Annotated in this window: 53 protein-coding genes and 2 pseudogenes (1 of these 55 only partly in view); 31 read left to right on the top strand and 24 right to left on the bottom strand. The window is 61.9% G+C overall.

What is annotated here, in order from left to right; genetic code table 11:
* Nucleotides 1-233 precede the first annotated feature (233 nt).
* Nucleotides 234-1057: pseudogene (locus KO516_RS24110) on the top strand (IS3 family transposase); the annotation flags it as partial.
* Nucleotides 1058-1081: 24 nt separating this feature from the next.
* Here the strand turns inward: KO516_RS24110 and KO516_RS07785 are convergent.
* Together KO516_RS07785 and KO516_RS07780 are read right to left on the bottom strand one after the other, a co-directional pair.
* Nucleotides 1082-1971 (bottom strand): annotated as a pseudogene (locus tag KO516_RS07785) (IS3 family transposase); the annotation flags it as partial.
* Nucleotides 1972-2156: 185 nt separating this feature from the next.
* Nucleotides 2157-2399 (bottom strand): hypothetical protein, encoded by a 243-nt coding sequence (locus KO516_RS07780; protein ID WP_216003215.1) that lies wholly within the window; start codon nucleotides 2397-2399, stop codon nucleotides 2157-2159.
* Nucleotides 2400-3226: 827 nt separating this feature from the next.
* Here KO516_RS07780 and KO516_RS07775 point away from each other — a divergent pair.
* From KO516_RS07775 to KO516_RS07755, 5 genes are all read left to right on the top strand, one after another.
* The gene (locus tag KO516_RS07775) at nucleotides 3227-4177 is read left to right on the top strand and encodes an ABC transporter substrate-binding protein (RefSeq protein WP_216003231.1); all 951 of its coding nucleotides are present in this window, start codon (nucleotides 3227-3229) and stop codon (nucleotides 4175-4177) included.
* A gap of 51 nt (nucleotides 4178-4228) precedes the next feature.
* Nucleotides 4229-5029: an ABC transporter ATP-binding protein gene (locus tag KO516_RS07770; protein WP_216003214.1), complete on the top strand. Its 801-nt coding sequence runs from the start codon at nucleotides 4229-4231 to the stop codon at nucleotides 5027-5029.
* On the top strand, nucleotides 5030-5785 hold the full coding sequence (locus tag KO516_RS07765; RefSeq protein WP_216003213.1) for an ABC transporter permease: 756 nt from the start codon (nucleotides 5030-5032) through the stop codon (nucleotides 5783-5785).
* Nucleotides 5786-5918: 133 nt separating this feature from the next.
* Nucleotides 5919-7130: an Hsp70 family protein gene (locus KO516_RS07760; protein ID WP_216003212.1), complete on the top strand. Its 1212-nt coding sequence runs from the start codon at nucleotides 5919-5921 to the stop codon at nucleotides 7128-7130.
* Nucleotides 7131-7153: 23 nt separating this feature from the next.
* Nucleotides 7154-8068 carry a formate/nitrite transporter family protein gene (locus tag KO516_RS07755; protein WP_216003211.1) on the top strand — a complete coding sequence of 305 codons (915 nt, stop codon included), beginning with the start codon at nucleotides 7154-7156 and terminating at the stop codon, nucleotides 8066-8068.
* Between the two features lie 81 nt (nucleotides 8069-8149).
* Here KO516_RS07755 and KO516_RS07750 read toward each other — a convergent pair whose 3' ends face one another.
* Nucleotides 8150-9187, bottom strand: a complete 1038-nt coding sequence (locus KO516_RS07750; RefSeq protein WP_216003210.1) for an NAD(P)-dependent alcohol dehydrogenase — start codon at nucleotides 9185-9187, stop codon at nucleotides 8150-8152.
* A gap of 253 nt (nucleotides 9188-9440) precedes the next feature.
* On the opposite strand from KO516_RS07750, the gene KO516_RS07745 reads away from it, so the two are divergent.
* The 4 genes from KO516_RS07745 (at nucleotide 9441) to KO516_RS07730 (ending at nucleotide 13983) form a co-directional block, all read left to right on the top strand.
* On the top strand, nucleotides 9441-9941 hold the full coding sequence (locus KO516_RS07745) for a 2Fe-2S iron-sulfur cluster-binding protein (RefSeq protein ID WP_216003209.1): 501 nt from the start codon (nucleotides 9441-9443) through the stop codon (nucleotides 9939-9941).
* The gene (locus KO516_RS07740) at nucleotides 9938-10948 is read left to right on the top strand and encodes a xanthine dehydrogenase family protein subunit M (RefSeq protein WP_216003208.1); all 1011 of its coding nucleotides are present in this window, start codon (nucleotides 9938-9940) and stop codon (nucleotides 10946-10948) included. The genes KO516_RS07745 and KO516_RS07740 overlap by 4 nt, the downstream gene beginning before the upstream one ends.
* On the top strand, nucleotides 10948-13140 hold the full coding sequence (locus tag KO516_RS07735; RefSeq protein ID WP_216003207.1) for a xanthine dehydrogenase family protein molybdopterin-binding subunit: 2193 nt from the start codon (nucleotides 10948-10950) through the stop codon (nucleotides 13138-13140). Before KO516_RS07740 ends, KO516_RS07735 begins: the two co-directional genes overlap by 1 nt.
* A 96-nt stretch (nucleotides 13141-13236) precedes the next feature.
* Nucleotides 13237-13983, top strand: a complete 747-nt coding sequence (locus KO516_RS07730; RefSeq protein ID WP_216003206.1) for a phosphatase PAP2 family protein — start codon at nucleotides 13237-13239, stop codon at nucleotides 13981-13983.
* 51 nt (nucleotides 13984-14034) lie between these two features.
* Here KO516_RS07730 and KO516_RS07725 read toward each other — a convergent pair whose 3' ends face one another.
* A complete protein-coding gene (locus KO516_RS07725; RefSeq protein WP_216003205.1) occupies nucleotides 14035-15399 on the bottom strand; it encodes a FliI/YscN family ATPase in 1365 nt (454 codons plus the stop codon).
* Nucleotides 15400-15485: 86 nt separating this feature from the next.
* Between KO516_RS07725 and KO516_RS07720 the strand changes: the two genes are divergently transcribed.
* The 13 genes from KO516_RS07720 to KO516_RS07660 all read left to right on the top strand — a co-directional run bounded on the left by KO516_RS07720 (nucleotide 15486) and on the right by KO516_RS07660 (nucleotide 24156).
* Complete coding sequence (locus KO516_RS07720; RefSeq protein ID WP_216003204.1) at nucleotides 15486-15863, top strand: FlgB family protein; 378 nt, start codon at nucleotides 15486-15488, stop codon at nucleotides 15861-15863.
* 15 nt (nucleotides 15864-15878) lie between these two features.
* Nucleotides 15879-16268, top strand: coding sequence for a flagellar basal body rod protein FlgC (gene flgC / locus KO516_RS07715; protein WP_216003203.1), 390 nt, complete (start codon nucleotides 15879-15881; stop codon nucleotides 16266-16268).
* A 33-nt stretch (nucleotides 16269-16301) separates the two neighbouring features.
* Nucleotides 16302-16592 (top strand): flagellar hook-basal body complex protein FliE, encoded by a 291-nt coding sequence (gene fliE, locus KO516_RS07710; RefSeq protein WP_216003202.1) that lies wholly within the window; start codon nucleotides 16302-16304, stop codon nucleotides 16590-16592.
* Nucleotides 16593-16595: 3 nt separating this feature from the next.
* Nucleotides 16596-16865, top strand: coding sequence for a flagellar biosynthetic protein FliQ (locus KO516_RS07705; RefSeq protein WP_216003201.1), 270 nt, complete (start codon nucleotides 16596-16598; stop codon nucleotides 16863-16865).
* A gap of 1 nt (nucleotide 16866) precedes the next feature.
* Entirely contained in the window at nucleotides 16867-17583 is a 717-nt protein-coding gene (locus KO516_RS07700; protein ID WP_216003200.1) for a flagellar hook-basal body complex protein, read from the top strand.
* 12 nt (nucleotides 17584-17595) lie between these two features.
* On the top strand, nucleotides 17596-18381 hold the full coding sequence (flgG, locus tag KO516_RS07695) for a flagellar basal-body rod protein FlgG (RefSeq protein WP_216003199.1): 786 nt from the start codon (nucleotides 17596-17598) through the stop codon (nucleotides 18379-18381).
* Complete coding sequence (flgA, locus tag KO516_RS07690; protein WP_216003198.1) at nucleotides 18381-18797, top strand: flagellar basal body P-ring formation chaperone FlgA; 417 nt, start codon at nucleotides 18381-18383, stop codon at nucleotides 18795-18797. Before flgG ends, flgA begins: the two co-directional genes overlap by 1 nt.
* Nucleotides 18798-18799: 2 nt before the next feature.
* Nucleotides 18800-19528, top strand: a complete 729-nt coding sequence (gene flgH / locus KO516_RS07685) for a flagellar basal body L-ring protein FlgH (protein WP_216003197.1) — start codon at nucleotides 18800-18802, stop codon at nucleotides 19526-19528.
* A gap of 10 nt (nucleotides 19529-19538) precedes the next feature.
* Nucleotides 19539-20048, top strand: a complete 510-nt coding sequence (locus KO516_RS07680) for a flagellar basal body-associated FliL family protein (RefSeq protein WP_216003196.1) — start codon at nucleotides 19539-19541, stop codon at nucleotides 20046-20048.
* 385 nt (nucleotides 20049-20433) lie between these two features.
* Nucleotides 20434-21330: an ABC transporter substrate-binding protein gene (locus KO516_RS07675; RefSeq protein WP_216003195.1), complete on the top strand. Its 897-nt coding sequence runs from the start codon at nucleotides 20434-20436 to the stop codon at nucleotides 21328-21330.
* Between the two features lie 14 nt (nucleotides 21331-21344).
* The gene (locus tag KO516_RS07670; RefSeq protein ID WP_252737464.1) at nucleotides 21345-22496 is read left to right on the top strand and encodes an ABC transporter permease; all 1152 of its coding nucleotides are present in this window, start codon (nucleotides 21345-21347) and stop codon (nucleotides 22494-22496) included.
* Nucleotides 22493-23422 carry an ABC transporter ATP-binding protein gene (locus KO516_RS07665; protein WP_216003193.1) on the top strand — a complete coding sequence of 310 codons (930 nt, stop codon included), beginning with the start codon at nucleotides 22493-22495 and terminating at the stop codon, nucleotides 23420-23422. The genes KO516_RS07670 and KO516_RS07665 overlap by 4 nt, the downstream gene beginning before the upstream one ends.
* Nucleotides 23419-24156: an ABC transporter permease gene (locus KO516_RS07660; RefSeq protein ID WP_216003192.1), complete on the top strand. Its 738-nt coding sequence runs from the start codon at nucleotides 23419-23421 to the stop codon at nucleotides 24154-24156. The genes KO516_RS07665 and KO516_RS07660 overlap by 4 nt, the downstream gene beginning before the upstream one ends.
* Before the next feature lie 72 nt (nucleotides 24157-24228).
* Here KO516_RS07660 and KO516_RS07655 read toward each other — a convergent pair whose 3' ends face one another.
* From KO516_RS07655 to KO516_RS07605, 11 genes are all read right to left on the bottom strand, one after another.
* Nucleotides 24229-24624 carry a hypothetical protein gene (locus KO516_RS07655; protein ID WP_371742042.1) on the bottom strand — a complete coding sequence of 132 codons (396 nt, stop codon included), beginning with the start codon at nucleotides 24622-24624 and terminating at the stop codon, nucleotides 24229-24231.
* Between the two features lie 26 nt (nucleotides 24625-24650).
* Complete coding sequence (locus KO516_RS07650; protein WP_216003190.1) at nucleotides 24651-25745, bottom strand: flagellar biosynthesis protein FlhB; 1095 nt, start codon at nucleotides 25743-25745, stop codon at nucleotides 24651-24653.
* 6 nt (nucleotides 25746-25751) lie between these two features.
* Nucleotides 25752-26519, bottom strand: a complete 768-nt coding sequence (locus KO516_RS07645; RefSeq protein WP_216003189.1) for a flagellar biosynthetic protein FliR — start codon at nucleotides 26517-26519, stop codon at nucleotides 25752-25754.
* The gene (gene flhA, locus KO516_RS07640) at nucleotides 26516-28597 is read right to left on the bottom strand and encodes a flagellar biosynthesis protein FlhA (protein ID WP_216003188.1); all 2082 of its coding nucleotides are present in this window, start codon (nucleotides 28595-28597) and stop codon (nucleotides 26516-26518) included. The genes KO516_RS07645 and flhA overlap by 4 nt, the downstream gene beginning before the upstream one ends.
* A gap of 252 nt (nucleotides 28598-28849) precedes the next feature.
* Nucleotides 28850-31123 (bottom strand): hypothetical protein, encoded by a 2274-nt coding sequence (locus tag KO516_RS07635; protein WP_252737463.1) that lies wholly within the window; start codon nucleotides 31121-31123, stop codon nucleotides 28850-28852.
* A complete protein-coding gene (gene motA, locus KO516_RS07630; protein WP_216003187.1) occupies nucleotides 31120-31989 on the bottom strand; it encodes a flagellar motor stator protein MotA in 870 nt (289 codons plus the stop codon). Before motA ends, KO516_RS07635 begins: the two co-directional genes overlap by 4 nt.
* 90 nt (nucleotides 31990-32079) lie before the next feature.
* The gene (locus KO516_RS07625) at nucleotides 32080-33183 is read right to left on the bottom strand and encodes a flagellar basal body P-ring protein FlgI (protein ID WP_216003186.1); all 1104 of its coding nucleotides are present in this window, start codon (nucleotides 33181-33183) and stop codon (nucleotides 32080-32082) included.
* Nucleotides 33183-34184, bottom strand: a complete 1002-nt coding sequence (locus KO516_RS07620) for a flagellin (protein ID WP_216003185.1) — start codon at nucleotides 34182-34184, stop codon at nucleotides 33183-33185. Before KO516_RS07620 ends, KO516_RS07625 begins: the two co-directional genes overlap by 1 nt.
* Before the next feature lie 10 nt (nucleotides 34185-34194).
* Nucleotides 34195-35652: a flagellar hook-associated protein FlgK gene (flgK, locus tag KO516_RS07615; RefSeq protein ID WP_216003184.1), complete on the bottom strand. Its 1458-nt coding sequence runs from the start codon at nucleotides 35650-35652 to the stop codon at nucleotides 34195-34197.
* Nucleotides 35653-35689: 37 nt separating this feature from the next.
* Nucleotides 35690-36988, bottom strand: a complete 1299-nt coding sequence (locus tag KO516_RS07610) for a flagellar hook protein FlgE (protein WP_216003183.1) — start codon at nucleotides 36986-36988, stop codon at nucleotides 35690-35692.
* A gap of 136 nt (nucleotides 36989-37124) precedes the next feature.
* Nucleotides 37125-37970, bottom strand: coding sequence for a flagellar motor protein MotB (locus tag KO516_RS07605; RefSeq protein ID WP_216003182.1), 846 nt, complete (start codon nucleotides 37968-37970; stop codon nucleotides 37125-37127).
* Nucleotides 37971-38187: 217 nt separating this feature from the next.
* Here KO516_RS07605 and KO516_RS07600 point away from each other — a divergent pair, with 217 nt between their 5' ends.
* Nucleotides 38188-40341, top strand: a complete 2154-nt coding sequence (locus KO516_RS07600; protein WP_216003181.1) for a YjbH domain-containing protein — start codon at nucleotides 38188-38190, stop codon at nucleotides 40339-40341.
* Entirely contained in the window at nucleotides 40338-40994 is a 657-nt protein-coding gene (locus KO516_RS07595; RefSeq protein WP_216003180.1) for a YjbF family lipoprotein, read from the top strand. The genes KO516_RS07600 and KO516_RS07595 overlap by 4 nt, the downstream gene beginning before the upstream one ends.
* Nucleotides 40995-41002: 8 nt before the next feature.
* Here the strand turns inward: KO516_RS07595 and KO516_RS07590 are convergent, their stop codons facing one another.
* Entirely contained in the window at nucleotides 41003-41614 is a 612-nt protein-coding gene (locus KO516_RS07590) for a sugar transferase (protein WP_216003179.1), read from the bottom strand.
* 271 nt (nucleotides 41615-41885) lie between these two features.
* Between KO516_RS07590 and KO516_RS07585 the strand changes: the two genes are divergently transcribed.
* A complete protein-coding gene (locus tag KO516_RS07585) occupies nucleotides 41886-42911 on the top strand; it encodes a polysaccharide biosynthesis/export family protein (RefSeq protein WP_371742041.1) in 1026 nt (341 codons plus the stop codon).
* Between the two features lie 70 nt (nucleotides 42912-42981).
* Here KO516_RS07585 and KO516_RS07580 read toward each other — a convergent pair whose 3' ends face one another.
* Nucleotides 42982-43404, bottom strand: coding sequence for a cytochrome c family protein (locus KO516_RS07580; RefSeq protein ID WP_216003177.1), 423 nt, complete (start codon nucleotides 43402-43404; stop codon nucleotides 42982-42984).
* Between the two features lie 140 nt (nucleotides 43405-43544).
* On the opposite strand from KO516_RS07580, the gene idi reads away from it, so the two are divergent.
* Nucleotides 43545-44069 (top strand): isopentenyl-diphosphate Delta-isomerase, encoded by a 525-nt coding sequence (idi, locus tag KO516_RS07575; RefSeq protein WP_216003176.1) that lies wholly within the window; start codon nucleotides 43545-43547, stop codon nucleotides 44067-44069.
* Here the strand turns inward: idi and KO516_RS07570 are convergent.
* Genes KO516_RS07570 through KO516_RS07560 form a run of 3 tightly spaced genes read right to left on the bottom strand, consistent with a single transcriptional unit; the run spans nucleotide 44053 to nucleotide 46349 of the window.
* Nucleotides 44053-44637 (bottom strand): Smr/MutS family protein, encoded by a 585-nt coding sequence (locus KO516_RS07570; protein WP_216003175.1) that lies wholly within the window; start codon nucleotides 44635-44637, stop codon nucleotides 44053-44055. The genes idi and KO516_RS07570 overlap by 17 nt on opposite strands.
* Nucleotides 44634-45686 (bottom strand): murein transglycosylase A, encoded by a 1053-nt coding sequence (locus KO516_RS07565; RefSeq protein WP_216003174.1) that lies wholly within the window; start codon nucleotides 45684-45686, stop codon nucleotides 44634-44636. Before KO516_RS07565 ends, KO516_RS07570 begins: the two co-directional genes overlap by 4 nt.
* A 3-nt stretch (nucleotides 45687-45689) precedes the next feature.
* Entirely contained in the window at nucleotides 45690-46349 is a 660-nt protein-coding gene (locus tag KO516_RS07560; protein ID WP_216003173.1) for a Tim44/TimA family putative adaptor protein, read from the bottom strand.
* Between the two features lie 105 nt (nucleotides 46350-46454).
* Between KO516_RS07560 and KO516_RS07555 the strand changes: the two genes are divergently transcribed.
* Together KO516_RS07555 and secB are read left to right on the top strand one after the other, a co-directional pair.
* Complete coding sequence (locus KO516_RS07555) at nucleotides 46455-46934, top strand: FxsA family protein (RefSeq protein ID WP_216003172.1); 480 nt, start codon at nucleotides 46455-46457, stop codon at nucleotides 46932-46934.
* Nucleotides 46935-46991: 57 nt separating this feature from the next.
* On the top strand, nucleotides 46992-47510 hold the full coding sequence (secB, locus tag KO516_RS07550) for a protein-export chaperone SecB (protein ID WP_216003171.1): 519 nt from the start codon (nucleotides 46992-46994) through the stop codon (nucleotides 47508-47510).
* A 1-nt stretch (nucleotide 47511) separates the two neighbouring features.
* Here the strand turns inward: secB and dnaQ are convergent, their stop codons facing one another.
* Genes dnaQ through KO516_RS07530 form a run of 4 tightly spaced genes read right to left on the bottom strand, consistent with a single transcriptional unit; the run spans nucleotide 47512 to nucleotide 50204 of the window.
* Nucleotides 47512-48198, bottom strand: a complete 687-nt coding sequence (gene dnaQ / locus KO516_RS07545) for a DNA polymerase III subunit epsilon (protein WP_216003170.1) — start codon at nucleotides 48196-48198, stop codon at nucleotides 47512-47514.
* Entirely contained in the window at nucleotides 48191-48778 is a 588-nt protein-coding gene (gene coaE, locus KO516_RS07540) for a dephospho-CoA kinase (RefSeq protein WP_216003169.1), read from the bottom strand. The genes dnaQ and coaE overlap by 8 nt, the downstream gene beginning before the upstream one ends.
* Nucleotides 48778-49608 (bottom strand): shikimate dehydrogenase, encoded by an 831-nt coding sequence (locus tag KO516_RS07535; RefSeq protein WP_216003168.1) that lies wholly within the window; start codon nucleotides 49606-49608, stop codon nucleotides 48778-48780. Before KO516_RS07535 ends, coaE begins: the two co-directional genes overlap by 1 nt.
* Nucleotides 49605-50204, bottom strand: a complete 600-nt coding sequence (locus tag KO516_RS07530) for a nucleoside triphosphate pyrophosphatase (RefSeq protein WP_216003229.1) — start codon at nucleotides 50202-50204, stop codon at nucleotides 49605-49607. The genes KO516_RS07535 and KO516_RS07530 overlap by 4 nt, the downstream gene beginning before the upstream one ends.
* Nucleotides 50205-50733: 529 nt before the next feature.
* Here KO516_RS07530 and rho point away from each other — a divergent pair.
* Together rho and mnmE are read left to right on the top strand one after the other, a co-directional pair.
* Nucleotides 50734-52005, top strand: coding sequence for a transcription termination factor Rho (gene rho, locus KO516_RS07525; protein WP_216003167.1), 1272 nt, complete (start codon nucleotides 50734-50736; stop codon nucleotides 52003-52005).
* A 21-nt stretch (nucleotides 52006-52026) separates the two neighbouring features.
* Nucleotides 52027-52396, top strand: the 5' end (the start) of a protein-coding gene (mnmE, locus tag KO516_RS07520; RefSeq protein ID WP_216003166.1) for a tRNA uridine-5-carboxymethylaminomethyl(34) synthesis GTPase MnmE. The gene runs 914 nt beyond the window's last position; 370 of the gene's 1284 nt are visible here — the first part of the coding sequence; it begins with the start codon at nucleotides 52027-52029; its stop codon lies beyond the right edge, outside the window.

The raw sequence follows: 52396 nt of genomic DNA, 5'->3' as shown, positions 1-52396 counted from the left end.
ATTTCGCGGGGGGCAGGTCAACGGACTTACGAGCGCTCTGTGGAGCCGATCGGACATCCGGAGAGCGCTCTGGTCTGCGGTTCGAGACATTGCGAGGCAAGCGGGTTGATCTGGCTCGAAGTTAATGAAGCAGCGGACTACGCAGACGGTCGCCGGATCTTCGACGCCTTCAGCGTATCAGCAATGAAAATGCGAGCACGATAAAAGCGATTGGCTTTTTGCGTAACGGACGGCTGCGGGAGCGGCTGAAAGAACTGGCCAAGGTGCGCCGCAGGTTCGGCTACCGGCGGCTGCATGTGTTTTTGCGGCGCGAACGTCATGAGGTGAACCACAAACACCTATTCCGCATCTACCGCGAAGATCAGCTGCAGGTGCGGCGCCGGGGCGGGCGCAAGAGGGCGATCGGCAAACGGGCCCCGATGGTGCTGCCGCTGATGCCGAACCAGCGCTTTTCGTTGGACTTCGTGTCCGATCAGCTGACCCCCTCTCGGCAGATTGCTCCGCAATCGCCTGCCGGGCAATGGATGGACGTCGGATCTGGCTCATGACCGTGGTCGATGACTGCACGCGCGAATGCCTGGCCCTGATCGCGGATACTTCGCTCTCAGGCGCAAGGGTAGCGCGTGAACTGGCGACGCTGTTCGATGCCCGCGGCAAGCCCCAAACGATTGTCAGCGATAACGGAACTGAGTTCACCTCAAACGCGATCCTGAAGTTCGTGGATGATCACAAGTTTGACTGGCACTACATCGCGCCCGGCAAGCCGACCCAGAATGCCTTCATCGAAAGCTTCAACGGCCGCCTGCGCGATGAGCTGCTGAACGAGACCCTGTTCCCAACATTGCACCATGCCCGCGTGACGCTGGCCGCCTGGCGAAAGAACTATAAAACCGAACGACCCCACTCGCGCCTCAGCTGGCAGACCCCAGCCGAGTTTGCCCAGACCTTCGCCCCGCAACGGGGCCTGACGCTGCGCAATCCGCAAAGCTCCGCGCCAGTCCCCGTTGCCCAACCCGCCCAAATCGGCAAAACTCAAACCCGCGGTAATCCCCCCTGATCTAAGGATACTTGGACGTAGAATTTACGCGACGATCTTCAGTTTCTGGACGGGTGTCATCCCGCAGTTGCACATGTTGGGCGTTCGTTGTTGTAGGACCAGAGCCACTCAGTGGCAATCTACTGCACCTCGTCGATGGTTTCGAAGATGTGGAGGTCCAGCCATTCGTGCCGGACCGTCCGGTTGTAGCGCTCGACTTAGGCGTTCTGCTGCGGCTTGCCGGGCTGGATATGGGCCAGAGCGATACCCTTGTGTTCGACCCATTCCATCAACGTCCCGCTGATGTATTCTGGGCCGTTGTCGACCCTGATTGTCTTTGGTGCGCCACGCCATTCGATGATCTGGTTCTACGCCCGGACCACGCGCTCGGCAGGCAGCGAGAAGTCGACCTCGATTCCCAGGCCCTCGCGGTTGAAATCGTCCAGCACGTTCAGCAGCCAGAACTGACGACCGTCCACTGCCCGGCAGGGCATTGCACAGCAATGGCCCGAGCCTGTCAGCCATGAAATCCATCGACCAGACCTCATTCGCAGTCTCCGGAACCGCCGGCGCTTCGGGCTTGTCCCGCTTCAAACGCTTCCGGGGCTTGATCCTGAGGTTGAATTCCAATTCGCGGTAGATCCGGTAGACCCGCTTGTGGTTCCAGCGTTCGCCATTGTCTCTCGGACCAATGGCGCGACAACGGCTCATCCCTGGACATTGCGCAGGTAGAGAAAGCACAGGCCAAAGCCCCAGGTCATCTTCGCCTTCGTCAGCCCAAGCAGCAGGTCGGCGATCTGCTCGTTCTCATCGTCCAGCTTCGGGCTGTACCGATAGCAGGTCTCGCTGACCTCGAAGGCCCGACACGCCAGTGCGATGGTGACGCTCCTTGTTGCCACCGCTTTCTCGGCCAGCGCGCGGCGGTTCCCCTCCCGTGACATTCCTGCGCAATGCACTGCCGGGCAGTGCATGATCTCGGCCTCGGTAAATCGTGTCTTCTTCATCGGAATCTCCTCGTTCATCCTGCCGAGAAAATTCTACTTCCGCGTCCCCCTAAGATCGGGCGCATCAGCCGCCGGACACGCTTCTCGTTCACCAAGTGAGGGTCATTGCGCAAGTGTCAGTTCATTTGCCGAACGCCGAAGAATGGTGTCTCCAAAAACTGCTCGTCGATCTGCCGCATCAGCTCGAGGTTCTGTTCGGTCTCGCCCTTCGGCGCGTAATAGAAAGACGAGCGCGCGATCGACAGCAGCCTGCACTGCTGGCCGATCAACAAGTCCAGGTTATCCGGTTCGATCGTGCCGCGCCTCATTTCCCGCCCAAAGGCTTCAACTCTCGTTCCAAAAAGAGTTGCCCACCGCATTGGCGGGTTCTCTCGGACCGGTGGCGTTCGCCTGCCAATTTACCCGATCTTGGCGTGAAGTTCCTTCAACTGCTCCTCGTCAATCTTGGGCTTCTTGCGGCCCCCGCGCTAAAATACGCCGGGCGCACCTTTGAGCAGTGCTCGCTTCCATTGATGGATCATCGTCGCCTCTCGGTGTTTGCATGCAAATACCTGCCGGTCCTAGATGCACCCCGAACCGGCTTGCCAGTTCGGCGGCGGTGCGCGCGCCTACGCCGCGCCGCTGGCGCGACCGTCCCTCCAACCCTCGCCCTTCAAGGCTCCAAGCGCCACCTTGGCCTTGAATTCAGGCGCGTGCTGCTTCTTTTTCGGCATCACTGATCTCCTTCTCGACGAAGATCAGCAGACTGCAAATCGTAGCTTATCTCGGTGTCCGAATTTCCGGGGATAGCTCAGTCTCAGCTGGCCGACAGGCTGGCGCGCAAGGGGGTGCAGTTGGTGTTTCATTCCGGCCACGTAAATAACGCTGAGATCATGGCGCTATCCGGAGGCGGAATGCTCTCACAAGCCGGTCAGCGTTGGTCATCTGCGCGAGGTTCTGGGGCGTCAGGCCAAGCGGCTTTGCCACCATGCAAACTATTGCACACAAATCGTGCAGCAGTGGACAATATGCAAGTTTTCCGCCCGTTTAAACACAGTTTCCCTGCGCGACGCGCTCGGCTCTGATATGCCGCCTCTCGGATGAACCGCAATGCCCGCGGCGGCGTGCGGCACATGAGAGGAGAGACCCCGTGATCCGACAGCTTTTCACCACCACCGCGACGGTGCTTGCGCTGGCGCTGCCGGCGATGGCCGAGACAGACATGCCCTTCGCGCTCGACTGGAAATTCGAAGGCCCGTCGGCCCCGTATTTCCTCGCCATCGACGATGGTCTGTTCGCGGCGCAGGACCTTTCGGTCGAGATTTCCGAAGGCAAGGGCTCGCTTGACGCGATCCCCAAGGTCGCCACCGGCGCTTTCCCGGTCGGTTTTGCCGACATCAACAGCCTGATGCGGTTTCTCGATCAGAACCCCGATGCGCCGGTCAAGGCGGTCATGATGATCTACGACAAGCCGCCCTTTGCCATCGTCGGACGCAAGTCGCTGGGCGTGTCTCAGCCGTCTGACATGATGGGCAAAGTGCTGGGCGCGCCGCCCCCCGATGGGGCCTGGGCCCAGTTCCCGATCTTTGCCGCCGCGAATGATCTGACCATGGACGAGATCACCGTTGAGCCTGTCGGCTTCCCGACCCGCGAGCCGATGCTGGCCGAAGGCAAGGTCGCCTCGGTCGCCGGCTTTTCCTTCAGCTCGACCCTGAACCTCAAGCGGTTGGGCGTGCCCGAGGATGACATCAGCGTCATCCTGATGGCGGATCATGGTGTCAATCTCTATGGCAACGCGATCATCGTCAACACCGACTTCGCCGCCGAGAACCCCGAGGCCGTGACCGGCTTTCTCAGCGCCATTGCGGCGGGTTGGAAAGATGCCATCGCCGACCCGGAAAAGGCCATCGAGGCCCTGATGTCGCGCAACCCCGCCGCGGACGCGGAATTGGAACAAGAGCGGCTTCAAATGGCGATCGACGACAACGTCCTGACCGATTTCGTCAAGGAAAACGGCCTTGGTCCGATCGACAGCGACCGCATGGACAGCGCCATCGAGCAGACCAAACTGGTCTACGAATTCCAGTCCACGCCGAGCGCCGATCTGTACTTTGACGGCAGCTACCTGCCGGATGCCGCCGCGCTGAAGCTTCAGTAAGCCCTTTACGCCCGGGCCGCCGAGGCCCGGGCGCTTGCCGAAAGACCTCCAATGACAGACCTGATCGAGATCCGCGACGTACGGCATGCCTACCAGACGCCCAAGGGGCCTCTGCCGGTGCTGGACGGGCTGAACGTCAACGTGCCCGAAGGCGAATTTGCTGCCGTTGTCGGCCCGTCGGGTTGCGGAAAATCCACCCTGACGCGGCTGGTTGCGGGGCTGATGACGCCCGACAGCGGCGAGGTCTGGCTGCATGGAGAGCGGGTGAAATCCCCTCGCAAGACCGTGGGCATGGCATTTCAGAACCCGGTCATGCTGGAATGGCGCACCATCCTCGACAATGTGATCCTGCCGCTGGAAATCGTCGCCCCCCGGATGCCGCGCGCCGAGCGCATCGCCCGCGCCGAAGAACTGCTGGAGCTGGTCGGCCTCAAGGGCTTTGAGAACAAGCGCCCGTCGGAACTGTCGGGCGGCATGCGCCAGCGCGCCAGCCTGTGCCGCGCCATCGTCCACAAGCCCGACGTGCTGATCATGGACGAGCCGTTCGGCGCGCTCGACGCCTTTACCCGCGAAGACTTGTGGCAGACCATGCACGCGCTGCGCGACAAGGAGCCGTTCACCGCCGTGCTGATCACCCATGATCTGCGCGAAAGCGTCTACCTTGGTGATCAGGTCTTCGTGCTGTCGGGCCGCCCCGCCCGCACCCAATACGTGATGGATGTGCAATGGCCCGGAGGCCCCGGCCTGCGCGAACTAGACGGGCTTTATACCCCCGAATGCGCAGAGATGCTGCATATTCTGCGCGATCAGATTCGCATCGCCCAAGGGCGCGGCCCGGTGGAGGCTCACTGAATGTTTCGCAAGATCGCCATCCCCGTACTTGCCATTATCGCCTTCCTGATCCTGTGGGAGGCGCTGGTGCGCGTCAACAACTGGCCCGATTACGTCATGGCCTCGCCGTCCGATCTGCCGCAAGCCTATGCGAAGTTCTGGAACCTGTTCCTGATCGGCAGCTGGCAGACGCTGTGGCGCACGGTCGCCGGGTTGCTGCTGGCAACGTTTTTTGGCACCGCGCTTGGCATGGTCATGGGCTTTTCGCGCACCGCCCGCGATGCACTTTACCCGCTGCTGGTCGGTTTCAACGCCATCCCCAAGGCGACGCTGGTGCCGGTGCTGGCGCTGCTGTTCATCGGCGAGCATGATTTCAACACGGTGTTGATGGCCTTCCTGATCAGCTTCTTTCCCATCGCGGTCTCGGTCGGCATCGGCCTGTCGACGCTGGAACCCGAATACCGCGACATCCTGCGCAGCCTTGGCGCGTCGAAGATCACCATCTTTCGCAAGATCGCCCTGCCCAAGACCCTGCCGGAATTCTTTGGCGCGCTGAAAGTGTCGGTCACGCTGGCCTTCATCGGCACCAATCTGGTCGAGATCATCTCGCCGCACGGGCGCGGGCTTGGCGCATTGTTCCTGTCGGGGCAGACCAATTCCAACTACCCGCTGATGTTCGCGGTGCTGATCGCGCTCGCGGTGCTGGGGATCGTGCTCTATTACGCGGTGGTCGCGCTGGAAAAGATCTTTGCTGGCTGGGCCGACACCGGGGCCTGACCCGCGCTCGGTGTCCATGCCATCTACATGCTTTTTCCAAACGCATCGTTGTCTGAACGCTGGTTTCAGCGGCGGGGTTGCGTGGAAACTGGCACGGGCGTAGACGAAACGTTTCCGTTGAAAGGCCCCCCACATGGACCGTCTCGCGATCGACTTTGGCACCTCGAACAGCGCCGCCGCGCTGGCTTGGGAGGGCGGCGTTCACCGCATCGCCATCGAGCGCGGCGCCGACACCCTGCCCACCGCCGTGTTCTTTCCCGAAGGCGGGAGGATGCGCATCGGAGCGGCCGCCTTTGATGCGCTGGTCGCGGGCGACGAGGGTCGCTACATGCGGGCGCTCAAATCGGTTCTCGGCCTGCCGCTGTTTCACGAAACCCGGCTTGTCGGCGGCAAGCGCCGCACCTTGGCCGAGATCGTCACCGCCTTTCTTGTCGAACTGCGCGAGCGATCCGAAGCGGCAACCGGGATGCGTTTTGCCCGCGTGCTCTCCGGTCGCCCGGTGCATTTCCACGACGAGCCGGACCGCGATGCCCAAGCCGAGGCGGATCTGCGCGCCTGCTACCTTGCCGCCGGTTTCACCGAGATCAGTTTTCTCGCAGAACCCGAAGCGGCAGCGCTTGCGGCAGGCAGCAAACAGGGTGTGCAGCTGATCGTCGACATCGGCGGCGGCACCTCGGATTTCTCGGTTTGCGACGGGGCGCAGGTCCTTGCCTCGCACGGCATCCGTCTGGGCGGCACCGATTTCGACCGCGACGTGTCGCTGGCCCATGCCATGCCGCTGCTCGGCCTTGGCTCGGAGTTGAAGCGCGAGATGGGAGAGGGGCTGCTGCCGGTGCCCCGCGCGCCCTTTGTCGATCTCGCGACATGGGCGAAGATCCCGTTTCTGTACACCGCCGACTCCCGGCGCATGGCCGCAAACATGCTGCGCCACGCGGTGGAGCCCGAAAAGCTGGGCCGCCTGCGCGAGGTGCTCGAAGACGAGCTGGGCCACGCGCTGGCCTTTGCGGTCGAGCGTGGCAAGATCGCCGCAAACACCCCCGGCGCCGACGCGACGATCGCCCTTGGCGAAATCGAAAAGGGGCTGACGGCTGCGATCTCGGAAACCAGCCTCAACGCCGCGCTGATGTCGCATCGCAGCGCCCTGACCGCCGCCGCCGCCGAAACGCTGCGGCTGGCCGGGCTGGCCCCGGCGCAGGTGTCGCAGGTGGTGCTGGTCGGCGGGTCGAGCCTGATGGGCATGGTCCGGGATGCCGCGCGCGATCTGTGCCCGGACGCGGCGCAACGCAGCGGCGATGCTTTTACGGCGGTCATTGACGGGCTGGCGATCGCCGCGCGGGGAACCTGAGGCCGTTTCGCGGGTTCGCCTGCATGAACACCCCCCTATCTTCCCCCGATCCAGCTGACGAGCTCAGCGAAAACCGCACCGTCCACGAGCCTGTCGAGGAAAGATCGGTCTCGCAGGCATCGCGCCTTTCGGCGCGCCTGATCTATGAGGTGATCCGCCGCGACGGTGACGAGGAACTCGCCCGACCGACCGTCTCACTGATCTGGTCTGGGCTGGCGGCAGGCATCGTCATCAGCTTTTCAGTGCTGGCGCAATCGGTGCTGCACCGTTTTCTGCCCAACGGTGCAGATTGGACCATGCTGGTGGAATCGCTTGGCTATTCCATGGGGTTCCTCGCCGTCATCTTTGGGCGGATGCAGCTTTTCACCGAAAATACCATCACCACCGTGCTTCCGGTGATCTCGCGCCGCAAGCTCGATTGCCTGCTCAGCATGCTGCGGCTCTGGGCCGTGGTGCTGGCGGCGAACCTTGCGGGGGCGTTGCTGGTGTCGTGGTTTCTCGGATTGCCCGGAGTTGTCTCCGAACCGATGCACGAGGCGCTGCTCGAAGTCTCGCGCCACGCGGTCGAAGGCACGCCATGGCACAACTTCATGCGCGCCATGCCGGCGGGGGTACTGATCGCATCGCTGGTTTGGATCTTGCCAAGCGGACAGGGCAACAGCTTTTTCCTCGTGATGATGGTGACATGGTTGATGGCGGCGGCGGGCTTTGCCCATGTCGTCGCGGGCTCGGTCGAAATGGGCCTGCTTGCCTGGCACGGTGACGAAACGCTGGGCGCCTTGCTCCTGTCGTATTTTCTTCCGACGCTGGCCGGAAACGTGGTCGGCGGCACGGCGATCTTTACCCTGCTGACTTGGGGCCAGGTGAAGAACGAGGTTGCGCTTGGCGAAGATGTCGAACGCCAGAAAAGCGCCGAAGCCACCGCCCGCAAACGTTAGAGCGGGCAGCAAAACAGAACGTCGCCCGCCGAGCCCCCTCTCCGGCGGCTTAAGTATCTTTCTGCGCCGGTACCCCCGGTTTCAGTCCGGCATACGGATTTGCAGCTTCACGTCAGAGGGGCGCGCCTCGACCGCGCGATCAAACCCGGCGATGGCCTCGGCAAACGGCAAAGTCGCCGAGATCAGCGGTTTGAGGTCAACCTTGCCCGAGCTCATCAGCGCGATGGCCCGGTCATAGACGTTGGCGTAGCGGAACACTGTCTCGATGCGCAGCTCCTTGGCCTGCAGGCCGACGATATCAACCGGCACCGGATCGACCGGCATTCCGACCAGAACGATGGCCCCACCGGGGCGCGCCAGCTGGTGCATCGACAGGATCGCTGGCGCCGTACCCGAGCATTCGAACACCACATCCGCGCCCCAGCCGCCGGTGGCCTCGGCAATCGCTTCGGCCAAAGGCGTGTCGCGGATGTTCACCGTCTCGATACCGTCATAAGCGCCGATGATGTCCAGCTTGGGCTGGGCCAGATCGCTGACGATGACCTTGGCGCAGCCCCCCGAAAGGGCAGCAAGCGCAACCATCATGCCAATCGGCCCCGCCCCGGTGACGACAGCGATGTCGCCGGGCTGGATGCGGGCGCGCAGGGCGGCCTGCATGCCGATGGCAAAGGGTTCCACCATCGCGCCTTCGGCAAAGCTGACGCTGCCCGGTAGTTTGTAGGTAAAGGCGGCGGGGTGGATGACCTCGGGCGTCAGGCAACCATGCACCGGAGGCGTGGCCCAGAAGGTCACGGCGGGATCGACATTGTAGAGACCCAGCTTGCTGGCGCGGCTGTTCAGATCGGGGATGCCCGGCTCCATGCACACCCGATCGCCGGGTTTCAGCGTGGTTACCTCACTGCCGACCTCAACCACCGTGCCGGCGGCCTCGTGGCCAAGAACCATCGGCTCCGTCACGACGAAGTGGCCGATCTTGCCGTGGGTATAGTAATGCACATCCGATCCACAGATCCCGACCGTATGCGTCTTGATGCGCAGATCGCGCGGGCCAAGCGTGGCCGGAATGTCGAAATCCCGCAGGCTGAGCTTGCCTTTCTCTTCGAGCACAAGGGCTTTCATCTTCTCTCCTCCGGTTGATCTGCGTCGTGGTGCATCCTTGGATGCGCCCGGTTCAGGCGGTTGTAAATGGTCTTGGCCGATCTGCCTGCGCTATCTGCAGCGTGGCGGAGGATCCATTCCACCGGGCCGCACGGGGTGAACCGGCCCCGGCCCGCACAGTTTTTTTCGGAACCCGAAGCGTCTGGCTTGGTTTGCTATTCAAGGGTCTGCTCGGAACCGATCCAGCCACATGCCAGATACGAGAAAGATTGCCATGACGACATTCACCGTCAACGGGCGAAGCCATGCGCTTGCGCTCGACCCGCGCACGACGCTGCTTGATGCGCTGCGCGACCATCTGAACCTGACCGGCACCAAGAAAGGTTGCGATCACGGGCAATGCGGGGCCTGCACCGTGCTGGTGAACGGCGTGCGGGTCAATTCCTGCCTGTGCCTTGCCGCGATGCATGACGGCGACGAAATCACCACCATCGAAGGCCTTGGCTCACCCGACCGGCTGAGCGCGCTGCAGGCCGCCTTTGTCGAGAAAGACGGCTATCAGTGTGGCTATTGCACGCCGGGGCAGATCATGTCGGCCACCGCGTTGTTCGAAGAGTTGAAGGCCGGGCATCCGTCTTATGTCTCCGAAGGGCTGGACGGGGCCACGATGAGCGACGCAGAGATCGCCGAGCGGATGAGCGGCAATCTCTGCCGCTGCTCGGCCTATCCGCTGATCCGCGAAGCCATCGCCATGGCGGCGGAGGCAGAGGAATGAGACCGTTTGACTACGAGCGTGCCACGTCGTTGCACGATGCCTCCGAAAGGATGAGTGACGCCGCCGCGATCATTGCGGGCGGCACCAACCTGCTGGATTTGATGAAAATTCAGGTGATGACCCCTTCGCGACTGGTTGATATCTCGCGCCTCGATGGGCTGGACCGGATCGACGACCACGATGGCGGGCTGCGCATCGGCGCGCTGGTGACCAATACCGCGCTGGCAACGGATCCCCGTGTTCGGGCGGGCTGGCCGGTGCTGTCGCGGGCAATCCTTGCCGGGGCCTCGGCGCAGATCCGCAACAAGGCGACCACTGGCGGCAACCTGCTACAACGCACGCGCTGCCCATATTTCTACGACACGGCGATGGCTTGCAACAAACGCGCGCCCGGAACGGGCTGTTCGGCGCAGGGCGGGTCCGGGCGGATGCTGGCGCTGCTTGGCACCTCGGAGGATTGCCTTGCCGCGCATCCGTCCGACATGGCCGTCGCCCTTGCGGTGCTAGGGGCCAGCGTCGAGATCACCGCCCCGTCCGGCGAGCTCCGCACCCTGCCGGTGACACAGCTTTACACCTTGCCGGGCAATCGCCCCGACATCGAAACCGACTTGAAGCAAGGCGAGATCATCACCGCCGTGGTGCTGCCCGCGCCGCGACCGGGCACAGCGCAGACCTATCGCAAGGTGCGCGACCGCGCCTCCTATGCCTTTGCGCTGGTATCGGTTGCTGCCGTGGTGTTGATGGACGGCGACACCATCGCCGAAGCTTCGCTGGCCTTTGGCGGCATCGCGCCCCGCCCGTGGACCGACGGGTCGGTGAACGCGCTGCTGGCCGGCGCAGAAGCCTCGGACGAAAGCTTCGCGCGCGCGGCGGCGCAGCTTGTGCCCGATAGCGCGCCTCACCCCGAGACCGAGTTCAAGCGCCCGCTGCTACGGCGCACCCTGATTGCGACCCTGCGCGAGGCAACCGGCCTTGCAGGGCGCGTCGACACCGCACGGAGCCTGTGATGACCGAGATTTTCCGTATGAACGAGGCGCAGCCACGCCTGCTTGATGAGATGCGCCAAGGCGTGGTCGGCAAACCCCTCAGCCGCCCCGAGGGGCCCAAGAAGGTCACAGGCACAGCACGTTACGCGGCCGAAGATCTGCCAGACGGTTGCGTTCATGGCGTGCTCGTCCGTGCGACGATCTCGCGAGGCCGTGTCACCGGCCTTGATCGCGAGGCGATCCGCGACATGCCCGGCCTGATCGACGTGATCACCGACGCAAGACTGCTGCGCAACCCGGCGCAGGGCATGGCAGGAGTCGCCCCCTGTCAGCCGAATGGCGAGGTGTTCTACCACGGCCAGCCCATCGCGCTTGTGGTGGCAGAAAGTCTGGAAACGGCGCGCGACGCCGCCCACCGCTTGCCAGTGCATTACGAAGAAATCGCCTTCGAAACCGATCCCGAAGCCGCGCAAGATCGCGAAGACAAGGATCCCGAAACCGCAGGCCACTTTGACGCTACCTTCGCGGCGTCCAGCGTCACTATCGACGCGCGCTATCGCACCGATGCGCAGGCGGCGGCGGCGATGGAGCCACACGCGGCAATCGCGCAATGGTCGGGCGAAACCGTGCTGTTGCGCGGATCGTTGCAGATGCTGCGATTTAACCGCGACGAGCTGGCGGATTCGCTGGGGATCGACCCCGAGCGCGTGCGCATCCTGTCGCCTTTCATCGGCGGCGGCTTTGGCTCGAAGCTGGGCATCGGGCCAGAAGCCGTCGCTGCCGCCATTGCCTCGGAGAAGATCGGTCGCCCGGTGCGAGTGGTGATGTCGCGACAGACGGTGTTCGACACGGTGCTGCGCCGGTCGGAAACGCTGCAACGGGTACGGCTTGGGGCCGATGGCGATGGTCGGCTCCGGGCGATTTCTCATGACGATCTGGTGTCGAACCTCCCCGGCGAGAGCTTTGCCGAACCGGTCTCGCAGGCCTCGCAGTTCTTGTACGGTGCCGACGGCCTCAGCTTTTCGCAAACGCTGGCGCGGGTGTCGCGCACGCCAAGCGGCTCGGTGCGTGCACCGGGCGAAGCTGTCGGAATGCTGGCCCTTGAATCCGCTATGGACGAGCTGGCGGAAAAGCTTGGCCTGTGCCCGGTCGAGCTGCGGCTGCGCAACATTCCCGAAACCCATCCGATGACCGGGCAGGCCTATTCGGTGCGGCGGCTGGCGGATTGCCTGCGCACCGGCGCAGAGCAGTTCGGCTGGGCAAGGCGCGGTGCACCGGGAGCACAGGTCGAAGGCGATTGGCGCATCGGCATGGGCGTTGCCTCGGCGGCACGCAAAAGCGCACTGGTGCAATCGGCGGCGCGGGTGCGACTGCTCGGCGACCGGGCCGTGGTCGAAACCGACATGACCGACATCGGCACCGGCAGCTATGCCATCCTTGGCCAGATCGCCGGCGAGATGCTCGGGCTGCCGGTCGAAAAGGTCGATGTCCGGCTGGGCGATACGTCATTCCCCGGCGCGTCGGGGTCGGGCGGCTCCTTCGGGGCGAACTCTGCCGGATCGGCGGTCTTCCTCGCGGCGAAAAAGATCCGCGCCGAGCTTGCGGCACAACTTGGCTGCGCGCCGGGCGAGCTTGCCTTGCAGGACGGCATTGCCCGCGGCGGAAATATCGAAAGAGCACTGACGGATCTGGTGTCATCGGAAATCGTTCACGAGGCGGAAATCGCCGCCGGAGACACGTCGAAATCGCACCTGTCATCAGGGTTCGGCGCGCATTTCGCCGAGGTCGCGGTCAACGTCTGGACCGGCGAGGTCCGGGTGCGCCGGATGCTTGGCGTGATGGCCATGGGGCGCATTCTGAATGAGAAAACCTCTCGTAGTCAGGCGCTTGGTGGGATGATCTGGGGTATTGGATCGGCCCTGACCGAGGCCTTGGAACATGATCCGCGCACCGGGCACATCGTCACGCGCGATCTGGCGAATTACCACGTTCCGTCCCATGCCGACGTGCCCGGAGACATGTCCGTTGTGTTCCTCGAAGAGCGCGATGACATGGCGAACCCGATCCAGACCAAGGGCATCGGAGAGCTGGGGATTTCCGGTGCGGGGGCAGCGGTTCTGAACGCCATCGCCCACGCAACCGGTGCGCGGGTGCGCGATTTTCCAGCCTTGCCCGACCGGGTGATCCGCGCGATAGAAATGGCGGGCGTGTGATCTCACGCCAATCGGGGCCGTCCCTTCCGGAGCGGCCTCGTGCTTGTCTTGTGCCCATCTCGTGCCATCTTGCCCTCGCAGCACAAGGAGACTCCCATGCCCCTGCCCCAACCGGTGCGAGCGCTTTTCCAGCGGCTCGAGGCCACGACGCTGATTGCCATCATCGTCATCGCCGGATCGCTTTGGGCCTTTATCGGGCTGGCTGCCGAGATGGTCGAAGGCGACCTTCATGCCTTTGACGAGGCGGTGTTGCTGTCACTGCGGGTGCCGGGCGATCCGTCGATGCCGATTGGCGGACCGCAGCTTCAGGTCGCGATGCGCGATCTGACCGCGCTTGGCGGTGTGACAGCGCTGTCATTGCTGGTGCTGGTAGTCCTTGCATTCCTTGTCATGCTGCGCCGAAGGGCATCCGCATTGTTGCTGTTGGGGGCGATCCTCGGCGGGCAGGGGCTGTCGCATCTGACCAAAGTCGGGTTCGACCGCCCGCGCCCGGATCTGGTGCCACATGGCGTCGATGTCATGACCGCCTCCTTCCCGTCGGGGCATTCCATGATGTCTGCGATCACTTATCTCACGCTCGCGGTGATGCTGGCGCGAACAGAGCAATCGCTGCGGGTGCGGGTCTACTTTGTCGCCGTGGCCGCCGTTCTGGCCATTCTGATCGGGGTCAGCCGCGTTTATCTTGGCGTGCACTGGCCGTCCGATGTGCTGGCAGGTTGGTCCCTGGGCGCGGCATGGGCGCTTGGCGTCTGGCTGGTGGCACGTTGGCTGGCTCAACGCGGGACGATCGAGCCCGAAAAATCCGCCCCGGGAGACCCGGCCCCGGAAACCGGCAAGACCTGATATCCCTTTGGCGAAAGTCGTTTAGCGTAACAGCACGCGCTGAACCGCCCATCATCGCATCCCGGCCATCCTGTTGCGCGTCTGCGGAGGCATCTTCGCACCCGATCGCCGCAGGATCAGGCGCAGACGATTGAAGGCCGCAGTGGTGCCATGCGGCGATGCCTCGCCGATCAGAGCGTCAAGCTCAGGCCATGCACGGATGGCCTGGTCGAGCACCGGATCCTCGCCTTCGCGATACAGCCCGGCGCGGATCATGGTTTCCGACCGCGCATAGGCCCCAAGCAGCTGCCGCGCCTGCAGAATGGCGCTGTTTTCCTCGTCTGTCGCGGCCTCGGGCAGGCTGCGCGACACCGAGCGCAGCACGTCGATCGCCGGAAAGCGGCCACGCTCGGCGATGTCACGGCTCAGCACCACGTGACCGTCAAGCACACCGCGCAAAATGTCGGCGACAGGTTCGTCCATGTCGGACCCTGCGACCAGCACGCTGAACACCGCAGTAATGTCGCCAGAGCCCGGCAGCCCCGGCCCGGCGCGTTCCGCAAGCCGCATGATCTGGTGCGCGGTCGAGGGTGGAAAGCCCCGAAGCGCGGGCATTTCCCCAGCAGCAACGGCGACTTCGCGGTGCGCTTCGGCAAAGCGGGTGATCGAATCCGCAAGGTACAGAACATGCAGCCCCTGATCCCGGAAATGCTCGGCTATGGTCATCGCCGCAAGCGGACACCGCCGCCGTTCCAGCGGCGAGCGATCCGAGGTGGCCGCAACCACAACGCTGCGCGCCATCCCTTCGGGGCCAAGCACAGAATGCACGAAATCATGCACCTCCCTGCCCCGTTCGCCCACCAGCGCCAACACAACCACATCGGCGGTCATGCCCCGCGCAAGCGCGGCAAGAAGGCGCGACTTGCCAACGCCGGACCCCGCGAACAGGCCCATCCGCTGCCCGCGCACGATTGGCAAAAGCGTGTCGAACGCCGCCTGCCCGGTCTGCAGGCGTGCGCCCAGCCCACGGCGCTGCGCAGCCGGGGGCGGGCTGGCGCGAAATGGTCGCCGAACCGCACCGGGACTGAGCGGCATTTCGTCGAGCGGCACACCGTATGGGTCGATGACCCGCCCGATCCATCCATCCGAAGGCGCCAGCGTCGGCGCCCCCAGAACGGCGACCCGATCCCCCTGAGAGACCCCGTCGGCGCCCTCATCCGGCAGCATGGCAACCAGATCGTCGCGAATCCTCAGAATCTCTCCATCCAGCGTGTCAGCGCCGCGATACAGCCGAAGCCGGTCACCGATGCAGGCCGTATGCGCAAGCCCGCGCACCCAGATTACCGTTCCATCAACTGACCTTACCCGCCCCACCGCGCGAATCGACTGGATCTGCGCGATGCGCGACCTCAGCCCTGAAATCTCTGCGTCGTCCATTCGCTCGCATCCTTATTTTCTCTCAAACCATTTCTAAAGGAATCAGCGTTAAGCCTTGGTTGAAGCAAATCGAGGGAGAAGCCCCGATGTTCCAGAATCTGGACGTTTTCAGAACGGCAATGGCCTTGGCGCAGCATAGTGGCAAACAGCAGGCGATCAGTTCGCAGAATATCGCGAACGCCGATACCCCCGGGTATCGGGCGCTTGAGATGCCTGATTTCGACAAGACCGTGCGCGACGAAATGTCGTCGCAGCGCGCGACCCGCGACAGCCATATCAATGGCAGTCGCGACGGTGACATGCCCGAAGCGCAAGAGCGGCGCGATATCATCGACCCCAATGGCAACACTGTCTCGGTCGAGACTGAAATGGTCACCGCCGTCGATGCCGCTCGCGCGCATAACCGGGCGCTGTCGATCTACCGCTCGAACCTCAACATTCTGCGCGCCAGCCTTGGCCGATAACCGAAGGAGCCCGATATGAGCGACTTTTCCGATGCCCTGTCCGTATCCTCCAGCGGCTTGCGCGCCCAGGCGACGCGGCTGCGGGTTCTGTCCGAGAATATCGCAAACGTGGACACGCCCGGCTACCACCGCAAGACCATCCCGTTCGAGCTGCAAGGCAGCAAGGACAGCGTGCAACAGGTCGAAACCGGCAAGGTTGATCTCGACCAAAGCGATCTCGAACAAATCTACGACCCGCAGAACCCGCTGGCCGATGCGAGCGGCTTTTACAACGGATCGAACGTCGACCTGATCATCGAACTCGCCGACGCCCGCGAGGCCCAGCAAAGCTACGAGGCCAATCTCAAGATGTTCGAACAGACGCGCGAGATGTCCTCGAACCTGATGGACCTGCTGCGCCGATAACCCCCTTCCCCATAACCCGAATTGGAGACCAGAATGGACGTCCGATCGCTATTTGCCACGCAGAAATACGCGGCCCAACGACCCGCCACCGAACCGCAGCCCGGAACCGGGGGCGTACAGGAAAAATTCACCGAGGCGGCGCAGGATTTCGCCACAACCCTCAAGGATGCCGAAGTCACCGCCGAGACTGCGATGGTGGGCGACGCCGACCCCCATGCGCTGGTCAACGCCCTTGCGCAATCCGAACTGGCGGTCGAGACGGTAGTTGCCGTGCGCAACAAGTTCGTCGAGGCCTATCAGGAAATCCTGCGGATGCCGGTCTGAGCCATGCTGACCGAAGCCATCTTCTACGACACGCTGCGCCAGGGATTGTGGATAGCCACGATCACCTCGGTGCCGATCCTGACCGCGGCGCTTTTCGCCGGCGTCTCGGTCGGGCTGTTCCAGGCGCTGACCTCAATCCAAGAGATGACGCTGACCTTCGTTCCGAAGCTGCTCGCCATCCTCCTCGTGTTCTGGATGTCGATGAGCTTCATGACCAACACGCTCGTCAGCTATTTCCAGGATCGCATCCTGCCCATGATCACAGGAGGCTGAGATGGGTCTTTCCGATTACACCACGCTCTCTCGCCAGCGCGGCCTGACGCGCGAGATGCAGATGATCGCCAACAACATCGCCAACGCCGCGACCACCGGCTACCGGCAGCAAGGGGTGATCTTTTCCGAATACGTGCAGCGCAGCGATGCGCCCGGCGGATCGGTGTCGATGAGCGAGAGCGAGGTCAAGAACACCTCCTTCGCGCAGGGAACGCTGACCCGCACCGGCGGGCAGTACGATTTCGCCATCGAAGGCGACGGATTCTTCCTGATCCAGACCCCGGGCGGCGAGCGTCTGACCCGCGCCGGTTCCTTCATCGTCAGCGCCGCCGGCGACATGGTGACCCCCGACGGCCATACCGTGCTTGATGCCGGCGGCGCCCCTGTTTTTGTGCCTCCCGATGCCTCCGATCTTGCGGTCGGGCAGGACGGCACGCTCAGCAGCAACGGCGCGCCGCTTGGCCAGCTTGGCGTTGTGCAACCGCTCAATGCCGGTGCCATGGCCCGCGAAGGCGGCGTGCTGTTTCGCGCCGACGACGGCTACGAGCCGGTGGACAGCCCCCGCGTGATGCAGGGGTTCGTCGAGAATTCCAACGTCGAGCCGATCCTTCAGGTCGCCCGGATGATCGAAGTCCAGCGGGCCTACGAGATGGGGCAGAATTTCCTCCAGCGCGAGGATGAACGGGTACGGGCCGCCATCAAGGCCTTTGTGAAGTAAGGAGACCGGAACATGCGCGCACTCAAGATCGCCGCAACGGGCATGAGCGCCCAGCAGATGCGGGTCGAGGTCATCTCTCAGAACCTCTCGAACATGAGCACGACGGGTTACAATGCCCGCCGGGCAGAATTCGCCGACCTGCATTACCAGCAGGAGCAAAGAGCCGGCACGATCAATGCAGCCGATGGCACGATGCTGCCGACCGGCGTACAGCTTGGCCTCGGCGTCCGCCCGTCGTCGGTGACCATGAAGATGGCGCAGGGCGCATTGTCGAACACCGGCGGCGATCTCGACATCGCCATCGAAGGGCGTGGCTATTTCGAGGTCACGCTGCCCTCCGGCGAAGCTGGCTTTACCCGCGACGGCGCGCTCAAGCGCGACGCTGACGGCATGATCGTGACCAACGATGGCATGGCGGTGTCGCCCGAGATCACCATTCCCGAGGACGCGACCAGCATCTCGATCAACGCTGATGGCGAGGTTTACGCCTATTTCGACAACACCGCGGCGGCGCAGATGCTTGGCCAGCTGACCCTGACCGGCTTCACCAACCCCAAGGGGCTCGAAGCCATTGGCGGCAACCTGTTCACCGAAACCGAGGCTTCCGGTCCGCCGATCCAGACCACGGCCGGGCAAGAGGGCCTCGGCTTCTTCCGTCAGGGCTATCTCGAGGACAGTTCGGTCGATCCGGTCTACGAAATCACCGAGCTGATCGAAGCCCAGCGTGGCTACGAGCTCAATTCCAAGGTCATCTCTGCCGCCGACCAGATGATGGGCGCAACCGTCCAGGTCCGCTGATGCGCTTTCTTGTCCCCCTGCTGTGTCTCGCCAGCGCGGCTGGTGCCGACACGGTTGTCGCCTCGCGGACCATCCGGGCGTTCGAGCTCATCACCGCTGACGCCGTCGGCATCGATCCCGCCAATGTGCCGGGCGCCTACACGGATCTTCGGTCGGTGATCGGGCAGGAGGCGCGGGTCGCGCTTTATCCGGGTCGCGCCGTGATGGAAGGCTCCATCGGTGTGCCCGCCCTGATCGACCGCAACCAGATCGTCGAACTCATCTTCACGCGAGGAGGGCTGCGCATCGCCACCGAAGGGCGCGCTCTCGATCGCGCCGCCGCAGGCGAGCGTGTGCGCGTCATGAACCTCTCGTCCCGAACAACCCTGTTCGGCACCGTGACCGAAAACGGTCAGGTGACCGTCTCTCAGGAGTGACCATGCTGCCTCGAACCCTGCTTCTTCTTTGCCTCGTTCCCATTGCCGCCTGTGCCCGTATGGACCATCTTGGCAAAGCCCCCAGCTTCACCCCGCAAGCGGAAAGCGCCGAGCGCGTGGCGATGGCCTATACCGGCCTTCCGACCATCTCCAATCCCGCGCGACCGTCGGACAATGCCTCGTTGTGGAGCCGCGAGAAAAGCTCGCTCCTTGGCGATCGCCGCGCGATGAAAGCCGGGGATATCATGACCGTGGTGATCGACTTCGACGAATCCGCTGCGATTTCGAACAACACATCGCGCTCGCGGTCGAGCTCTGAAAGCCTCGGGATTCCTCAGTTGTTCGGCCTTCCGCAAGAGCAGGACCTGACCCTGCCGGAGGGCGCGAGTCTCGCGAATGCGGTCGATATCAGCGGCAGCGGCTCGTCGAACGGGACCGGCAGCGTCAATCGCAGCGAACAGCTGACGCTGCGTGTCGCCGCAACCATCACCGAGGTGATGCCGAACGGTGTTCTTGCCATTCAAGGTGCGCAGGAAATTCGCGTGAACTTCGAGATGCGCGAGCTTCTGGTATCTGGATTCGTTCGCCCCGACGACATCACCCGCAAGAACGAGATCACCTACGACAAGATCGCATCGGCGAAAATTTCCTACGGCGGGCGCGGCCAGATCACCGACGTACAACAGCCGCGCCTCGGTCAGCAGGTGCTCGACATGGTCCTGCCCTTCTGAGGATAGCCTGATGATCAAGAAACTGCTTCCTGTCCTGCTCGCCCTGATCGGCACAGGCGCCGGTATCGGTGCCGGACTCTTCCTCGCTCCGAAAGCCCCGGCGAATGCCGCAGCCGGGGAACATGCCCCGGCAGACGAACACGCTGCGGGCGAGCACAACGCAGAGGCTGCACATGACGAACATGACGAAACCCTCAGTTCGACTTATGTGAAGTTGAACAATCAATTCGTCATTCCGATCGTCTCGAGCGACCGGGTGAAGTCGCTGGTCGTTCTGTCGCTCAGTCTGGAAATTCAGGGACCCGGGCAGGAAGCGATCTACAATCAGGAACCAAAGCTTCGGGACGTATTCCTGCGCGTCCTGTTCGACCATGCCAACATCGGCGGCTTCGAAGGCAATTTCACCGAGAGCCGGCGCATGGATATCCTTCGCCGGTCGCTTCACGAGGCCGCGCGCAATGTGCTTGGATCAATCGTCAGCGATGTCCTCATCACCGAGATCGCCCGGCAGGATATCTGACGTCCCACGGATCAAAGCGATCCGGATGGGGCAATGTCGTGCATATCGACGAGACTCGACAAGCTGGAAGTGCTGGTGACAGGGCGAGTGCGAAGGCAACACCTGTGGCGCGCATCAGAAGTGTGCGCATGGCGTACAGGACTGTTGCCTTCACCCGACAGCATGACGATCTCACCCGACAGCTCGAAATGACCTTCCCGGCCCAAACGCCGCGAGAGCCGTAAAACCTTGGGATGATGTCTCAATCCGAACCAATGCGACAGGAGGCAAGCTCGCGGCTAAATTAGAAGCCGAATCGAACGTCGCCAAAGCTTTCCGCCGACGCTTGGCGGGCTATCTCTTATCTGCAAATTCGAGCCTACGATCCGACAGGAGCACAGATTTCATGAAATCCCAAGCCATTGCTGCCGCCATCGCCTTGATTGCCGGTTCCGCCCATGCCGATATCACCGTTTCATCGAAGATCGACACCGAAGGCGGTCTTCTGGGCAACATCATCGCCCTGACGCTCGAACACGCCGGCCTGCCGGTCGAACGACGTCTGCAGCTGGGCGGTACGCAGGTCGTACGCGAAGCCATCCTCGCCGGACAGATCGACATCTATCCCGAGTATACCGGCAACGCTGCCTTCTTCTTCAACGAAGCCGACAGCGACATCTGGAAGGATGCTGCCGCCGCACACGAGAGGGCAGCCGAGCTGGACGCGAAGAACGACATCACCTGGCTCGCTTCAGCGCCCGCCAACAACACCTGGGCGATCGCCGTCACTGGCCCCGTCGCCGAGGAAAACGGGCTGTCGACTATGTCCGATTTTGGCGCGTGGATCGCCGGGGGCGGCGACGTCAAGCTGGCCGCCTCGACCGAATTCGTCTCGTCCCCGGCGGTGCTGCCCGCGATGGAGCAGACCTACGGATTCAGCCTCACGCAGGATCAGACGGTAATCCTGTCGGGCGGCGATACCGCCGCGACGATCCAAGCGGCGGCGCGGGGCACCTCCGGAGTCAACGCGGCGATGGTCTATGGCACCGACGGCGGGGTCGGAGCGACCGGGCTCAAGGTCATGGCGGACGACAAGGGCGTGCAGCCGGTCTATGAACCGGCGCCCATCGTCCGGAATGACGTGCTCGAGGAATACCCGTCTATCCCGGATGTGCTCAATCCGATCTTCGAGGCGCTCGACATGGAGACCCTGCAGGAGCTCAATGGCCGTATCCAGGTCGGCGGCGAGCCTGCCGAGGCGGTGGCGCGCGACTATCTGGTCTCTGCCGGGGTTCTGGACTGATCGCAAGGATGCAGATGGCGCGCCTGTCCGCGCCGGGGCTGGCCTTTGCCGTGGCGGGGCTGGCGCTTCTGACGGCCCCGTTCATGACCTTGGCGGCCAACCGCATTGTCGCCGGTGACGACATCGCGGCATGGGCCGTGGCGCCACTGCCGGAGACCTTGCCGGGGTTGATCTGCATCGTTTTGGGGCTGGCGATGGGCCTTTCCGCTGCGCTGCCATGGCTGCGCCTTGGCGGGGCGGCTATCGGGCTTGCTGGCGCAGCCTTGCTGCTGGCCGTCGGAGCGCCCGCACTTCTGGCCGAGGCCGGGCCTTACGCGCGTGTCTCTCCGGCGGCGGGATTCTGGGGGCTGCTGGCGGTGTTCCTGCTGCTTCTCGCCGACGCGTTGGCGCAGTTGGCACCGGGGCCGCGCGCCCGCGCCGCACTGCTAGCGGCGGGATTGGCATTGCTGGGGGCCCTGCTCTGGTCAGGTGCCCTGTCTGACCTGTCGGTGGCGCAAGAGTTCTTTGGCCGCGCGGCGGCGTTCTGGCGCGCGACCCTGCGCCATCTCGCTCTGGCCTTCGGTTCGCTCGGTGCGGCAGCGCTGATCGGCTTTCCGCTTGGTCTGTTGTGTCACCGCAAGGCAGCTCTGCGCGCCGGGCTTCTGCCAGTGCTGAGCTTCCTGCAGACCATCCCGTCGCTGGCGATGTTCGGCCTGATGATCCCGCTGCTGTCATGGATCGCCGCCAGCCTGCCGGCGGCGCGGGCGATCGGCCTGTCGGGCATCGGCTTTGCCCCGGCCTTCATCGCGCTGGTGTTGTACTCGCTGCTCCCAGTCGTGGGAAACACCGTCGCGGGGCTTCAATCCGTGCCAGCTGCAGCGCGCGAGGCGGCGCGCGGCATGGGCATGACCTCTTGGCAAAGGCTGGTACGGGTGGAATTGCCGCTCGGGCTGCCGATCCTGCTGGCCGGGCTGCGCATCGTACTGGTGCAGAACATCGGTCTTGCCGTGATCGCCGGGCTGATCGGCGGCGGCGGCTACGGCAGTTTCGTCTTTCAGGGGCTGAACCAGACGGCGACCGACCTCATCCTACTCGGTGCGCTGCCAACTGTGCTGCTGGCCATGGTCGCGGCCATCGTGATGGACATCCTCGTCGAGCTCGCAGCCAGAAGAAGGAGCGCGGCATGATCGAGATCGACCGCATCACCAAGGTCTGGGGGGATAGCGCAGCGGTGGACGGCGTGTCGATGACGGTACAAACCGGCTCGATCACCGCCATCGTCGGCACCTCCGGGTCCGGCAAGACAACCCTGCTGCGCATGATAAACCGGCTGATCGAGCCCACCTCGGGCGAGGTGCGCATCAACGGCACCAGCACCCGAAGCATCGCGCCGCACCTTTTGCGACGCCGGATCGGGTACGCGATCCAGGGTCACGGGCTGTTCCCGCATCACAGCGTGGCGCGCAACATCGGCGCGGTACCTGATCTGCTTGGCTGGCCAGCGGACAAGATCCACGCGCGGGTCGACGAGTTGCTCATGCTGTTCTCGATGGCACCAGAAGAGTTTCGCGACCGCTACCCTGCCGAATTATCGGGCGGTCAGGCACAGCGGGTTGGGGTCGCGCGGGCGCTGGCCTCGCGGCCCGATCTGCTGCTGATGGACGAACCCTTCGGAGCGCTCGATCCGATCATTCGCGCCCGTGCGCAGGACGATCTGAAACGCATCCAGACGGCGCTCGGCTCGACCATCCTTCTGGTCACCCACGACATGGACGAGGCCATCCGCCTTGCCGATCGTATCGCGGTGATGGATGCGGGAAAGCTGGTGCAATACGCCGCGCCTGCCGAGATCGTTGCCCACCCCGCAACGGGCTTTGTCGCCGAAATGGTGGGCGAGGCCGACCGCCCGCTGCGTCTTCTGTCGCTGATCCCCGCCGCCGAGATCGCCTCGCCGGGTGAGGTGCCCGGCGAAGCGCTGCCCGAAGGCGCCAGCCTGCGCGACGCGCTGTCGGCATGCCTTGGCTCCGGGCGCGAGGCGGTTCCGGTCACCTCCCAGAACGGCCCGGCGCATGTGACGCTGGAGGCAATCCGCCGCCGGGGCGCGCTGACATGATCGGCGCCGCTGCAAGAGCAGTCTTTGCGGGGCTGCTGCTGACGTTTGTACTGGCGCCGGGTATCTTTGCGCCGCTGCTCGCGCCGCTGGCGCCGGAAACCGGTCCGGTGATCTATGAACGCGCCTCGCTTCTGTCGCTGTCGCTGAGCCATCTCGGTCTGGTGCTGGCCGCCTCTGTCGCAGCAACGGCGGTCGCCGTGACGCTCGCCATCCTCGTGACACGGCCCTTCGGTGCTGCCTTCCGGCCCTTGGCGCGCAGCGTTGCAAACCTCGGGCAAACCTTCCCGCCGGTGGCGGTGCTGGCACTCGCGGTGCCGATGATGGGCTTCGGTGCCGGGCCGACGCTGCTGGCGCTGTTCCTTTACGGGCTACTGCCGATCTTCGAGAACGCCATGACCGGTCTCACCGCTCTGCCACCCGCAACGCTCGAAGCCGCGCGGGGCATCGGCATGACTCCGCGCCAGCGCCTCCTGCGGGTCGAGCTGCCGCTAGCGCTGCCGGTGATCCTTGCCGGGGTGCGCCTGTCGGTGGTCATTGCGCTGGGAACCGCCACCATTGGCTCCACCGTCGCCGCGCGCACGTTGGGCGAAGTGATCATCGCCGGGCTTTTGACCAGCAACACCGCCTTCGTCGTACAGGGCGGTCTGGTCGTCGGGCTGTTCGCGGTGCTCCTGCACGACGCACTGATCCAACTCGAACGTCGGCTTTCCGGGCCACGTCGCGGAGAGGGATGAGATGGGCCCTCTGTCAAAGACAGCGCCGCGACCCAAAGCCGACGACAGAACCATTGCCACCCCTTCGATTAGTTAGATATCGCGGCCATAATTCACCATTCGAGACAGCTCCTCGAGCCGCATTTCCTCATGCGCGAATTTTGCGACCTTGCGTGCTTGCCGTTCCTTGCTCGAGACCTCTTTTGCCGCCTCGTCCCGCGAGAAAGCAAGACGTGCCGAGGCGATGCTATGCGCCTGCTTGGCGCGGGAGAGCGCGATCGCCCGGTTGATTTCTCCGCGGCGCTTCGCAAGCCAGCCTTGCCAGAGCGTATCCATCCCGAGCATGCGACGCGTATCAACAGACTCGTTTTCATCGAATGCCTGCTTGCGCAGGCCGTCGATCCTGTCCAGTTCGCCCTGATGCAATCGCTCTTCGTTGAGATCGCGGCGATAGGTCTCAAGCGCGCGCTCTCGCAAAAGAGCCGTCACGCGCAGCAGATCATCAATGTCAGAACTCATGCTTCAGGTCCTTTCTTGCGCCGCGCCTGTTTGCGCAGATCTTCGGCAAAACGGATGGCGGCAGCCACCGGGCGGAAATGCTCCGCAGCGATCTGCTCGCCGATCTTGGCTGTCGCATGCAACGCCCGAGCGGTTGGCGGATCGGAGTGGATCGGAACCTTCGCCCCTGCCGCAACCTCCCGGATGCGCAGGGCGATTTCATCCACGCCCTTGGCGACGCAAACCGGTGCTTCGCCCTTCATCCGGCTCCAGGTCAGGGCGACTGCATAATGGGTCGGGTTGACGATGATCACATCGGCCTTCGGCACATCCGCCATCATCTGGTTCATCGCGATTTCCTGCGCTCTGGCGCGTCGCTGCGCCTTGAACATCGGATCGCCTTCGGATTCCTTGTACTCGTCCCGCAATTCCTTTTGCGACATACGGTTGCGCCTCAGATGTTCGGCCCGTTGCCAGAGGTAATCAACAGATCCAAGCGCCACCGCGATCATCGCGGCTATGCCCAACATGTTGAGCATCAGCCGCGCCATCAGATCTGTCGCCTCACGCGGACTGGACTGGCCAATGCCAGAAATCTCGTCGAGGCGCGAAGACAGGAACATCCCGAGCACCACGGAATACAAAATCAGCTTTGCAAAGCTCTTGGTGAATTCGAACAAACCACGCCGCCCGAACTTGTTCTTGGCATTCTCGATCGGAGAAAGACGGTTGAATTTCAGCGCGAGCTTGGAAGGCGTGAACAAAAGGCTCTGGGTCGCGAGCAGGACGAGCAGCACGCTCAGCGCCGGAACCGACAGCCAGAGCAGCACCGGGGTCAGGACTGCCGACATCAACTCGCCCGTCGGTGCGGTTGCCATGTCGTTGAAAAACAGACCCGCGAGCCGATCAGGCTGTTCGATCATTGGCATGAGCGTTTCGGCGAACCGAACCAGACTGCTCGCCCCGACTGTCATTCCCGTGCCGAGCATTCCAAGATAGGCCGCAGCGGTCAGAATATCCGGCGAGCGTGGAATTTCGCCCTTCTTTCTGGCTTCGTCGAGCTTGCGCTGGGAGGCTTCGTGGGACTTTTCCCCGCCATCATCATCTGCCATGACACGTCACCGGAACGGGTTTGACAGGAAAAGATCGACCGTCGAGAGCCAGACCGACAGCATGACCGGAGACGTCAGGATCAAGAGCGCCATCGAACCAAGCGTGATCACCGGCGCACCAATAAAGGCCACCATCAGCTGCGGCATGGCCTTGTTGATGAACCCCAGCGTCAGATTGTAAAGTGCCGACAGGATGACAAACGGCGCCGCAAGCGTGAAGGCAAGCGCGAAACTGTCAGAGATCTGCTGCCTGCCCGCCTGCCCAATCACGCTTGGGCGTGGAAATTGCAGGGGCGGCAACAGGTCGTAGGACAGGATCACATATGCGGCGATCTTCACGTGAAACCCTGTGATCATCAAAAGCGCAAGCGCGGAAATGGTCAGAATATGCCCGATTGCCGGCATCGGATCGGCGCCAGCGTTTCCGAGCAGTTGGGCAAGTGATGTTGACTGCGCAGCGATGCTGCCCGCCGTCTGAAGAGCGTGCATGAGCAGGCGCAACCACAGGCCAAGGATCAGCCCAGAGATGCTTTCCGTCAGGATCACATAGAGCACGTTTCCATAACCCGGCTCGACAGTCGGGATCTTTTCAGCCGCAGCCGGCAGGACAATCGTCGCCAGAAGAAGGCTCAGAACCAGCTTAACCCTGACCGATACACTCTGCTCCCCCAGTCCCGGCAGCGTTGATATCATCGCCGCGACCCGCAGGAATACGATGAAACCAAGCCAGGCCCAGCCAGAGATCAGCCCGAGGACCTCGGCTGGCAGGGTCATGCCGCCACCACGCCGACAAGCGATGGACGCGCCTCGATCCCGATTTCCTCAAAGGAAAGGACAGGGTTGCTGATACCCTTTGCCGCAAGGATCGTCCGCAAGAAGCGTCTTCTGCGTGCGCTGGTGACAAGCGCCGGGAAAATGCCACGATTGCTCGCCTGATTGATTTCGGAGGCCACCCCCGTCGTAAGCGATTCAAACATATCCGGCGGCAGCGCAACATCGAGACCACCGCGGGTGCCCTCGACCTGATAGGTCGAGAACGTATCTTCCCATTCCGGCGCGAGTTGGATCAGCGGCAGCGTGCCATCCTTGCGACGCATCCCCGCCACAAGCTGGAAGCCGATGCGCTGACGCACATGTTCGCAGATGGCTTCAGGACTGCTGTGCTGCCCCCTCATCTCGGAAATTGCTTCGAGAATAAGGGTCATGTTTCGAATGCTCACCTGCTCCTCAAGCATCAGCCGCAGAACCTGAAGCAGAGTGTCGATCTGAACCTTGTCCGGGATCAGTTCGTCAAGCAGACGGCGGTTTGCCTCGGCTCTGACCGGGTTGGTCAGGGATACCATTTCGTCGAGCAGACGGCGCAGAGCCTTGAGCGTCAGCAACCGCCCGAAATTGCGCTTGATCACTTCCAAAAGATGGGTCGCAAGCACTTCCGTCGGGGTGACGATCGTGGCGCCAGTGATCGCCGCACGGTCCTGATCGTGCGGGCGTATCCATCGGGCGGGCGCGCCATACACCGGCTCTGTCACATCCCTGCCGGCGGGAAGGCGGGCGTGATCGTCGGGCATGAGCGCCAGAACAAGATCGGAATTCAGCTCGCCGCGCGCGATCTCGACCCCATGGATTCGGATCACATAGGTGCCCGCTTCCAGCGCCGGTGCGTCGGTCAGGCGGATCTCGGGGAGGATCAATCCGAAACCAGACGCGATGTGCCGCCGCATATTCTCGATGCGGATATCGAGACCCGTGCCCGGATCAAGCACCATGTTGACCAGATCCGGTGCAAATTCGACATGGATCTCATCGACGTCCAGCACGTCACCGATAGATTTTCGAGGAGCTTCCGCTGGCTCGTCGGGCTTGTCATCGACCACTTCATCGACCTGCTTCTTCGACTGGCTATAGCCGATCGTGCAAAGCACGCCTGCACCAAGAATGAACGGCACAAAGGGCAAACCCGGTACCAGCGCAAAAAGCGCCATCAGGATGCCCACCGTCCAAAGAGCGGCGGGGTGACGCGAAAGCTGCCGCGCAACAGCGACATCGGTCGCACCGGTTGCGCCACCACGGGCGAGCAGAAGGCCGGATGCAATCGAAATGATCACCGCGGGGATCTGCGAGACGAGACCATCGCCAACGGTCAGGATCGCATAGGTTTCGAAAGCGTCGCCAAAGCTCAGGCCGTGGACGAACACGCCCATGATCATACCCATCACGATGTTTAACAAGGTGATAAGCAGGCCCGCAACCGCGTCGCCCTTTACGAATTTAGACGCACCATCGAGCGAGCCGAAGAAGGTGGTTTCCTGCTGCTCCATCTCGCGGCGTCGCTTTGCTTCGGCATGGTCAATGGCACCGGCGGCCATATCGCTGTCGATCGCCAACTGCTTGCCCGGCATCCCGTCAAGCGCAAACCGAGCGCCAACCTCTGCCATTCGCGCGGCACCCTTGGTGATCACGGCGAAGTTCACGATCATCAGGACGCCGAACACGACAAGACCAAGGAAGACGCTGCCTCCCATCACGAAATTCGCGAACCCTTCGATCACGTTTCCCGCGGCAGAAGTCCCAGTATGGCCCTGCCCGATGATCAGTTTGGTAGAACTGACATTCAGCGAAAGCCGAAGCATCAGCGATGCAAGGAGGATGGTCGGGAAAGCCGAGAAATCGAGCGGCCGCTCAATGAACAGCGTCACCGTGAATATGAGAATTGCCAGCCCGAAGGAGGCAGCAAGGCCCACATCCAGAACCCAGGACGGAACTGGCAGGATCATCATCACGATCACCGCCATCAACGCCACTGCAAGCAGAACTGTAGGCTTGAAGACAGAGAACACCGACTTAGCAGGCATCAGAGCGCCCTCCTTGGCCGGAGAGCCCAATAGCAGGCAGAGAGCGTCTGAAGCGCCGTTTGACACTTTCGGCGCGCTCTGCTGAGGAGTTTTGCCTGATAGACGGCCCGCAAGGTCCTCTGGTCGCCTCGGAGCGGCCTGTCTGGCAGTCATCTTTTCTGGAATGATCGAGCATTGTGATCCACGATCCCTTCTGGAGCGATAGACCATCGCTAGCTGAGCATGGTTTATATTCGGTAACTTCCGCTTAGATCATTCGGCGGGAATCCGCGTTGCTTCGAGAAGCGCCCTGATCGTGTTAACGGTTTCGGCGCCCGAACCAGCAAGGATTTCAGCGATAGCAAGGCTTGGAGCATTGGTCAGAGGATCGGGGATCTGTTCCTCGCGCATTTGCATCGCTGCACTCAGGACATCCGGCTCGCCCTCCATGGCAAGCGATGGATCCCCGGCCAGCCACGCCGAAGTTCGAGCATCCTGTATGTCGCCAAGGCTGTTATAGGCTTCAGCGGCATAATGATAATCTCCCATCATGCGACGAGCCTTTGCACGAAGCCCAAGGATTTTTTCGCCTTCGAGACCGACCAGAGATATTTCAGCTTGTTCCGGTTCACGCTGGGCGAGATGGGCCATTGCACGCAGTATCCGGACCTGTGGCTCGCGCTTATCAATTCCAGCAAAATCAAGCCACCGTGCCGCAGGCTGCGGCAGACCGAGATCAAGAAGGCGCCTGGCAACAAGGAGTGCGCTTTGTGGAGATGCAACCCCGTCGTAGCGGTCTGGATATGCGAGTGCATGCTTCAAGAAAGCCGTATCATGCGCCTGCTCGGTCAGTAACGTCAGAAGATCGGTCGCAGCCTTCGCCCGTATGGTTTCAGGGTATGTCGGCTGATCGAACAGGTTACCAAAGCCTTCATCATACTGCCCATTTGCCGTCAGTGCGCGCAAATGTGCGAGCCAAAGCTCAGGCCCCTGCTCGGTATCACGCAACTCGGTCGAATAGGCCCCAGACAAATCCGCTAGCCTTTCGTTCACCGTCTCTCGGTTCTCTGTCGCAAGCTCTATGGCTTGCACCATGGCTTCCGGTGCGTTCGGCCCGGGTTTGACGGCGATTTCGTTCAAAACCTGGTGCGCATCAGCATGAGAGCCGTCGATTCGGTCAATTTGCGCCTCACTGAACATCATGTCCTCGTTCACGCCGCCGGTTGCACGTTCAAGGCGTGCGAGCACGTTACGGGCAGGTTCGGGCAAGCCTTCCTCGGCAAAGCGCGTTGCAAGCCGGGGTCCAAGCAACGTTCGCAGACGTAGTGGCAGCCCTTCAAAGGTCGCGAGAATCGCATTTTCGTTGATTGCGGAATTGGTTGGCAGATCCTTAGAACCGATCAGCGCCCAGAACGAAACCACGCCATCGCAATCTCCCTGCCCTGCGAAGACTCCGGCACGGTCGGTATCGCCATCCACAATTCTCGCTAGCGCGTAAAGGACCGATTCGTGGCCCTCGAGTTCAAGGTCGAGCAAGGCGCGCGCCTCGGTGCCAAACCCGATGCTGATATAGGCTCTGGCCAATTTGATCATCGCCTCATGATCCAGGCGATCAAATTCACCAAAGAGCTTTCCGCGCAGTTCCGGAATGCTGCCCTTCAGTGGGTCTTCACCACCCCAGCTTGCCAAATCGAGTTCCTGATCGGGTACGCACCCGCTACCACCGATCCTTACGCGCGATTGCATGTCACCTGGCACTCGACCGGATATGGCAGTTTCAAGCGCACGCACTGCAGGCGCCGGTGCCGATTGGGTGCCTTGTAGCGTCTCTTTGCTAGAGAAGGGGTCCGAGACCGTCGCCTCGTTCTCTTCCGGTTTGGGGATGTAACGCATCGCTGAATCCAACAACCCGTCCGTCGCTGCGGTTGCCAGTTGCTCCGCAAGCATCTGTTCGAACTGTCTGGGATTGATTCCCTCTGCAGGTGCAGTATCCGGGCTTGCTGTTTGCTCTGAACGGCTTGCTACCGGGCTGAAACTTGGAAGCAGGGAATTTTCACCCGACTCCAAGCCAATACCAGGATTCTGGCCTATCCGGACACCCGAAGGGAACGACGTTGTCGAGTCAGCTTCCGAGGCTTGCCCAATGGGCTTGGCTGAAGGCTGATTCTTGAGAATCTCCCGAGTCACAAATTCGCCCAAGCGAAGATCGACCACGAGCATGCGATCAGTCGCTAAATAGGACCGTGGCACGCATGCGCAACCCAGAGCAATTCTTACACCTCGGCCTTCAGACAAGTCTGAAATCCCTGTAACGCGACCATCACTCAGACGTTCGAGCGCTCGCGACACATCGAAACTCAGGTCGCCTTGTTCGAAGATCACATCGATCGCGCTGCTCGAGATCTGCTCGACAGACCAGTCGAGCTCGGCCGGAAGGTCAAGGACAACCCGAGTGAAGTCGCCATGCTCTCCCGATCGAACGCGTACCTCCTGTGCCCACGAAGGGAAGGCGACGAAAAAGATGATGATAGTCAATATCCGGGTCATGCCGCATCCTGCTTGACCGATTTCAACGCCTCTTCGAGATCCGTAAAACTCGGCCTGAAATGTGCCGGGGTATTCTGGCGCCCGACTTCGATGCAGATGTTCGTTGCGTGATTGTGCAGGTTCGCAACGAGCACTTCGCGGATCAGCTGGTAGAAATGCATGTCTTCTTCGACCACTGCCTTCACCTTCGTCGCGAACGGGCCCATGAAGCCATAGGCAAGGAACACGCCGAGAAACGTTCCGACCAACGCGCCACCGATCATCTTCCCAAGCACTTCCGGTGGCTGGTCGATCGCAGCCATTGTCTTGATAACACCAAGCACGGCTGCAACGATTCCCAACGCCGGTAGACTGTCCGCCAAGCTTTGCAATGCATGATTTGAATGCATTTTGTGATGCTCGAGCGCTTCGATTCTCTTGTCGAGCACCTCTTCGACCTGATGCGGATCGTCATAGTTCATCGACATCGAACGCATGGTATCGCAGACCAGTTCGACAGCGAGCGTGTCGCTCTGGATCCGCGGATACTTGGAAAAAATCGAAGATTCCTTCGGCGATTCAACGTGCTCTTCGATGGCAACCGGGCTCTGTCGCGCGAGACGGATCAACTCGAACAGCAGGCACAACAGATCACGATAGTCCTGCGGCTTCCACTTGGCGCCCTTGAAGACCTTGCCGATGTCCTGCAGCGTATGCTTCACAACACCTATATCGTTGCCGATCAGGAACGTGCCAAGAGCGGCGCCACCGATCATCATCATTTCGAAGGGAAGCGACTTGAGAATGATGCCAAGCTTGCCCCCAGCGAGAATGTAACCGCCGAAAACCATGGCAAAAATCACGACGATCCCAATGATCCCCAACATAGGGCGACTCCTTCACCTTTGACGATCAGACCCTAATCCCGCAGCGGTTAACAAAGCCTCATTAAGCTTCCGCCAGAGGATAGGATGCGACTACATGACCAGAAATTCCGCGTGCAATGCACCGGCGGCCTTGATGCTCTTGAGTATGTCGATCATGTCGCGGGGCGAAACACCCAGCGCATTCAGCCCGGAAATCACTTCGGAAAGCGATGTTCCACTGGGAACCTCTGCGAGACCGATACCCGGTTCCTCGGTGATTTCAGCCTGCGTGCGTGGCACGACGACGGTCTGACCTTCTCCGAACGGGCTTGGCTGGACGGTCAGGGGTGTTTCTTCGATCCGCAGTGTCAAATTGCCCTGTGATACCGCAACACGCGAAATACGGACGTCCTCCCCCATAACGATCGTACCTGACCGCTGGTCGACCACGACACGCGCGCGCCGTTCCGGCTCGACAGGAAGGTTCTCAATGGCGACCACAACGCGGGCTGGAGACCCGCCTCCAGCCCGACGAAGATCAATCGAAACCGTTCCTGCATCGGTCATCTCGGCGACACCGCGCCCAACATTGGCGTTGATCACCCTTTCGATACGCGCCGCAGTGGTAAAATCGGGCTCGCGTAGTGCCAAACGCAGAATCGATAAATCGGAAAATTCGAATTCGACTTCCCGTTCGATCCGCGCGCCAGCAGGGATCACCCCGGAGGTCGGAACCCCCTGCACGACCCGCGCCGCGTCTCCCTGGGCCTCGACCCCGCCCGCGATGACCGTCCCTTGCGCCACCGCGTAGATCTGGCCGTCTGCAGCATTCAGCGGGGTCATGATCAGCGTTCCGCCAAGCAGACTTTTCGCATCGCCAATCGCCGAGACCGTCACGTCGATCTGGCTGCCGGCCCGTCCGAACGGCGGCAGCCTGCTCGTGACAAAAACTGCAGCGACATTGCGTGGCCGAAACTGCTCCCCGGTCACGTTCACGCCAAGGCGCTCAAGGATGTTCTGCATGATCTCTTCGGTGAAAGGCGCATTTCGCAAGCCGTCGCCCGTTCCGTTCAGCCCAACCACGAGACCGTAGCCGACAAGATCGTTCGATCGAACGCCATCGACCTCGACGAGATCCTTTATGCGAACAGACTGCGCGTCGGCGAAACCGCCAAGAAGCCCCATACACAGCGTGAGCAAACTCAGAAGCCGCATCACATATACTCCACCAACGACATCCGCGACGACCGGACGGTGATCGCGTAGATCGCTTCGAGTTGCGAGCGCGTGTTCTCGTAGGCGGTGGCGGCCTCGTATTCATCGGTTCCGACAAGCTCGTTGCGTGCAATCATCGTCGCCGTGCGTTCGCTCGAATTGCGCGTCACGGTTTCCTCGATACGGCTTTCCAATGCGCCCAGACCAGCCCGCAGTTCGACCACCTGCGCCTGCGACGTCTGAAGGTCGAGACCGGCAGTTGAGATCAGCTCGGTCTTAACCTCCTTCGAAAATCCCAGATCATTGCTGCTTGCCAGCACAGCCTTGGCCACCGCCTTGAGCGTATCGCGGAACACCTGATCATCGGCCCGGATATCGACCTGCGCACTGTCGGTATCCGACAGCCGCATCGCTGCAAGCGACGTGCTCGACCCCTGATAAGCGAAGGTTTCAAACCCCCCGCCTGCGGTGTCGAACCATGTATCCAGCGCCGTTTCAACACCGGCAGAGGTCGTCTGACCTGCAAGAACCGTCTCGAGCTCCGCCAGCAGGTCTTCACTGCTGACCAGAGGCGGTGTGTCTGTCGCCGTGCCCGAAAACAGGAACCGCCCGCCAATCGATCGGTTCAGGGCGTTTGTCATCTGGTCGAGCGCGTTGCCGGCCAAAGTCGACAGCGTGTTCATCATCTCATCGGTCTGGGTCAACTCGACCTTGAGAAGATCTTGCGAAAGGCTCTCGGAACTGGTCTGGATCTCTTCGAGCGTGCTTTGCATGATGCTGGTGATCGTCGTCGCCTCGGCCGTATTCACCCGGTAGGTCTCAAGCCGTGCAAGACTGCGGTCGATCGATAGCAGTCCGCTGACGTCGCCTCCAAGATGTGCGGCCTTGTCGCTGACGAAACCGGTCGCGATTTCCACCGCGAGGCTGTCCATATTGGCATTGAGGCGGTTCTGCTGGGAACGGAGGACCAGGGTCCTGGCCATATCGCCTACGGTATCCATGATTGGCTCCTCAGATGTTCAGAAGGGTTTGCATGAGGTCATCGACCGCGCTCACGACGCGGGCGTTGGCGGCATAGTGTTGTTCGAGCAGCAACAGATCCTGAAGTTCGGCATCGGTATCGACACCCTTGGACAGTTCGAGCTCTTTCAGCGCGGTATTCTGTGCGCTGCTGAAGCTTTGCTCGCCGTCCGCCCGCACCCGCGCGGCAGATACGGCGGAAACCAGACCGGACACATGCTCACTGAAGCTGCTCGTCCCGGTGCCAAGGCTCGATGAATCCGGAATGTTCAGGCTGTCCAGCGCATCCGAATAGGCCGAGATCAGACTGGAATCCCCAACATTCCCTTGCGTCGCCGCGCCAAGCCCGTCTCGAAGGCGCCAGGTGCCCGATCCGTTGGGGTCGACCAGTGCGTTCAAAGAGATCCGGCCTGCAAGCCCGACTTCATCCAGAGGATCGAAGGCGCCGCCCGCGTCGGTGAAAAGGCCGGGATCGCCGACGGCAATCGTTGTGTCGGGGCCGCCAGCTGCGAAGCGATCGATCAGATCGCGGGCGATGCCATCGACCACGGCCTGCATATCGACCGCCACCACATCCCTGATCTGAAACTGAGCACCTAGCGAGCCGCCTCCGAGCGGGCCGTCGTTGCTGCTATTGATCGGGTTTCCGTTGATCGTGAGACCCGAAAGGCCCCCGCCCGCGAGGGTCAGATCCGACGTCACCGGATCCTGCGGCGTGAAGTCCACAACCGCTGGCTCGGTGCTGAACGACGGATCGTACAAAACTGTTCCCGAAGCCGCGTAGATCGCAAGCGTGCCGTGTTCTCGCTCGACCGTGCGCAATGGCGCGATCTCCGCGATCGAATCCAGCACTCTTTGTCGTTCGTCCATCAACGAGGAGGGATCCCCGTTGCGCACCACGCGTTCGGCGATCGCATCATTGAGTTGCTTCACCTGCTGAAGCGAACCGTTCAGGGATTCTACTTGCTTCGCGATCGTGCGATCTGCATCGCTCCGCGACACCTGCAAAGTGCCGCTGACCTTGTTCAGCATATCGGTGAAATTCTGTGCCGACAGCGCCAGTGACTTAAGCCGCTGCGTCGACGACGGATCCGATCCCGCCGACAACAGCGCATTCTCGAAGTTGGAATAAAGCGAGGTCAGTGACCCCGCCTCGCCGCTTTCCCCGAGCACGCCTTCGATCTTGCTGGTAAAAGCCTGCATGTCATTGGCGTAGCCGGATTGCGCATCCGATAGCCGGCGGTCCGCAAGGACCACCGCATCGACGTTTCGCGTCACGCCGTCGATGCCAACCCCGCCCCCGGAAACGGAGTTGGACGAGACATCGAGCGAGCGCTGACCATAGCTTTCGGTCGTGGCATTCGAGATGTTGGATGAGACGAGAGCCGACTTTCGCGCCTGCATGGTGAGGCCGCTCAAGGCGTTGGACAAAGCTCCGGATAGTGACATTCAGCGGCCTCCTTGATTGAACCGACGCCCTATGGCGTCAGCGTTTCATGTTCGTGGTTTCCTGAAGCATCTCGTCCACGGTCTGGATGACCTTTGCATTGGACGAGTAGGCGCGCTGGGTGCGGATCATGTCCGTCAGTTCCTGCGCGATGTCGGTCGACGATTCCTGACGGGCGTAGGATTTCACGCTGCCTGTCGGGCCGTCACCGGCATCCCACAAGAAGAACGACCCGCTGTCCTTCGAAGGCCGGAAGGTCGAACCATCGACCGCGTCCATCCCATTGTAGTTCGGCAGGTCCGCCAGCGGCACCTGATACAGCACCCGGCTTTGCCCGCTGTCGTAAAGCGCGCTGACATAACCGCTTTCATCCACCTCGACCGACACCATGTTGCCGACCGAAGACCCATCCTTGGTCATCGAGATGGGTGCAAAACTGCTGCCAAGCTGCGACAGACCGCCGGTCGTTCCGATGGAGCCGATCTCGACCTCGATCGGGCCGCCCACGACGTTGACAGTGAAGGTTCCCGATGCCGCGTCGTAAGCGCCGCCAGCAGCGCCCACCGCAACCGACGCGATGGTGCCACCCGAGCCGGTCGTGCCATCGAAGGTGATGGTGTATTCGCCGATCGGAGTCGCCGGATCGGCCGAATCGGTCATCACCATCGTCCATTCATTCGATGTTCCGGTCGCGGGAACCGTTGGCGTGAAGTTGATCGAGATGCTCTGCGAGATGCCGACGTTGTCGAAATACTCGATCTCGAGGTACTCTGGCTCCCCGGCGCTGCCAGCCTGGGTTGCTGTCGCCGGCAGGTTCAGCGCCATTCCGACAGATGTGGTCGGATCGCCGGTCAGGCTGGGGCTGAAACTGATCGGCTCAAGCCCATTGATCGTGTCTCGCGGATAGTTCGGAATCGAACCGTCGAGATTCGCCGGCCAGCCCATCAGGTAATACCCCGCTTCGCTGGCGAGATAGCCGTCTTCGTTGATGCGGAACGACCCGGTCGATGACAGCAGCATCTCGGGCTCGCCAGTGGCCTCATACTGCGACGCAGAAACCACCGGCAGCATGCCGAGGCCGTCGACCGCAAGATCGGTCGCGTTCGAGGTCGACACCAGCGCACCGCCGTTGTCGATCAGGCGCAGGTTGTCGACCTTGGTTCCACCTGCGGTATAGGTCGACCCGCCACTGGACATTACCAGAGCAGTGAAATCCGTTTCGACCCGGCGATAGCCGTAGGTCGACGAGTTCGCGATATTGTCAGAGATTGCGGCAAGACGGGTTGCGTTGCCGGCAAGCCCGGATACACCCGCATTGAGCGAAGAAGAAATTGTCATGACACGCCTTTCTGCTGTCTCGGTCAGAAATACCGACACAACAGATAGGCCCGTGGCCTTAACGTGACGCTAACAGCTAAAACTGGATCAATTACCCTGAGCGCTTTCGCCGGACCGCAAGGCCCGACGAGCGGATTCAACGGTTGCGCAGGAAGATAACCTCGATGCGATTGTTGCGCGGGTCCATCGGGTTGCGCTGACTCGGTTCGCGATCTGCATGAGCGGTCACCCGCTCGACGCGCGCCTTGGGCAAGCCGTCGGCGATCAGCAACTGGCGGAAATTATCTGCCCGCTCGGACGATTTATCCCACGACGGATCCCTTGCGATGACAAGCGGATACGCTGCAGTGTGGCCTTCAACCGCCAATCCATTGGTCACCAGACTGGACACCCGCTCGATCACGCCTCCAAGCGCGCGCAGCAGGTCTGTCGGCTGATCATCAGCCGTGAACAGCGGCGCTTCGCTGGTTTCGAACAGCTCTACGATGAGACCCTCATCCGTCACCCGCGTCACGATGTGCCGCATCAGGTGATCCTCGACCATGCTTTCGCCGCCGCGGGCGTTGAGCGCCTGCTCAAGCTCGCGCAAAGCCTGTTCTTCGGCCTGCCGGGCACCCTCGCCCGCTTCGGCGCCGGGGCTCAGCACACCGCTCGCTTGCTTGTGCGATGTCGGGCGCAGACTGGTCGCGCCCGTACCGACCTGAGACAGCGTTTGTTCGGACAACATACTGTCCCCGCCAAGCATCCCGTCGCCGCCGCCCGACACCCGCGCAATGGCGACTGTCGGGCTGAAATAATCCGCAAGCCCCTTGCGTTGCTTTTCCGTTGTCGCGTTCAAAAGCCACATCAAAAGGAAGAAAGCCATCATAGCGGTCACGAAGTCCGCGTAAGCGACTTTCCAGGCCCCACCATGGTGCCCGTCGCCGCCTGAAACTTTCTTTCTCTTGATGATGATCGGCGCGACGTTGCTGTCGACAGCCATTTTCACCACCTATTTAGTCACCCCGCAGCGACCTTAGAGGCACAGGCATTACCCTGCGCTTAACAAATAAAACTGTCGGCTTAACGGGTGATTTCGGGCATCTCTGGTCGTGCCGTATTTCCCACAGGCAACCCGCGCCGCGCGCGTGCGCGTGGACAGCTCCGCCAGCATCCTCTAGCTCTTGGGAAAACCAGACATCCGGACGCAGGGGCGAGGCATGGAAGCGAAGGCAGGGTTCAGACCGGTACGGGCGTGGTGCCTTGCGGGGACCGCCGCAGCTGCGGTGTGCCTCGGGTTGCCGACCGGCGCGCAGCAGGTGCCAAGCTTCAATACCTATGGCGTTCCCGGCCTGATCGACATGCCAAGCGCCGAGATGGCCCCGGATGCCACCATCAGCCTGACCTATGGGCGGATCGACGAAAGCAATCGCGGTGCGATCACCTTTCAGCTGACGCCGCGCCTTTCGGGCACCTTCCGCTATGCCGGGATCGGCAATTTCGACGATCCCAACAGCAACGCCGACGGGGTCTATTACGACCGCAGCTTCGATCTGCGCTTTCAGCTGCTCACCGAAACCTCGATCCGGCCTGCCGTTGCCATCGGCTTGCAGGATTTCATCGGCACCGGGATCTATAGCGGCGAATACATCGTCGCGACCAAGACCGTCGGGCAGAAACTTAAGGCGACCGCCGGTCTGGGCTGGGGTCGGCTTGGCAGCTACAATCCGCTTGGCAGCTATGGCGAGCGACCGGGTAACCTGCTGGGCAGCGGCGGACTGCCGACCTATGATCGCTGGTTCCGCGGCGACATCGCCGGGTTCGGCGGACTGGCCTATCAATTCAACGACGATCTAACGCTGAAGCTGGAATATTCCTCGGATGCCTATGACGATGAATCCGATCGCGGTGGTTTCGAACACAATTCGCCGCTGAACTACGGCGTCGAATACCGCCTGCCCAACGATGCCCGTCTGGCGCTGTATTATGCCTATGGCAGCACACTTGGCTTTCAACTCTCCTACCCGATGAATCCCAAAACGCTGGGAATTCCCGGCGGGCTTGAAGCGGGCGGCTTGCCGGTGCGTCGCCGCCCGGCCAACAGCGTCAGCGATCTGGGCTGGACCGGCGCACTTGCCGCCTACGAGGACAACACCCGCCAGCGCCTTATCACCAGCCTGCAAGCCGATGATCTGAGCATCGAGGGCTACCAGCTCGAGCCGCATCGCGCCACGATCCGGCTGCGCAACGAGCATTACGGACGCCCGGCGCAGGCCATCGGCCGCGCTGCCCGCGCCATGACTCGCATCATGCCGGATTCGGTCGAGGAATTCGTCATCATCCCGGTCGAGAACGGCACGCCGATGTCGGCCATCACGCTCAGGCGCAGCGATCTGGAAAACCTCGAAAACGATGCGGCGGTCGAAATGCTCGCCCGCGCCTCGATCACCGATGCCTATGGCAAGGCCCCGCCCTCGACCATCCCGGTCACTCCGAAATTCAGCTGGTCGTTGACCTCCTATTACGAAACCTCGACTTTCGACCCCGACGCGCCGTTCCGGCTCGACATCGGCGCGCAGCTTGGCGCGTCGTGGCAGATCACCCCGAACCTGTCGCTGTCGGGCGCGTTCCGCAAACGCGTGATCGGCAACATCCACGAGACGGAGCGCCTGTCGCCATCCGAACTGCCCCGGGCACGCACCGACACCACCCTTTACGCCCAGAACGGCGACCCCAAGCTGCGCGACCTCGTGCTGGCATGGAACGGTCGCGTCGGGCCGGACCTGTATGGCCGGGTCTCTGCCGGCTATCTGGAATCGATGTACGCCGGGGTGTCCAGCGAAGTGCTGTGGAAGCCGGTCGACAGCGCGCTGGCGCTGGGGGTCGAAGTGAACTTCGTGCGTCGCCGCGATTACGACCAGCTGTTCGCGCTGATGGACAACACCACCTACGAGCCCTTCAGCGACGTCACCCGCGAAATCCCCGATTTCAACGGCCATGTCTCGGCCTATTACGATTTCGGCGGTGGCTATACCGGACAGATGGATATCGGGCGCTACCTTGCGGGTGACTGGGGCACCACGCTGACCGTCGGGCGTGAATTCGCCAACGGCTGGAAATTCGGCGCGTTTGCCACCTTTACCAACGTGTCTAGCGACGAATTCGGCGAAGGCTCGTTCGACAAGGGCATCACGCTGACCATCCCGATGAGCGTCGGCATCGGCACTCCCACCCGCGAGTATGACACCACGGTCATTCGCCCCATCACCCGCGACGGCGGTGCACGCCTGTCGGTTCCGGGGCGGCTTTATGGCAACGTGCGCACGTGGCACGAAGACGAAATCACCGACAGCTGGGGAAGGTTCTGGAGATGATCCGCCGCATCGCACTGCTCGCCGCGCTTGTGGGTCTTGCCGCCTGCAGCAACGATCCCGAATACAAAAGCCCGATCGACGTGACCTCTGCCGTGCTGTTCAAAGGCAAGAGCGCACCATCGCAGATCACCCCTCAGCAGATCGTCGCGACGCTGAGCACCACACCGCTGCCGGTGATTTTCCTCAGCCTGCCCGACCGCGAGACGCAGGCGCTATTGCTGCGCATCGAACAGAACGGCCCCTATGCCACCTACGCCAACAAGGCGCGCCAGTCGGTGGTTCTGCGCGATGGCATGATCACTGGCACGCGCGGGCTCAGCGGCGATCTGATGTCGACCGATCAGGGCCCGCTGCTGGATCTGGTGCGGGCACGCCGGACCGGCACCGCCAGCTACATCCAGCGCTGGCTCACGCCAGAAGACGTCACCCGCGTCGTCACCTACAGCTGCGGCGTCGAGCCGGACCAGCCGGTCGACGTGGCGCTCGGGCTGGTAAAGGCGCAGGCGACTGAGGTCATCGCCGCCTGTGAAAGCCCCGATGGCCCGGCCTTCGTCGATTACTACGTGGTGGATGGCAGCGGCGAAATCCTTGCCTCGCGGCAATGGCTTGGGCCCAACATCGGCTATGCGGTGCTACACCGTTTGCGGAAATAAACCCGCGATCAGTGCAGCGAGATACGCCGCAGCACCGTGGCCAGCATAAGACGCAGATCGTAGCACAACGTCCGTCGCTGCTGATAGATCATGTCGAGCTCTGCCTTGCGTGGAATGCAGCGGCGGCAATAGACTTCCTCGGTCTCGTCCTTGCTGCGGCAGGGCGCCAGAAGCCGCTCTTCGGTGCGGTGAAACACCAGCGTTGCAAGACCGGTGACGCCGGGGCGCGAGCGCAGAACGCTTGAATAGATCTCGGGATGGCTTTCGGTATAGCGGCGAAGCGGCGGGCGCGGGCCGACAAAGCTGATATCGCCGACCAGAATATTCCAAAGCTGCGGAATCTCGTCGAGCCGATAGCGCCGCATGAAGCCTCCGGTGCGGGTGATACGGCTGGTCTTGTCGCCCCCCGACACGCCCCGGTCATCGGCATCGGGCCGCATGGTGCGGAATTTCCACAGGGTGAACCCCTCGTCCATGCTGCGCATCCGTTCGGACAGGTACAGCACCGGGCGGCCATCCAGCAACAGGATCGCCAGCGCCAGCGCCACGATGAGAGGCGACAGCACCACAATCAGCAAAAGGGCGATGATGATATCGAAAATACGCTTTGAAAGGGTCATTCCGGCCTTTGGCCCCGATTTCGCGCTGAAACCCGCCGATCTGCCCGGCGCTGCTGCTTTAGGGCCACGTCGCCCGTCCTGTTTGCGGTTTTCCTTGGACAACACGCTGTCTATCATGAAACGGACGCATTAAGAAAGCCATTGTGACACCTACGACATTCCGGGGGACCACCTTTTGTTGCGATCACGTCTTATTCTTGTTGCCTGCGCGTCGGCCCTTGCCCTTTCGGGGTGTAGCATCGTTCCTCGCGGCGCTGCCCTGCACTCTGAAGTGCTTCGCGAAGCCAATTCCAGCACCCCGACATTCGAAGTCGTGCCGGTCACCCGTGCCAACATGCCGATGGTCGCGTCCTGGCCCCGCACCGGCTGGGAGAACGACTTCGGCTGGCCGGGAACGTCGAACGGGTCGAACGTCAACGTGATCCAGACCGGCGACAAGGTCGATATCGTGATCTGGGACAGCCAGGAAAACTCGCTGATCACCAGCGCGACGGAAAAGGCCGCGCCCCTGAGCGGCGTCGAGGTCGGTGCCAACGGGGCGGTCTTCGTGCCTTATGTCGGGCAGGTGTACATCCGCGGCATGAGTCCCGATGAGGCACGCGGCAAGATTCAGAGCGAGCTGGTGCAGATCGCCCCTTCGGCGCAGGTGCAGCTGAGCCTGACGCAGGGCCGCGCCAATTCGGTCGAGCTGGTCGGCGGCGTCGAGGAGCCGGGGGCCTTCCCAATGCCGTCGCGCAATTACAAGGTGCTGGGGCTGATCGCCGATGGCGGCGGCATCCTGCCGACGCTGCGCAATCCGCGCGTGCGGCTCATTCGCGGCGGTACGACCTATGAAACCTCGGCCGACAGCCTGCTGGCCAACGGTGAACGCAACGCGCTGCTGATGCCGGGCGATACGGTCATCATCCAGCAGGACAACCACAGCTTTACCGCGCTTGGCGCGGCGGGCAGCGAAGATCTGGTGTATTTCCCCAAGGACAATCTGAGCGCGATGGAGGCTGTCACCCTGATGGGCGGTCTTCAGGACAGCCGCGCCGATCCCAAGGGCGTGCTGGTGCTGCGCGAATACCCGGTGCGGGCGCTGCGCTCTGATGGCAGTGCGCCGTCGATGCAGCAGGTGGTGTTCACCTTCGATCTGACCTCGACGGATGGGCTGTTCGCGGCCAAACAGTTCCGGATCAACCCCAGTGACACGGTTTACGCCACCGAATCTCCGATTCCGGCGGCATCTTCGGTCCTTAGCCTCGTCGGCACCACCTTCGGCATCACGCGCCAGGTTCAGAACCTCGACAATTGAACCCACTTTGCGGCATGAAAAAAGGGGCGCATCCCGCGATGCGCCCCTTTTGCGTTGCAACGCCTGCGGATCACTCGGGACTGACCGAATTCAGGTAGGCGTAAAGATCCATCGCGCCGGTCCTTAGCTTGAAGGACATGCCAGAGCGGGCGCCATCGTCGCCAAGGTATTCCTTGAGGAACCCGGACGGATCGACGACATATTCTTCGAAGCTGGCTTCGTCCCAGACCAGCCCCTTTTCTCCAGCTTCGACAAGCGAGGCCTTGTAGCGCGGGAAATCAGGATCGGTTCCTGCGGCGCGGCCGATCACGCCATAAAGGTTCGGCCCGGTCCGGCCACCCTTGAAGATCATCTCTCCATCGGGTGCGACGATGGAATGGCACGACCGGCAGCTCTTCTTGAAGATCTGCTCGCCAGCCTCCGCATCCTGTGCCTGCGCCATGCTTCCGGCAAGCATCACTGCGGCGCATGCCGTGGCTATCTTGAAACTCATCCCGTGTTCTCCCGTGACAGGTTGTCTGGCGGTCAACCTAGCCGAAGGGATGCATTCCCGCCAAGGGCGACACCCGCGTCATGCGACCAAATGACAGTGCCGGCTTGACGTTCGCGGCCCATGCGGGGAAAGACACCGACATGAACACGCATATTCCTGCATGGATCGACGGCACGCTCACGCCGGTTGAAAAGCTCGACGCGCACCTGCGCGGGTTGCGACACATGGCCGTGTCGGTGTTTGTGCGCCGCGGCGACAAGATCCTGTTGCAACGACGGGCGCTGGGGAAATACCACACCCCCGGTCTTTGGGCGAACACCTGCTGCACCCATCCGTTCTGGGACGAGCCGCCTCTGGTCTGCGCCGCCCGGCGACTAGACGAAGAGCTTGGGCTGCGCGGCCTTGCGCTGTCGCCGCGCGGGCAGGTGGAATATCGCGCCGATGTAGGCGCAGGCATGATCGAACACGAGCTGGTCGATATTTTCACCGCCACCGCGCCCGAGGGGCAAGAACCGGAGCCAAATCCCGCAGAGGTGATGGAGACGCGCTGGATGTCGCTTGCCGCGCTGCGCGACAGCATCGCCGAAATGCCGGAACAGTTCACGCCGTGGCTACGGATCTATCTCGACCAGCACTCGGATCAGATCTTCAGCGCCGCTTCCTGAGATAGACGTAATAGGCCCCGCCGCCGCCATGCTTGTTGTGCGCTTCCGAGACCTGTAGCACGGCCTGCGCCACCGGAGGTAGGCGAAGCCATTGCGGCACCTGCGTTTTCAGCACACCTCGACGGCGCGGCATCGGGTCATGCGGGTCTTCGCGCAGGCCCTTGCCCGTGATCACCAGCACCAGACGCAGCGCCCGTGTCTGCGACATCAGGATAAACCGGATCAGTTCCGGATGAGCCTGATCCAGCGTCATGCCATGCAGATCAAGCCGCGCCTCGGGCAACAGCTTGCCGCGCCGCATGGTCTTGTAGGCCTTGGCATCCATGTTCAGCGGCGCGCTTTTCAGACGGTCTGCGGTGGTGCCATAGAAATCGTGGGTCTCGGCGACCGGGGTAGCACGATCGCCAAGGCTGAAGGCGGGCAGGGGGTCTGGCTTCTGTCGCGGCGGTGCCGGCTTCGGCGCGGGCTTGGGGGCTTCGCGCATTGGCCGGCCGGGAAGCCGTTCGGTGGAACTGGCGACAAGGTTCCACAGCTCGAGCTCGTCGGGCCGCAATCGGCGGCGGCTCATTGGATCAGGTCCGGCAGCAAAGCATAGGCGCGCTGAATCGGCATCAGCACCACCATGCGACCGGGGTCCTTTATCGCGCCAGCGGCGCGCCCTGCGGCATCGCCGGTGCCAAAGAAGATGTCGGCCCGCTGCGCGCCCTTTATCGCCGACCCGGTATCCTGCGCGATCATAAGCCGGTGCAGCGGCGTGCGCCCGGCTTTCTCGATCCACACCGGCGCGCCAAGCGGGGTATAGGCCGGGTCGACGGCGATCGAGCGCATCGTGGTGATCGACCGGTTCATCGCGCCAAGCGGACCACGATCGGCAGGCACCTCGGTGACGTTACGGAAGAACACATAAGACGGGTTGGTGAACAGCAGCTCTTCGCCGGCAAAGGGATTGCTGCGCACCCAATCCTTGATGCGCTGCGCCGACACCTCATGGGCGGAAAACGTGCCGCGCTGGATCAACTCTTGCCCGACCGAGCGATACTCGTGACCGTTGGCCCCGGCGTAGCCGACCCTGAGATGACGACCATCCGGCAGGCGAATGCGGCCCGAGCCCTGGATCTGCAGAAAAAACAGCTCCACCGGATCGTCGACCCAAGCGATTTCCAACCCGCGCCCGGCCATCACCCCGGACATCAGGATCTCGCGCCGCGACAACCACGGGCGCTGCATCTGCGCCTCGGGCGGCATCTGGTAGACCGGGTAGCGATAGCGCGGGGTCTGCACCAGCGAGCCGTCAAGCTCCGGTTCGAAATAGCCGGTGAACAGGCCGGATGCACCGTCTCGGATCAGGACAGGGCGGAAGAAAAGTTGAAAAAATGACGTAGCATCAGTGGTTTCACGTGCAACATTGCACAGGCTGCGCCAATCCGGGTCATCCATATCGCCGCAGGTCTCACGAAACACTGAAAGGGCCGCGGAATGATCATCCTCGGCCCAACCGTCCAGATCCGCGAAGTCGAGAACCTGATAAGTGATGTCTGTTTCTGCCGCGCTCATGCCGCCTGCCGGGATCACCCAGGCCAACGCGACAACCAGCGCGGCCCGGATTGCCCGCCTCATGTCTTATTCGTCGGTCGCCACAAGCTGCCAGTTGGGATCGTCGCTTCCCATGATGCGGCCGTAGGTCCACACGTCCTTCTGTTTGGTCACCGAGGTGGCCGACCCTTCGATCACCTCTCCTGCGGCATTCTTGACCACTTGGGTCAGTTCGCCAACATATTTCACGGTCACTTCGCCGCGGCGGCTCGCCTCGTCAAAAGTTGCATCCACAAGCGTCATTTCGCGAACGCCTGCGAAACTCGCCTCGATGGTCAGGCCCTGCTGACGGCGCTGTTCGATCACCTCTTCGAAGCTCTCGTAGACCTCGGGGGACAGAAAATCGCGCAGATCCTCGATGTCGCCGTTTTCAAAGCCCATCAGGATCATCTCGTAGGCACCGCGCGCGCCGCCAAGAAATTCGCCGACATTGAACGCGGGATCGGCGCGTTTCATCTGCGCCAGCGCTTCGGCGGCGGGGCTGCCTTCGGAGACATGGTCGGTGATGTCGAGATCGGGACCGCCTTCGATCACCTCGAAATCGGGGCGGCGGTCGCTGCGGTTCGCGGGGGCCGGGGCCTTAGGTTTTTCGAACCCGTCCCGTGTCCCCAGCACGCTGCGCAGTCTCAGGATCAGAAATATTGCGATCCCGGCAAGAACCAGAAGCTGGACGATGGGCGTGTTCATTGTCACCTCATTCGGGGGCAAACGTGGAAAATCGTGTGGTTCCGTCTTATGTAGGGGCTGGGCCCGCTCAAGTCTACCGGCCCGCGAGACGATAGGAGACCGCGCATGTGGCTTTTTCTGGCATTCCTCATGGTGCCACTGATCGAAATCGGCCTGTTCATCCAGGTCGGAAGCCTGATCGGCCTCTGGCCGACGCTGGCCATCGTGGTGATCACCGCGATCATCGGCACATCGCTGGTGCGTTCGCAGGGGTTGCGGGCGCTTGGCCAATTGCAGGGGTCTTTCTCGCGGCTCGAAGATCCAACCACGCCGCTGGCGCATGGCGCGATGATCCTGCTGGCCGGTGCCTTGCTGCTGACACCGGGGTTTTTCACCGATGCCTGCGGCTTTGCGTTGTTGGTGCCGGGGGTGCGCAGCGCCGTGATGCGCCACATCGCCGCCCGGGTGAAAGTCACACGGTTCGAGATGGGCGCGCGCCCCGCGCCGCAGCGGCCCGCCAACCGCGACGTCATCGACGCAGATTACACCGAAGTGTCGTCTGACAAACGCCCAAACCACCCCGGTTCGGGCTGGACGAAGCATTGAGGCACGCCCGCGAGGCTGCTATTGCAGAACAAAGCTTTTCCGAGGAGAGACACGAAAATGGCTGAATACCAGCAGGAAAACCCGAACGGGCAGGCAAGCGCAGCCGCCCCGGCGCCGGTCAAGATGAACGTTCTTGCGCAATTCGTGCGTGACATGTCGTTCGAGAACATCCTTGCGCAGAAAGGCTCCACCGGCGAGGTGCAGCCCGACGTTCAGGTTCAGGTCAACCTCGACGCCAAGAAGCGCAATGTCGAGCACCAGTTCGAGGTGGTCATCAAGCTGAAGGTCGAATCCAAATCCAAGGGCACCAACGACACGCTGTTCATCCTTGAAATGGACTACGCCGGTGTGTTCCACATCGAGAACGTGCCCGAAGACCAGATGCATCCGTTCCTGCTGATCGAATGCCCCCGGATGCTGTTCCCCTTCGCGCGTCGGATCATTTCCGATGTGACCCGCGATGGCGGTTTCCCGCCGCTGAACCTCGAGATGATCGACTTTGTGGCGCTGTACCGCAACGAGATCGCGCGCCGTCAGCAGGCCAATGCCTCGGGCGAACAGAAGCTCGACGCCTGAGTCAGCGCGACCACAGGGCGTTTGCCCCAAGTTTTTCAACGAAGGCGGCGTGAGCCGCCTTTTCGTTTTCCGTAAGGCGCGACGGCAGCGGTTCGCGGCGCCTTTGCGGGCGCCAATCATCATCGGACGGGCCGTCATTGCCCTTTTGCCGCGCGGGTGCAAGCACCAGATCTGGCTGTTTTCCGCCGATAAGCTCTAGATATACCTCAGCAAGGATTTCCGAGTCGAGAAGCGCGCCGTGCAGCGTGCGCGACGAATTGTCGATGCCAAAGCGCCGACACAGCGAATCCAGCGACGCGGGCGAGCCGGGAAATTTCCGGCGCGCGATATCCAGCGTGTCGATGGCGCAACCCTTTGGAAACTGAGGCTTTCCAGCCCATTTCAGTTCGGCGTTGAGGAATTTCACGTCAAAACTGGCGTTGTGGATCACCATCTTGCTATCGCCGACAAAGGCGAGGAACTCGTCGACGATTTTCGCGAACTTGGGCTTGTCGCGCAGGAAATCGTCTCCCAGCCCGTGCACCTGAAACGCTTCTTGCGGCATCGAGCGTTCGGGATTGATGTATTGGTGATAGGTATTCCCTGTCGGCACGTGGTTGAACAGCTCTACCGCGCCGATTTCCACGATCCGGTCACCGGTTTCCGGCTCGAAACCCGTGGTTTCGGTGTCGAGAACGATCTCACGCATCCTGCCTGCTCCTGATATCCGTCATGATTTCGACGACCTGCTGGCGTGCATGGTCCAGCGTGTCGGTAAATATGACGTAATCGCTTTTTGCGCATTTGTCTTGGTTCGGCATCTGACGGCTTAGAATACGGTCCAGATCCGCCGCGCTCATGGTGCCGCGCGCCAGCACCCGCGCACGCTGTTCGTCCTGTGGAACGCTGACGCAGGCAACGGCATCCATCTCGGCCTCAGCGCCGGTTTCAAACAGCAACGGAATGTCGAACACACCGATACCATCCTGTGCCGCAGCAAAATGCTCCCGATCCTGACGGACAAGCGGATGCACCAGCGCCTCGATCCGGGGCAGGGCGGTGGGGTCGGCGGCGATGATCGCGCGCAAGTGGTCCCGTGATATTGCGCCGTCAACGATCGCATCCGGAAATATTTCTCGCATAGGATCGACGGCCGCGCCGCCCTTTGCATATAACCGGTGCACAGCCGCGTCCGCGTCCCACAACGCACAGCCTTCCTCGGCAAACATCTGCGCGGTGGTCGATTTCCCCATTCCGATAGAACCGGTCAGCCCGAGCCGAAAGCGCATCACAGGATCGCTGCGCGGGTCGCCTCGTCTACCTCGGGGCGTTTACCGAACCAGCGCTCAAACCCCGGAACTGCTTGATGGATCAGCATTCCCAGACCATCGACGCAGGTGCAGCCCTGCTCTGCGGCCACTCTCAGGAACCGCGTCTGAAGCGGCGTATATACCAGATCGGTCACCACCGTTCCCTTGCGAAGACCATCGAGCGGCACCCGCAGTTCTGCCTTCCCGGCCATGCCGAGCGAGGTCGAATTGACCACCAGAGCGGCGTCATCCAGCACGTTGCCAGCCTGCACCCATTCGACCACCCGCACCCGGCTGCCGAATTCATTCTTGAGCGCATCGGCGCGCAGCCGTGTGCGGTTGGTCAGCCGGATTTCGGGCGCGCCCAGTTCCAGAAGTGACGCGATTACCGCGCGAGCCGCGCCCCCCGCGCCAAACACCACGGCCGGCCCCGCCGCAGCATCCCAGCCGGGTGCACCTTGGCGCAGGTTTTCAATGAATCCGTAACCATCTGTATTATCAGCGTGAATCTTGCCATCCGCGCGAAATATCACGGTGTTCACCGCACCAATCCGCGTCGCACGATCAGACACCACATCGGCGATTTCGAGCATCTTTTCCTTGTAGGGAATGGTCACGTTAACCCCGACGAAACCAAGTTTGGGCAGGGTACGGACAGCGGCCTCGAAATCTTCGGCGGCGATCTCAAGCGGAACGTAATGACCCGGCAGGCCATAGGCGCGCAGCCAATGACCATGCAGGCGCGGCGACCGGGAATGAGCAACGGGCGCACCGATGACACCAGCAAGAGGAATGGAAGGTACAGTCATGATGCGATGATCCCCCGGTCGATAAGAAAGGAAAGCAATTCCAGCAGGGGAAGGCCAAGCACGGTGAAATGATCTCCGTCGACGCGTGCGAACAGCCGCACGCCCTCTTCCTCTATCTTGTAGCCGCCCACGGAATGGCGAATGCTGTCCCAGTTGCGTGCAATGTAATCGTCCAGGTAAGCGTCGGACAGCTCGCGCATCATCAGACGTGCCACGCCAACATGACGCCAGACCGGCTCGCCGTCCTGATAGATCACCGCCGCCGACAGCAGCTGATGCCGCTGGCCACGCAGTTTCTGCAGCTGATTGCGCGCGTCTTCGGGGGTTTCGGGTTTGGCAAAGACCTTGTGATCGAAGGCAAGCACCTGATCGCATCCCAGGACGAAGCTGCCAGGCGACCTTGTGGATACTTTGCGCGCCTTGTACTCGGCCAGCGCGTCCGCGAGATCACGTGGCGACGCGCCTTCGGCTTCAAGCGCCAGCCGGATGGCCTGTTCATCGATTCTTGCAGGCTCGATTCGGTGCGGAACCCCCGCATTGCGCAACATCTGCGCCCGGATTTCGGACCCGGAGGCGAGGATAAGCGCCGTCGTCATGTGGAAAACCCTGTTCAAAAATCCTGAATCTTGCGTAGGACTGTTCTGGGGAAAATTCACCGAACTTTCAAGACAGTGGAAAACTCCCGAGTCCTCCATGGCCCCGTGCCGATTCCTCCGCCTGTGAACAAGGATAACTTCAAACGGTGGATGAGATCGGCTCAGGAAAGTTTTCCCATGTTTCTCAACCATTGCTTTCGTGCGTTGAAACCCTTCATTCATTGGGTTTCTAGGAAAAAACTCGCTGAGTCGGCCACACAAGATACACCGACTTATCCACAGGACGTTTGGTTCTGGAAAACTCGGGGATGACTCAATTATCCACCGCAAAACGCGGGCCTTACTTCCACATCATCCTTAAATCTTTCTTTTCTATTTTCTTAGAAAGGCGTCCTGGGGATACGCGTCACGCAAAGATTGACTCACAGGGCGCTGATCATTAGATCCGATCCTCAAGCCCGTCCGGGCAGACAGTTTCCCGAAGACAGTATGACATTGTGGCCGCTCCTACGGCCCGGAAGGATATGTAATGAGCATCGAAAAGCTCAACCTCTCCGACCTGAAGGCCCAGAGCCCCAAGGATCTCCTCGCCATGGCGGAGGAGCTCGAAATCGAAAACGCCTCGACCATGCGCAAGGGCGAGATGATGTTCCAGATCCTGCGCGAGCGGGCCGACGAAGACTGGCAGATCTTCGGCGACGGCGTGCTTGAGGTCTTGCAGGACGGTTTCGGATTCTTGCGCTCGCCCGAGGCAAACTATCTGCCTGGTCCTGACGACATCTACGTCTCGCCCGACATGATCCGGAAGTATTCGCTGCGCACCGGCGACACCGTCGACGGTGAAATGAAGGCGCCCGACAACGACGAGCGCTACTTTGCGCTGGTCGACGTGACGCTGATCAACTTCGAAGATCCCGAAAAGGCGCGTCACAAGATCGCCTTCGACAACCTGACGCCGCTCTATCCCGACGAGCGCCTGAAAATGGAGGTCGAAGATCCGACAATCCGTGATCGTTCGGCACGGATCATCGACCTGGTGTCGCCTATCGGGAAGGGCCAGCGCTCGCTGATCGTTGCACCGCCGCGCACCGGCAAGACGGTACTGTTGCAGAACATCGCGAGCAGCATCGAAAAGAACCATCCCGAATGTTATCTCATCGTTCTGCTGATCGACGAGAGACCTGAAGAAGTGACCGACATGCAGCGTTCGGTGAAGGGGGAGGTGATTTCTTCAACCTTTGACGAACCGGCCACGCGGCACGTTGCTGTCTCCGAGATGGTCATCGAAAAAGCTAAGCGGCTCGTCGAACACAAGCGAGATGTGGTTATTCTTCTTGATTCGATCACAAGGCTTGGTAGAGCTTTCAACACCGTGGTTCCGAGCTCCGGCAAGGTGCTAACGGGCGGTGTGGATGCCAACGCGCTGCAGCGCCCAAAACGGTTCTTTGGTGCGGCACGGAATATCGAAGAGGGCGGCTCGCTAACCATCATCGCAACGGCGCTGATCGACACTGGCAGCCGGATGGACGAAGTCATCTTTGAAGAATTCAAGGGCACCGGCAACTCCGAGATCGTGCTCGATCGCAAGATCGCCGACAAGCGGGTGTTCCCGGCGCTCGACATCCTGAAATCGGGGACCCGGAAGGAAGATCTTCTGATCGACAAGGTCGACCTGCAGAAAACCTTCGTGCTACGCCGTATTCTCAACCCGATGGGCACCACCGATGCCATCGAATTCCTGTTGTCGAAGCTGAAGCAGACCAAGACAAACAGCGAATTCTTTGACTCGATGAACAGTTAAGCGTCGCCCCGGGAGGCCGGATTGGACAGCATCTTCGCTCTTGCAAGCGCGCCCGGGAAAGCCGGAGTCGCGGTGGTTCGGGTATCCGGTCCGCGCGCGTGGGACGCTGTCCGGGCGTTGACCGGATCAGTGCCTCTGCCGCGGCAATCCTCGCTGCGCCGCTTGCGCGATGCGTGTGGCGAGGTTCTGGACGAAGCGCTGGTACTTGTGTTCGACGAGGGCGCAAGTTTCACCGGCGAAAAAGTCGCAGAACTTCACTTGCATGGCAGCATCGCGACGCAACGGGCTGTTCTCCGGCGGCTGTCCGAATTTGACGGGTTGCGGCTCGCCGAAGCGGGGGAGTTCACTCGACGGGCGCTTGAAAACAACCGGCTGGACTTGACCCAGGTTG

The sequence above is a fragment of the Citreicella sp. C3M06 genome (assembly GCF_018860705.1).
Lineage (GTDB): Bacteria > Pseudomonadota > Alphaproteobacteria > Rhodobacterales > Rhodobacteraceae > Salipiger.
This window is presented reverse-complemented; position numbering and strand designations above follow the sequence as displayed.

Bases quoted from the DNA above. Each gene is read 5' to 3' on its own strand.
- KO516_RS07780 (WP_216003215.1), bottom strand. From the start codon at position 2,399: ATGCGGTGGGCAACTCTTTTTGGAACGAGAGTTGAAGCCTTTGGGCGG.
- KO516_RS07775 (WP_216003231.1), top strand. From the start codon at position 3,227: ATGGCCGAGACAGACATGCCCTTCGCGCTCGACTGGAAATTCGAAGGC.
- KO516_RS07770 (WP_216003214.1), top strand. From the start codon at position 4,229: ATGACAGACCTGATCGAGATCCGCGACGTACGGCATGCCTACCAGACG.
- KO516_RS07765 (WP_216003213.1), top strand. From the start codon at position 5,030: ATGTTTCGCAAGATCGCCATCCCCGTACTTGCCATTATCGCCTTCCTG.
- KO516_RS07760 (WP_216003212.1), top strand. From the start codon at position 5,919: ATGGACCGTCTCGCGATCGACTTTGGCACCTCGAACAGCGCCGCCGCG.
- KO516_RS07755 (WP_216003211.1), top strand. From the start codon at position 7,154: ATGAACACCCCCCTATCTTCCCCCGATCCAGCTGACGAGCTCAGCGAA.
- KO516_RS07750 (WP_216003210.1), bottom strand. From the start codon at position 9,187: ATGAAAGCCCTTGTGCTCGAAGAGAAAGGCAAGCTCAGCCTGCGGGAT.
- KO516_RS07745 (WP_216003209.1), top strand. From the start codon at position 9,441: ATGACGACATTCACCGTCAACGGGCGAAGCCATGCGCTTGCGCTCGAC.
- KO516_RS07740 (WP_216003208.1), top strand. From the start codon at position 9,938: ATGAGACCGTTTGACTACGAGCGTGCCACGTCGTTGCACGATGCCTCC.
- KO516_RS07735 (WP_216003207.1), top strand. From the start codon at position 10,948: ATGACCGAGATTTTCCGTATGAACGAGGCGCAGCCACGCCTGCTTGAT.
- KO516_RS07730 (WP_216003206.1), top strand. From the start codon at position 13,237: ATGCCCCTGCCCCAACCGGTGCGAGCGCTTTTCCAGCGGCTCGAGGCC.
- KO516_RS07725 (WP_216003205.1), bottom strand. From the start codon at position 15,399: ATGGACGACGCAGAGATTTCAGGGCTGAGGTCGCGCATCGCGCAGATC.
- KO516_RS07720 (WP_216003204.1), top strand. From the start codon at position 15,486: ATGTTCCAGAATCTGGACGTTTTCAGAACGGCAATGGCCTTGGCGCAG.
- flgC (WP_216003203.1), top strand. From the start codon at position 15,879: ATGAGCGACTTTTCCGATGCCCTGTCCGTATCCTCCAGCGGCTTGCGC.
- fliE (WP_216003202.1), top strand. From the start codon at position 16,302: ATGGACGTCCGATCGCTATTTGCCACGCAGAAATACGCGGCCCAACGA.
- KO516_RS07705 (WP_216003201.1), top strand. From the start codon at position 16,596: ATGCTGACCGAAGCCATCTTCTACGACACGCTGCGCCAGGGATTGTGG.
- KO516_RS07700 (WP_216003200.1), top strand. From the start codon at position 16,867: ATGGGTCTTTCCGATTACACCACGCTCTCTCGCCAGCGCGGCCTGACG.
- flgG (WP_216003199.1), top strand. From the start codon at position 17,596: ATGCGCGCACTCAAGATCGCCGCAACGGGCATGAGCGCCCAGCAGATG.
- flgA (WP_216003198.1), top strand. From the start codon at position 18,381: ATGCGCTTTCTTGTCCCCCTGCTGTGTCTCGCCAGCGCGGCTGGTGCC.
- flgH (WP_216003197.1), top strand. From the start codon at position 18,800: ATGCTGCCTCGAACCCTGCTTCTTCTTTGCCTCGTTCCCATTGCCGCC.
- KO516_RS07680 (WP_216003196.1), top strand. From the start codon at position 19,539: ATGATCAAGAAACTGCTTCCTGTCCTGCTCGCCCTGATCGGCACAGGC.
- KO516_RS07675 (WP_216003195.1), top strand. From the start codon at position 20,434: ATGAAATCCCAAGCCATTGCTGCCGCCATCGCCTTGATTGCCGGTTCC.
- KO516_RS07670 (WP_252737464.1), top strand. From the start codon at position 21,345: ATGGCGCGCCTGTCCGCGCCGGGGCTGGCCTTTGCCGTGGCGGGGCTG.
- KO516_RS07665 (WP_216003193.1), top strand. From the start codon at position 22,493: ATGATCGAGATCGACCGCATCACCAAGGTCTGGGGGGATAGCGCAGCG.
- KO516_RS07660 (WP_216003192.1), top strand. From the start codon at position 23,419: ATGATCGGCGCCGCTGCAAGAGCAGTCTTTGCGGGGCTGCTGCTGACG.
- KO516_RS07650 (WP_216003190.1), bottom strand. From the start codon at position 25,745: ATGGCAGATGATGATGGCGGGGAAAAGTCCCACGAAGCCTCCCAGCGC.
- KO516_RS07645 (WP_216003189.1), bottom strand. From the start codon at position 26,519: ATGACCCTGCCAGCCGAGGTCCTCGGGCTGATCTCTGGCTGGGCCTGG.
- flhA (WP_216003188.1), bottom strand. From the start codon at position 28,597: ATGCCTGCTAAGTCGGTGTTCTCTGTCTTCAAGCCTACAGTTCTGCTT.
- KO516_RS07635 (WP_252737463.1), bottom strand. From the start codon at position 31,123: ATGACCCGGATATTGACTATCATCATCTTTTTCGTCGCCTTCCCTTCG.
- motA (WP_216003187.1), bottom strand. From the start codon at position 31,989: ATGTTGGGGATCATTGGGATCGTCGTGATTTTTGCCATGGTTTTCGGC.
- KO516_RS07625 (WP_216003186.1), bottom strand. From the start codon at position 33,183: ATGCGGCTTCTGAGTTTGCTCACGCTGTGTATGGGGCTTCTTGGCGGT.
- KO516_RS07620 (WP_216003185.1), bottom strand. From the start codon at position 34,184: ATGGATACCGTAGGCGATATGGCCAGGACCCTGGTCCTCCGTTCCCAG.
- flgK (WP_216003184.1), bottom strand. From the start codon at position 35,652: ATGTCACTATCCGGAGCTTTGTCCAACGCCTTGAGCGGCCTCACCATG.
- KO516_RS07610 (WP_216003183.1), bottom strand. From the start codon at position 36,988: ATGACAATTTCTTCTTCGCTCAATGCGGGTGTATCCGGGCTTGCCGGC.
- KO516_RS07605 (WP_216003182.1), bottom strand. From the start codon at position 37,970: ATGGCTGTCGACAGCAACGTCGCGCCGATCATCATCAAGAGAAAGAAA.
- KO516_RS07600 (WP_216003181.1), top strand. From the start codon at position 38,188: ATGGAAGCGAAGGCAGGGTTCAGACCGGTACGGGCGTGGTGCCTTGCG.
- KO516_RS07595 (WP_216003180.1), top strand. From the start codon at position 40,338: ATGATCCGCCGCATCGCACTGCTCGCCGCGCTTGTGGGTCTTGCCGCC.
- KO516_RS07590 (WP_216003179.1), bottom strand. From the start codon at position 41,614: ATGACCCTTTCAAAGCGTATTTTCGATATCATCATCGCCCTTTTGCTG.
- KO516_RS07580 (WP_216003177.1), bottom strand. From the start codon at position 43,404: ATGAGTTTCAAGATAGCCACGGCATGCGCCGCAGTGATGCTTGCCGGA.
- idi (WP_216003176.1), top strand. From the start codon at position 43,545: ATGAACACGCATATTCCTGCATGGATCGACGGCACGCTCACGCCGGTT.
- KO516_RS07570 (WP_216003175.1), bottom strand. From the start codon at position 44,637: ATGAGCCGCCGCCGATTGCGGCCCGACGAGCTCGAGCTGTGGAACCTT.
- KO516_RS07565 (WP_216003174.1), bottom strand. From the start codon at position 45,686: ATGAGGCGGGCAATCCGGGCCGCGCTGGTTGTCGCGTTGGCCTGGGTG.
- KO516_RS07560 (WP_216003173.1), bottom strand. From the start codon at position 46,349: ATGAACACGCCCATCGTCCAGCTTCTGGTTCTTGCCGGGATCGCAATA.
- KO516_RS07555 (WP_216003172.1), top strand. From the start codon at position 46,455: ATGTGGCTTTTTCTGGCATTCCTCATGGTGCCACTGATCGAAATCGGC.
- secB (WP_216003171.1), top strand. From the start codon at position 46,992: ATGGCTGAATACCAGCAGGAAAACCCGAACGGGCAGGCAAGCGCAGCC.
- dnaQ (WP_216003170.1), bottom strand. From the start codon at position 48,198: ATGCGTGAGATCGTTCTCGACACCGAAACCACGGGTTTCGAGCCGGAA.
- coaE (WP_216003169.1), bottom strand. From the start codon at position 48,778: ATGCGCTTTCGGCTCGGGCTGACCGGTTCTATCGGAATGGGGAAATCG.
- KO516_RS07535 (WP_216003168.1), bottom strand. From the start codon at position 49,608: ATGACTGTACCTTCCATTCCTCTTGCTGGTGTCATCGGTGCGCCCGTT.
- KO516_RS07530 (WP_216003229.1), bottom strand. From the start codon at position 50,204: ATGACGACGGCGCTTATCCTCGCCTCCGGGTCCGAAATCCGGGCGCAG.
- rho (WP_216003167.1), top strand. From the start codon at position 50,734: ATGAGCATCGAAAAGCTCAACCTCTCCGACCTGAAGGCCCAGAGCCCC.